This is a genomic window from gamma proteobacterium symbiont of Axiagastus rosmarus (assembly GCF_059730925.1).
The window spans coordinates 3,534,457-3,591,280 of sequence record NZ_AP035925.1 but is presented as its reverse complement, the minus strand read 5'-3'; the positions used below and the strand labels follow the sequence as shown (position 1 = coordinate 3,591,280).

The following is a 56,824-nucleotide window of genomic DNA, read 5'->3' as shown; positions in this document are numbered from 1 at the left end:
CCCGTTTGTCGCCCGCAGCGTGGCGCAAACGACAGTGTGACGGAGATAAAAAATGAAGTTTGTTGATGAAGCGACGATCCTGGTGGTCGCGGGTGATGGTGGCAACGGTTGCGTCAGCTTCCGCCGCGAGAAGTACATTCCCAAAGGGGGACCGGACGGCGGTGACGGCGGTGACGGCGGTGATGTTTACCTGCTGGCGGATGAAAACCTCAACACCCTGATCGATTATCGTTTCGAAAAATCTTTCCGCGCCGAACGCGGCCAGAATGGCCAGAGCCGTGACTGTACCGGTAAACGCGGTAAAGACATCATTGTTAAAGTGCCGGTGGGTACGCGCGTGATCGATCAGGGCACGGGCGAAACGCTGGGCGACATGACGCGCCATGAGCAGAAGCTGATGGTGGCGAAAGGTGGCTGGCACGGTCTGGGCAACACCCGCTTCAAATCGTCCGTGAACCGTACGCCGCGTCAGAAAACCATGGGCACGCCGGGCGAGAAGCGCGACCTGCAGCTGGAACTGATGCTGCTGGCAGACGTGGGGATGCTGGGGCTGCCTAACGCCGGTAAATCGACCTTTATCCGCGCGGTATCAGCGGCGAAGCCAAAAGTGGCGGATTATCCGTTCACCACCCTGGTGCCAAGCCTCGGCGTGGTGCGTATGGACAGCGAAAAGAGCTTCGTGGTCGCCGACATTCCCGGCCTGATTGAAGGCGCAGCGGAGGGTGCGGGCCTCGGAATTCGCTTCCTCAAGCATCTGGAGCGCTGCCGTGTGCTGCTGCACCTTATCGACATCGCGCCAATCGACGAATCCGATCCTGTAGAGAACGCCCGCATCATTCTCGGCGAACTGGAGAAATACAGCGACAAGCTGTACCAGAAGCCGCGCTGGCTGGTATTCAATAAAACTGACCTGCTGAGCCGCGAAGAGGCGGAAAGCCGCGCCAAAGCCATTGCCGAAGCGCTGGGCTGGGATGAGAAATACTATCTGATCTCCGCCGCCAGCCGTGACGGTGTCAATGAGCTGTGCTGGGATGTGATGAGCTTTATCATCGCGAATCCAAAAGAAGCGGAAGAAGAAGCGAAGCAGCCAGAGAAAGTGGCCTTCATGTGGGATGATTACCACCGTGAAGCGCTGGAAAATGCTCAGGAAGTGGAAGAAGACGAAGACTGGGATGACGACTGGGATGAAGACGACGACGAAGGCGTCGAGATCATTTATCAGCGTTGATGTCAGCGAAAAAAGCGGCCAGATGGCCGCTTTTTTAATTGCTGTTTAGCGCAGAGCACCAGCCCGTACAATCATTCCTTCTCCCCGTGGGAGAGAGCATCAGCCCGCACAAACATTCCCTCTCCCTGTGGGAGAGGGCAGGGTGAGGGCATCAGGCCGCACAAACATTCCCTCTCCCTGTGGGAGAGGGCAGGGTGAGGGCATCAGGCCGCAGCGGAGCCAAACCTACCCCAGCACCGCCACCGTCAGCCGCGAACTGCAACACAGCTGATCGCGACCATTGCGTATCTCAATCTGCCAGCTCTGATTGCGCGCCCCGAGATGCAGCGGACGACAAACACCGCGCACCTCGCCGCTGCTCACCGCCCGATGATGGCTGGCGCTCACCTCAATGCCCACCACGCTTTTACCTTCTTCCACGCTCAGGTAACCGGCAATGGAGCCCATCGACTCCGCCAGCACCACCGACGCGCCGCCGTGCAGCAGGCCAAACGGCTGCTGCGTGCGGTTGTCTACCGGCATGGTGGCCTCCAGATAATCGTCACCGATGGCGGTAAACACGATGCCCAGATGCGCCACCAGCGAGTTATCGCCCAGCTGATTCAGCGTGGCGAGATCCACCGTACGTTTCCAGATTGCCATGCCTCAGGCTCCCAGCGTTGCGCCACCGTCCACCACAATATCCTGCAGCACCACGTGGCTGGCAAGATCCGAGGCGAGGAACAGGATGTTGTTCACGATCTCCTGCGGCTGGGCGATCTTACGCAGCGGGATCCCCAGTTTGTACTGATCCGGGAAACCGTTGATCATCTCCTGCTCGGCTTCCGGCGTATGCCACAGGCTGCGCTGCATATCGGTATCGGTTGATCCCGGTGAGACAATATTGCAGCGCACGCCATACGGTGCCATCTCCAGGCCAACCGTCTGGCACAGGCTGCGCAGTGCTGCTTTGGACGCGCCATAGGCTGACATGCCGAGGCGCGGGGCGTGCGCGGCGTTAGAGGCGATGGTGACAATCGCGCCAGCGCGCTGCTGGCGGAAGACCGGCAGCGTCTGCTGGAACAGGTTAAACGCGCCGCCGGCGTTGACGGCGAGACACGCCTGCCAGTCAGCAAACGACAGCGCATCGGTGCTGCCGATGCGCAGAATGCCCGCGCCGTTCACCAGGATATCCAGCCGCGGCTGGCTGGCCAGCAGTGACTGACAGCAATCGCGCACCGCAGCACTATCGGCGACGTCCAGCTGGCAGGTGGTAAACGGATAGTCATCCTGGCCAAAGTGCAAATCAAAACCGGTCACCTGCGCACCGGCCTGATGGAACGCCAGCGCGGTGTGGTAGCCGATGCCTTTGCCGGCACCGGTTACCCAGACAATTTTTCCGCTGAAATCAAAACAGGCGCTCATTGGGCTGGCACCCGTGACAGCAGCGCCCACCAGCCATCAATGCTGGGGTTTTTCGCCAGGCTGATGAAGTCGATATCGCTGTGCACCTGACGCCAGCGCGCCGCCAGCGCCATCACGCGCACCGAATCCAGCCCATAATCGATCAGGTTTTCATCATCTTCCGGCACGTCATCATCTTCCAGCAGCGGCAGAATCAGCGCGCGCAGCACGTCCTTGCTCTGTGGCAGCGGCATCAGGTCGGCGGTCATCACCACTTTGCCACTGCGGCCTGCGGTGTAGGTCAGCGCCATCATATGCTCGTCGCGCGAGAAGTCGGCCAGCGCATCGGCCACCATGAACGGCTGGATGTTACGCATGAAGGCGTCGGTGGCGGTGGTCAGGCAGCCGATGTGAGCATACACGCCAGTAATGATCAGCTGATCGCGGCCCATCTCCTGCAGGATAGACTCCAGCGGCGAGCGCACGAACGCGCTGTAGCGCCATTTAGTCAGCACCTGATCATCCTGATCCGGCGCCAGCGCGTCGACGATCTTCTGTTGATCCGGATGTTTGTTCAGCCCCGGTCCCCACATATCATTCAGCAGCGCGCGATCCTCATCGCTTTGCTGGTTGGGCTGGGCGGTATAGAACACCGGAATGCCCTGCGCTTTGCAGTAAGCGCGCAGGCGGGCAATGTTCTCCACCACCTGATTCACCAGCGGGCTGTCTTCGCCCCAGAAGTTGAGGAAATAGGCCTGCATATCGTGAATCAGCAGCGCCGCGCGCTGCGGCTCCAGCGCCCATTGTACTTTGTTAGCTGGCAGCTCAGTGGCGGCGGGCAGCGCATAAGACGTCAGTTTTGGAATAGCCATTACAATCTCCGGAAAAAATCAGGCTTGCGTCTGCTCAGCAAGCTGTTGGCGTAAACGTTTTTTATCCACTTTGCCCACCGGGGTCAGCGGCAGGGCGTCGACGCAGGTAATGCGGTCGGGAAGTTTGAATTCGGCAATGCCCAGCTCGCGCAGATGGCGGCGCAGCGCGACCGGTTTCACCGGCTGGCGCGCCACAATGAAGGCACAGCTCTTTTCACCCATCAGCTCGTCATGCATGGACACCAGCGCGGCGTGGATCACATCCGGATGGCGCAGCAGCAGGTTTTCGATCTCTTCTGCGGCGATCTTCTCGCCGCCGCGGTTGATCTGATCCTTTTCGCGTCCCTGTACGGTGATGTAACCCTGAGCGTTGATCTCAATCAGATCGCCTGAGCAGTAAAAACCGTCAGCGTCGAAGCTGGCGGCATTGTGCTCCAGGCTGTTGTAGTAGCCCCGGAAGGTGTAAGGGCCGCGCGTCATCAGGCGACCCACCTGGCCTGGCGGCAGCGGATTGCCGTTCTCGTCGGCCACCCACACTTCGTCATCGTCCGAAATCGGGCGCCCCTGGGTAGTCAGAATGGTTTGCTCGTCATCGCCGAAGCGCGTGTAGTTAACCAGCCCTTCCGCCATGCCAAACACCTGCTGCAGCTGGCAGCCGATTTCACGCTGAATGCGTGCGGCCAGCGTTTCGCCCAGTTTGGCTCCGCCCACCTGAATGCGCTGCAGCGAGGCCAGCGCTGTATTGCTGCCCCACTCCTGAATTGCCTGCAACCACAGGCTGACCGCCGGCGGCACCAGCCCGGTATCGGTCACCTGGTGCTGCTCAATCAGCGGGAAGCAGAGCGTGGCGCTGGGATCCGCGGCGAGAATCACCTGGCCACCGGCATAGAACACCCCGAGCGAACCCGGGGAACTCATGGCGAAGTTATGCGGCGCGGGCAGGGCGATCAGATAGCGCGTGTCGGCATTGATGTGGCAAATCTCGTCGCTGGCGCGGATGCTGTAGTAGTAGTCGTTGTGGGTGCGCGGAATCAGCTTCGGCGTGCCGGTGCTGCCGCCGGAGAGCTGGAAAAACGCCACTTCATCAGCGGCCGTCGGTGTCGCGACAAAATCGCCAGCCGCTTCATCCTGCAGCGACGCCAGCGTATTTTCCGTCTGCGCGTCGTTACGCAGGATCACCTGCTGCAGCGTGGGCTGCGCCTCGCACAGCGTGGCGATGAAGTCGTCGCTGGCAAACAGCGCGTGCTGGCGATCGGCAATCAGCAGTTTCGGTGCAATCTGCTGCGCATAGGCCAGCAGTTCAGTGCGCTGATGGCTGAACAGCGCGTACACCGGGACCACGCCCAGCTTAAACAGGGCAAACAGCGTAACGTAAAAGTCCGCCACGTTGCCGAGCTGCACCAGCGCCGTGTCACCGCGCTGTAAACCGCGCCGCTGCAGCGCCGCCGCCAGATTATCACTGCGCTGCGCCAGCTGGCGGTAGCTGAGCTGCACAGGGCCGTCGATCACGGCGATAGCGTCGTTTTCGCGATGGCGGTCGATGATGTCGGTCAGCGGCACGTCGATCCAGTAGCCTTTCTCGCGGTAGCGCGCGGCCAGATGTGCCGGCCAGCGGCTGAAGGGAATGCTCATGCTTGTTCCTTTATTGCAGTCCAAAAGCGCGCAACATGGTGTCCAGCTTCACACCCGTTTCACGCCATTCTGATTCCGGTTGTGAGTCGGCGACGATGCCAGCGCCGGCAAACAGCCGCACGCGCGTGCCGTTTACCGTCCCGCAGCGAATGGTCACCACCCATTCGCCGTTGCCTTCGCTGTCGCACCAGCCGACGATGCCGCCAAACAGCTGGCGATCAAAGGGTTCGAGCTGCTGAATCAGCTGCTGTGCGCGGGCGTGCGGGAAGCCGCTCAGCGCAGGGGTTGGGTGCAGCAGCGCAGCCAGCGACAGCGCGTTTTCGCGCTCATCCTGCACTTCGCCATCGATTTGCGTCGCCAGATGCCACAGCGTGGCGGTGGTGATCAGCGACGGCACGGTAGGCACTGACAGTAGTCGGCTACGCGGCTGCAGCGTGCTGCGCATCGCGTCGGTCACCAGCTGATGTTCGTGGCGGTCTTTGGCTGACGCCATCAGGGTGTTACCTGCCACGCGATCGGCGCTGGCGTCGTCATGATGGCGGCGCGCCGAGCCGGCCAGCGGGCAGGAGGAGAAATCGCGCCCCTGTTTGCGCAGCATTAGTTCCGGGCTGGCACCCACCAGCGCGCCTCCTTCCGCCAGTGGCAGATGGAAATGGTAGCTATTGGGATTTTGCGCGATCACGCGCTGCATCAGCGCGGCGGTATCCACCGGCTGCTCGGTGACGATATCCATCAGGCGCGACAGCACCACTTTGTCCGGATCGCCGCGCTGAATGGTGGCAACGGCGTCGGCCACCATGCGGGTAAACACCGCGTGGTCTGGCACTGCCGTCCGCCGCCGCACTGCCGGCAGATCGCTCTGCTGCGCCGGCAGCGCCTGTTGCAGGTCGGCGCGATTAAAGCTCTGCCAGGATTCGGGTATGAACAGCGACGCTGGCTGGCTGACGTCAAACGGAATCGCGCCCACCAGCAGCGGATTGGCGATCCCCTGCTTTTTCGCCGCGGCAAAGTGCTGGCGCAGCTGCTGTTGAAAGTCGCCCTGCAGCAGCGCGGCATCGCCTACCGGCGTGTTGATCGTGGTATAGCAACCCTGGGTGGCCAGGCTGCGCCATGGCGAGGTGAAAAGGAAACCGCGGCACAGCGCGGAAAAATCCTTCAGCCAGGCATTTTCAAACGTGGAGCTTTCCACCATAATTTTCACCTATAAATGATAAGATTATTAAGAATGATTATCATTTTTATTATGGCTCTGTAACCTACGTCGAAAGGGGCAAAGAGTCAATCCATTCGCGGGATTTACCGTGCTGTCAGACGTAAGCGGCGGCTGACGCCGGGCCAGGCATTAAGCTAAAAGGTGGATCAAAACTTATGAATAAATGCGGTTTATGGGGCATGGCTGTCCTGTTGTTCATTTTCCAGTCGCTGTCAGGGACGGCGCGGGCCGACCAGGGCTGGCCGCGCAGCGTACAGGGCGCGACCGGAACGGTAACGCTTCACCAGGCACCACAGCGCATTGTCTCCACCAGCGTTACGCTGACCGGCTCGCTGCTGGCGATTGGCGCGCCGGTCATCGCCTCAGGCGCGACCGCACCGAAAAGCCGCCTGGCCGACGATCAGGGCTTCTTCCGTCAGTGGGGCGAGGTGGCAAAGCAGCGCCACGTTAAGCGGCTGTACATTGGTGAGCCGAGCGCCGAGGCGATTGCGGCGCAAGCCCCGGATCTGATCATCGTCAGCGCCACCGGTAATGACTCCGCCCTGAAGCTGGTCAGTCAGCTGTCCGCCATTGCCCCCACGCTGGTGGTCAACTACGACGATAAGAGCTGGCAGGATGTGGTTACGCTGCTGGGGCAGGCCACCGGCCATGAAGCACAGGCAGCGCAGCGCGTAAAAGAGTTCGACGATCGCGAAGCGGCGCTGAAGCAGGCCATTACGCTGCCGCCGCAGCCGGTCTCCGCGATGGTATGGAACGGTGATGGCCGGGCGGTGAATCTGTGGACCGCCGCATCGGCGCAGGGCAAACTGCTGCAGCAGCTCGGTTTTACCCTGGCGCAGCCGCCGGCCGGCACGCAACAGGGGCACAGCATGGGCCAGCGCAAAGACATTATTCAGCTCTCGGGCGAGAATCTCGCCGCCAGCCTGACCGGCCACAGCTTCCTGCTGTTTGCCGGCGATGACAAAACCACGCAGTCAGTGCTGAGCAACCCGTTCCTGGCGAAAAACGCGGCGGTGCGCGATAAGCAGGTCTATGCGCTGGGTATCGACACCTTCCGCCTGGATTACTACAGCGCCAGCAATCTGCTGACGCGTCTGCATCAGCTGTTCGTCAAATCATGATGTTTGCTGCGCCAGCACGGGCGCGGGCGCCTGATAGCGCCGCAATCCTTTCATCATCAGCCACATCATGACGCCAAGCAGTGTCGCGGCACAGCCAAACGCCGCGGCAGCCTGCGCCGGTAACAGCCACGAACCGAGGGCACCAATCAGCGCGGCGCCGAGGGCATCGCCGCACACGTTCTGCGCCGTCCACAGGCTGTTGATGCGGCCCAGCAGATGATCCGGCGTCAGCAGCTGAATCATCGCGTACTGCACCAGGCTGTTGATGGCACTGAAATAGCCGAAGCCCGCCAGACACAGCAGCGCCAGCCACAGCGTCGGCATCAGGCTGAACAGGCCCAGGGCGACGAAACCGGCCACGGCACTGCCCAGCACCAGCCGCCCCGGGCGCGCCGCCTGTTTCAGCCTGCCGCTGGTAAATGCGCCCACGGCGGCACCGAGCGGCACGGCGGCGTACAGCATGCCGAGCTGGTCGGCGCTGACTGACCAGTGCGGTGCCAGCGCCGGGTACAGCACGCGGATGGCGCTGGCCAGCGTCACCAGCGCACCGGTCAGCGCCACCATGCCGACCAGCGGGCTGGCGAACAGGAACTGCACGCCGGTTGCCAGCGCCCGCAGCGGATGCTCGCGCGGCTGCGGAGGCGGGGGCAGCGCAGGCAGCTTCAGCAGCGTCAGCACCGTCAGCAGCGTGCCGAAGGCGGTCAGTCCGTAATTCCACAGCACGCCGCCGTGCGCGATCACCACACCAGCAATTGCCGGCGATAAAATCGAGCCGAAGCGCACCGTCAGCATGGTGATCGCGCCGGCCTGCATAATGTTTTCGCGTCCCACCAGCGCTGGCGTAGCGGCCAGCAGCGCCGTGACGCCAATCGCACCGAAAAAGCCGTCCCACAAGCCCAGCAGATAGACCGCCAGCAGCGAAGGCGCGGGCAGCGCGGCATTTATCGCCAGCGCGACAAAGCCCAGCCCGCAGGTGGTGCGGGCAAACAGGATCAACGTCTTACGCTCATAGCGATCGGCGAGCACGCCGCCGGTCAGCAGGCCAGTAAACATGCCGGCAGCGGACAGTGTGACGGCGAGGCCCACCAGCAGCGGTGAATGGGTCATCTGCTGAATCTGCACCGGCACGGCAACGGCCAGCATGCCGAGCGCCACAATCGAGATAAAACGCGCAATAAACACCGCGCGAAACGCCGCGTGGGTTTTCAGCAGTGAGAGATCGATAAAGTGAGAGGGTTTGTTCATTGTTTCGCCTTTTTGCACCAATTTTCCTCATCATCCGCGAGGCGACTCATGGTAACATAGGCAAACGCGAGTAATAACGATAACAAATATCATTATCACATTACGTTGCACCGCAACGACGTCGAACAGTGAAGGTTTAGAACGCTATGCGCCAGATCCGTGCATCAGCAGGCTCAGGGATTCTGCTTTTGCTCCTCATGGCGCTCAGTCTGATGCTGGGTGCCAAATCAATACCGCTTTCCGATGTGTATCACGCTCTCACCGCCTCCTGCTCCAGCGCGGAGTGCATCATCGTGCGCGATGCGCGCCTGCCGCGCACGCTGGCCGGTCTGCTGGCGGGTGTGGCGCTGGGGCTGGCCGGTGCGCTGATGCAGAGCCTGACGCGTAATCCGCTGGCCGAGCCGGGCATTCTGGGCGTGAACGCCGGTGCCGGTTTTGCCATCGTGCTCGGCATCGCGCTGCTGGGAGCGGACTCCCCGCTGCAGTGGCTGACGCTGGCCTTCAGCGGTGCACTGCTGGCGGCGCTGCTGATGACGGTGATTGGCGCGATGGGCGGCGGGCGCGTCAATCCGGTGCGTCTGACGCTGGCAGGCGTGGCGCTGGCAGCGGTACTGGAGGGCTTAACCTCCGGCCTGTCGCTGCTCAATCCGGACATTTACGATCACCTGCGCTTCTGGCAGAGCGGCTCGCTGGATATCCGCGATTTCAGCGTGTTGCGCACCCTGAGCCCGGCGGTGCTGGCCGGTGCGGCGCTGGCGCTGGGGCTGGCGCAATCGCTGAACAGCCTGAGCATGGGCGGCGATATGGCGGCGGCGCTGGGCACGCGCGTGGTGCGCACCCAACTGCTGGGCCTGCTGGCGATTGCCTTACTGAGCGGCGCGGCGACCGCCGCCGTCGGACCGATCGCTTTTATCGGCCTGATGACGCCGCATTTTGCCCGCTGGCTGGTGGGCAACGATCACCGCTGGCTGCTGCCGGCAACGGCGCTGATCACCCCGGCGCTGCTGCTGGCGGCGGATATTCTGGGGCGGATGATGGTGGCAGGCGAACTGCGCGTCTCAATAGTGACCGCCATCCTTGGCGCGCCGATGCTGATTTTGCTGGTGCGGCGCCAGCGCGGGCGAGGTGGATTATGACGCGGCGCGCCTGGTTGCATGGCGGCTGGCTGCTAGTAGCGTGTGCGCTGCTGACGTGGCTGGCGCTGACGCGCGGTGCGCTGCCGATTACGGCGGAGCAGGTGTGGCAGGCGCTGCGCGGGCAGGGAGCGGCTAATGTGCAGCTGATTGTGGTGGAGTGGCGGCTGCCGCGCGTGCTGATGGCGCTGCTGATCGGTGCGGCGCTGGGTGTCAGCGGGGCAATTTTTCAGTCGCTGCTGCGTAACCCGCTCGGCAGCCCGGATATTCTCGGCTTCAATACCGGCGCTTACAGCGGCGTGCTGGTGGCGCTGGTACTGTTCAATCAAAGTATTACCGCGATGACCGGGGCCGCGCTGATCGGCGGTATCGCGACGGCTGCGCTGGTGTATCTGTTTGCCTGGCGCAACGGGGTGGAAACGTTTCGGTTAATCATCGTGGGCATTAGCGTGCGCGCGCTGCTGATGGCGCTCAATGCCTGGCTGATTATCAGCGCTTCGCTGGAGTCGGCGCTTAGCGCCGGGCTGTGGAGCGCCGGCTCGCTCAACGGCATCACCTGGGCGAAAACGCCGCCGGTGGTGACGGTGCTGCTGCTGTCGCTGCTGCTGGTGGCGCTGTTAACGCGCCGCATGCGTCTGCTGGAGATGGGCGACGACACCGCCTGCGCGCTCGGCGTGCCGGTGGAGCGCAGCCGCCTGTGGCTGATGCTGCTGGGCGTGCTATTGACCGCGGCGTCCACCGCGCTGGCGGGCCCGATCTCGTTCGTGGCGCTGCTGGCGCCGCAGATTGCGCGCCGGCTGTGCGGCGGGGAAAAAGGCGCATTGTGGCTGGCGGCGCTGTGCGGCGCGCTGCTATTGTGCGCCGCCGATTATGCCGCGCAGCATCTGTTCCTGCCTTATCAACTGCCGGTTGGCGTGATTACCGTCAGCCTGGGCGGACTCTATCTGATTGCGTTACTGATGCGGGAGGCGCGACGCCAATGATCGATATTCCTTCACGGCTGTACGGCGAAGGCCTGACGCTGGGTTATGACAAAAAAGTGGTGGCGGAAAATCTCTCGGTGGCGATTCCGCAAGGGGAGCTGACGGTAATTATCGGCCCCAACGCCTGCGGTAAATCGACCCTGCTGCGCACTCTCAGCCGCCTGCAGGCACCGCTGAAAGGCGACGTGCTGCTGGACGGCGAGGCGATTGCACGTTATCCCACCAAAGAGGTGGCACGCCGTCTTGGCCTGCTGCCGCAGAGTTCGAACGCACCGGCGGGCATCAGCGTGAGCGAACTGGTGGCACGCGGGCGTTATCCGCATCAGTCGCTGTTTGGCCGCTGGCGCGCAGAGGATGAAGCGGCGGTGCAGCAGGCGATGCTGGCCACCGGCGTGGCGGATCTGGCGCAACAGGCGGTCGATACCCTGTCCGGCGGGCAGCGTCAGCGCGTATGGATTGCCATGGTACTGGCGCAGCAGACGCCGCTGCTGCTGCTGGATGAGCCCACCACCTGGCTGGATATAACCCACCAGATTGAGTTGCTTGAGCTGATGCAGACGCTCAATCAGCAGCATGGCCGTACGCTGGTGGTGGTGCTGCACGACCTTAATCACGCCTGCCGCTACGCCACCCATCTGATCGCCATGCGTCACGGGAAGATCATTGCCGAGGGCAAGCCTGGCGAGATTGTGACGCCGGCGCTGATTGAGCAGGTATACGGGTTACGCTGTGTGATTGTTGAGGATCCGGTGGCGCATACGCCAATGATTGTGCCGCTGGGGCGCGGGCGCTAAGGCGGAAGAAAGGGCTGTTGTTTAAACGTTTTCTGCCATACGGTTCCCTCTCCCGCCGGGAGAGGGAAGGGCAAAACCGCTACGCCAGCAACTGCTGCAACAGCGGCCCGATCTGCTCAAACATGCGAGGCGAGATAATCTCGACGTGGGCGCAATCCATCGGCCACACCGTCAGCTCACCGACATAGGGCGCCCAGGCGCGGCGCGCATCCTGGCCTGGCTGCTGCGTCTGTTCGGCGAGGAACAGCGTAGCGCGGCCGCCGAAGCGTGCGCTGCGCGCCGTGGCCAGCAGACGCACCGAGCTGGCGTAGTTGGCTTCGATGGTATCGAACATGGCCTGCATCTCTTCACCGGCCTGATGGCGCTGCGCGGCGATAAACTGTTCGCGCTCGCGATTCACCTCCTCCAGCACCGCCGGATCCAGCACATTCTCGCCGCGCTTCTCATCCCAGTTCTGCGTTTCCGGCGGCCAGGTGTCGAGCAGGCCAAGGAAGGCGACCTCTTCACCCGCCGCTTCCAGCCGGGCAGCAATGCCCTGCGCCAGCGTACCGCCCAGCGAGTAGCCGAGGAAATAGTAGGGCCCGTGCGGTTGTACCTCGCGCAGCGTACGCAAATGCGCTTCACAGACCTCATCGAGGTGCGCGCTCTGATTCAGCGGTCCCTGCGTGTCAGGCGACTGAATGCCGACCAGTGACCAGCGTGGGTCAAGGTAACGCTGCAGCACGCTGAACTGCCAGGCGAAGCCGGACGCCGGGTGGAAGCAGAACAGCGTCGGTCCGCTGCCTTTACGCAGCGGCAGCACCGCTTCAAAGCCCGCCTGCTGATGGGATTGTCCATCGCTCAGCAGCGCCGCCAGTTTTTCCACCGTCGGGGCGATCATGATCTGCCCGACCGAGACCGGCAGCTGGAGCTCGCGGCGCAGCTGCGCGGCCAGGCGCATCGCCAGCAGCGAATGGCCACCGAGCGCAAAGAAATCATCCTGCGCACCGATCGTGTCGCAGGCCAGCAGGCGGCAGAACGCTGCGGCCAGCGTGCTCTCTAAACCGGGCAGTGGCGCGCGCCCCTGGCGCTGCGTGGTGCTCTGCGGCAGCGGCAGCGCTTTGCGATCCAGTTTGCCGTTGCTGCTGAGCGGCAGCGCCTCCAGCTGGACGATGGCCACCGGCACCATGTGTGCCGGTAGCTGCTGTGCCAGCGCGTGACGCAGCGCATCGCCATCCACCGGCTGAGGCGCCACCACGTAGCCCACCAGCTGACGCGCATCGCCCTGTGCCGTCGCACTGCCCAGCACCACCGCATGCGTCACCGCCTGCTCAATGCCGGGCTGGGCGCACAGCGCATGATCGATTTCGTTCAGCTCAATGCGCTGACCGCGGATCTTCAGCTGGTCATCGCTGCGTCCGAGATACTCCACCGCACCGTTGTCCAGCCAGCGCGCTACGTCGCCGGTCAGGTACATGCGCTCGCCAGCGGCGTACGGGTCGGCGATAAAGCGGCTGGCGGTCAGCTCCGGCCGGTTGAGATAGCCGTGCGCCAGCTGAATGCCGGTGAGATAAAGATCGCCGGCCACGCCCGGCGGCACCGGCTGCATTTGCGCATCAAGAATGCGCAGGCCGGTGTTCCACACCGGGAAGCCGATCGGTACGCTCGGGCCATCGACGGCGGCGAGCGCCGCGCCATACGCCGGATACCAGCTGACATCAACGGCCGCTTCGGTCGGCCCATACAGATTGTGCAGCGGCACGCGGGTCAATGTTTCCCAGCTGCGCGACAGATCGGTGGGCAATGCTTCACCGCTGCAGAACACGTTGCGCAGGCTGGCGCAGCACGCTATCGCGGCCGGGTGGTCGAGCGCCGCGACAAAGGCCGCCAGCATCGAGGGTACGAAATGCGTGGTGGTGACTTTGTAGCGGGCAAACAGTTGCTGTAAGGCTTCCGGATCGCGGTGTGCATCCGGCGGTGCCATCACCAGCTGCGCGCCGACCAGCAGCGGCCAGAAGAACTCCCACACCGAGACATCAAAGCTGCTCGGCGTTTTCTGCAGCACCACGTCATCCGCCTGCAGCGGATAACGATCCTGCATCCACAGCAGGCGATTAACGATCGCCTGATGGCCGACCAGTACGCCTTTCGGCCGGCCGGTAGAGCCGGAGGTATAGATGATGTACGCGCCATCCTGCGGCGTCGGCGCGCTGGCCGGGGCCGGTGCATGTTCAGCATTGTACAGGGTGTCAAAGTGCAGCTGACTGACCGGCGCGATGGCGCGGAAGCGGGCACTGAGCGCGGCAGCGGTAATCAGCGTTTTAGGCGCGGCGTCTTCCAGCATCAGCTGGAGCCGCTCGTCCGGATAGCCGGTATCCAGCGGCAGATAAGCGGCCCCGAGCGTCACAATAGCCTGCAGCGCCAGCGACAGCTGCACCGAACGCGGCAGCGCCACGGCGACGATATCGCCCCGCTGCACGCCGGCCGCACTGAGATTGGCCGCCAGCGCAAATACCTGCTGCTGCATCTGGCGATAGTTCAGCTGGTGCTGCGCATCGGCCAGCGCCGGTGCGTCCGGGGTGCGCTGCGCCTGCTGCGCCAGCAGCGACGCCAGGGTTTCCGCCGGCAGCGGATGGGCGGTCTGATTGATGGCCGCAATCTGCTGCTGCTCCGCTGGCGTCAGCAGATCGAGCTCGCCCAGCGCGCGCTGCGGCTGCGCGGCTAGCTGGCTGAGCAGCAGGGCAAAGCGGCTGGCATGGCGCTGCAGCGTCTCGGCAGCATAGCGCTGCGCGTTCGCCAGCAGCTCCAGCGTCAGATCGCCGTGCTCGCTGAGATAAATCGCGATTTCCAGATCGCGCACCGGGCCGGAGGCCAGCTGATGCGTGATGCCTTCAATGCCGGCGAAATCGAGCTGGTAGTCAAACATCTTCAGGTTGATCACCGGGCCATACAGCGGATCGCTATCGCCGAGGCGGCCGAGATCGCGCTGCACCTGTTCAGCATCGTAACGCTGATGGCGGCGCATTTTTTTCACTTCCGCGGCCAGCTGAGCGGCGAGATCGCCGAGCGTTTGTCCCGGCTGATAGTGCACCGCCATCGGCAGCACGTTAATCACCGGACCGGTGGCGCACAGCGCGGCAGAGCCGATGCGGCGCATGAAGATGAAGCCGGCAGCAAAATCATTTTGCCCGCTGAGGCGAGCCAGCCACAGCGCTACCAGCGCAAAGGCCAGATCGGCGGCGCTGTGCTGTGGATGCTGGCTGGTCAGCGTCTGGAAGCGGTGACGATCCAGCGTAACGCTGTGGCGCAGCAGATCGGTGCTGGCGCTCTGACCGGCCAGCGGCAGTGGCGACAGCGAGGCGGGCGCGGGCAGGGCGCGGCCTTTTTCGCGCCAGAATTCGCCGTCACGGGTGTAAGACGCCGATTGCTGATAGCGCTGATACTCGTCAACCACGGCGCTGAACGGAATAAACGGTGTCGGCTCAGGCGGCTGCTGCTGTACGGCGGCGCTGTACAGATTGGTGATGCGGCGCGTCAGCGCGGTAAAGCTGAAGCCATCCACCACCAGATGGTGATAGCGCTGATACCAGAACCAGTGCTGCTCGCCGATGCGGAACAGACGATGGTGCCACAGCGGTGCGCCACTCAGCACACGCAGGTCCCCCTGCATATCGGCACGCATCAGGGCGCGCGCGGCGGCAGCGGCATCCGCTTCGCCGCGCAGATCAACGATGTCTGGCAGGCTGAAGGTCTGCGGCTGCGGCCACTGCAGCGGCTCGCCGTCGATTTCGCCGAACGCCATATTTAGGGTATCGGCTTCCTGCATGCCGTCGACGATGGCCTGCGCCAGCAGCGCGCTGTTGATGTCGCCGCGCAGTTCGACAAAGTGCGCGACCGCGTAGGCGTTGTGATGGCGGCTGAGCTGGTCGGCGATCCAGATGCCAGGCTGCGCCGCCACCAGCGGCAGAGTTTGTTGGTCAATCATAGTGTCGTTCATCAGAGAATTTACTGTCGCTCCGGTTCACGTCTGGCGTGATGAATGAATTTGGATTGCGCCACAAAGCTTGCAGACCGTCGAGCAGGCCACCGCGCCAGCACAGCGCGTCATGGCCGCCCTCTACCGGCTGGTAATGCACCTGATAGCCGGCAGCGGTAAGTTGTTGTTGTAATTGTTGATTGGCTTGCAGAATCAGGCCTTCACGCTGGCCTGCTTCCAGCCAGAAACGCAGCGGCTGGCGAGGTGCCAGGCCATGGTCCAGCGCCTGCAGCAGCCAGCCATGCGGGTTACCACGCTCCGGCCACCAGAAGGAGCCGGACAGGCTGAGCGCATTACCAAAGGTGTGGGGAAAGTGCAGCGCGGCAAACACCGCGGCCAGACCGCCGAAGCTTTGTCCGGCAACCAGCGTGCGCGCCGGCTGCGCATCGTACGGCATCCAGCGTGCCACCTGCGGCAACAGCTCCTGCTGCACCGCCTGCCAGAATTGCGGATTGCATGGCAGCTCGCGGCTGCGGTGTTCGCGATCGATGATGTCGATAAACAGGTAGACCGCCGGCGGCAGCTTGCCCGCGGCGGTCAGCTGCTGCAGCGGGCCGGCGATCGGCATCTGCTGCGCCCAGAACTGACCATCGAGCAGTATCGCCAGCGGACGCGGGCCGTGCTGCGCCTCGCCTGTGGCGTACAGCCACACCCGGCGACGATTGCCGAGCAGCGCGCTGTCCCACTGCTGCTCCTGCAGCGTCAGCGCCGGGGCGCAGCCCTCATCCACCGCACGCCACACCTGCTGGTCGGGCGCGTCAGGCAGGTGCAGCGGTGACACGCCCATGCCGCGTCCGCCGGACCAGCTGCGCAGCGGATTGAGCGCATCGGCCTGCGCGGCAGGGAATTTTTCGCGCCACCAGTGGCGCAGCGCATGCATGTCAGGCTCGCCGCGGAAATCGCTGGCCTGCCGATCCGGCATCAGGCAGTAGCTGCCGCGCCAGTGTGACGGCAGCACGGTTTGCCAGTACCAGACATCGCTACTGGCGACGCGCATCAGCGATTGCGGCGGGCGCCGCTGGTGGTGATCGGTCACGCCGGTGATGTTGATCCACACGCGCTGGGTGTGGGAGGTGGTTTCACTGCCTTGCGGATCGCGCCAGAAGAAGGTCACCAGACAGGTGCCATCCTGCTGCGGCTCAATGCGCGGAATGCCCTGAGTCTGTTGCTCCTGCCACCAGGCTTCGCTACCAATTCCATCATTTCGCCAGGTCATAGGGGCTGCCAGTCGCCGTCTGTACGGGGAGGTTTACATAGGATTGATAAATAATACTATTGATAATTATTTGCATTTGCAATAGGGTGACTGCGCTCAAAATGAGCACGCACGTTCCGTCTGGCACCCGGTAAGTCATGGGATTCAGCAAAGGATGGCCCTGCCAGGTGTGAACGGCTGCGCGATAAAGACAGGGATCTTCTCACCGGCTCGCCAGTCACTCCGCTGTGGCGCAGAACTGGCCTTCCAGGAATGAAAAAAATGAAGCATTACTCGCTGTTAACCTTCGCTATTTTGATCGAACTGGGGCTCAGCGCCTCACTGCTCTCCGGCAGCGCCTGGGCAGCAGAGACTTCCAGCAAGACGACTTCCAGCAACGCCTCTTCTCCCGACGCCAGCGCAATGGACGGTGGCACCTTAATGGTGACGGCCCAGCAGCAGACGCTGCAGGCACCGGGGGTTTCCACCATCACCGCCGATGAGATCAAAAAGCATCCGCCGGCGCGCGATGTCTCAGAAATTATCCGTACCATGCCGGGGGTTAACCTGACCGGTAACTCGACCAGCGGCCAGCGCGGCAACAACCGTCAGATCGATATTCGCGGCATGGGACCGGAAAATACCCTGATCATGGTGGACGGCATGCCGATCACCAGCCGTAACTCGGTGCGTCTTGGCTGGCGCGGTGAGCGTGATACGCGCGGCGATACCAACTGGGTGCCGCCGGAGATGATTGATCACATCGACGTGATTCGCGGGCCGGCCGCGGTGCGCTACGGCAACGGCGCGGCGGGCGGTGTGGTGAACATCATCACCAAAAAGTACAGCGATCAGCAGTGGCACGGTTCGTGGAATACCTACTTCAACGCGCCGGAACACAAATCGGAAGGGGCGACCAAACGCACCAACTTCAGCCTTGAAGGGCCGCTGGGCGACGACTTCAACTTCCGGCTGTATGGCGGTTTAGCCAAAACCCAGGCCGACGCGTACGACATCAATGAAGGACATGCGGCAGCGCGCACCGGCAGCTATGCTGGCAGCTACCCGGCAGGCCGCGAAGGCTCGGTAAACAAAGACATCAATGCGTTGCTGAGCTGGGCGTTTGCGCCCATGCAGACGCTGGAGCTGCAGGCCGGTTACAGTCGTCAGGGCAACCTGTACGCGGGCGATACGCAGAACACCAACACTAACGCGCTGGTGAAGAGCCTGTACGGCGATGAAACCAACCGTCTGTATCGCCAGAATATTTCACTGAAATGGACCGGCGCGTGGGATAACGGCATCAGCACCAGCAGCTGGGCGCGCTACGAAAAAACCCGCAATACGCGCATTAATGAAGGTCTGGCGGGCGGCACGGAAGGGATTTTCTCCAACAGCGGGTTCAATACCATCCAGCTGGACGATGTGCTGCTGCACAGTGAAATCAGCCTGCCATTTGAGCTGGGCGTCAATCAGACCGCAACGCTGGGCACCGAGTGGAACCGGCAGCGCATGAAAGATCCTTCGTCGACCACCCAGGCCGCCAGCAACGGTGCCGTGCCAGGCATCGCCAGCACCGGCCGCAGTCCTTATGCCCAGGCGGAGATTTTCTCCCTGTTTGCCGAAGACAACATGGAGCTGACCGACAGCACCATGCTGACGCCGGCGCTGCGCTTCGATCATCACTCCATCGTTGGCAACAACTGGAGCCCGTCGCTTAACCTGTCACAGGGGCTGGGCGATGACTTCACGCTGAAGATGGGGATTGGCCGGGCCTACAAAGCGCCGAGTCTGTACCAGACGAACCCGAACTACCTGCTGTACAGCAACGGCCAGGGCTGCGCCGCCAGCACCGGCGCCTGCTATCTGCAGGGTAATCCGAATCTGAAAGCGGAAAACAGCATCAATAAAGAAGTTGGGCTGGAGTGGAAGCATGAAGGTTATCAGGCCGGTCTGACCTGGTTCCGTAACGACTACCGTAACAAGATTGAAGCTGGCTATGCGCCTTCAGGTAAAGCCTCTAACGGCACCACGGATATCTATCGCTGGGAGAACGTGCCGAAAGCGGTGGTGGAAGGGCTGGAAGGTACGGTCAATGTTCCTTTCTCTGACAGCGTGATGTGGAATAACAACTTCACCTACATGCTGCAGAGCAAGAACAAGGAGACCGGCGATCGTCTGTCGATCATTCCGGAGTATACGCTGAACTCGACGCTGAGCTGGCAGGCAACGCAGGATCTGTCGCTGCAAACCACCCTGACGTGGTACGGCACCCAGACGCCGAAGAAGTACGACTACAAAGGACAGCCGGTGACCGGCAGCGCCACCGACAAAGTGAGCCCGTACTCGATTGTCGGCCTGAGCGGTACTTACGATATTAATAAGTACGCCAGCGTGACGCTGGGCATCGATAACCTGTTCGATAAGCGCCACTTCCGTGAGGGCAATGCGCAAACCACCGGTAACGCCACCACCGGCGCTTATCTTTACGGTGCCGGTGCCAATACCTATAACGAATCAGGCCGTACTTACTATATGAGCCTCAACACCCACTTCTGATGGCGTTCAGCCAATCAGTTGCGTTGGCAAACAGCAGCGGGCAATCAGTCCGCTGCTGTCTTCGCGGTTGACCAGTTCCAGCCTGCCGCGATGCATCTGCACAATACGCAGCACAATGTTCAGGCCCAGGCCGCTGCCGCCATAGCGTTGATCGCGCCGCCGGAACGCCTGCGTCAGCTCTTCTGCCGCATCGGCATCAATACCCGGCCCCTGATCCCACACTTCAACCCAGACCTGCTGTTGCACCTGACGCAGCTTAACCTGCACGCTGCTGCCTTCCGGACTGTAGCGCGATGCGTTCTCCAGCAAATTGCGCAGCATCAGGCGCAGCAGCACCGCTTCACCCTGCTGCGGCACATCGTCGCCGTCTGGCCAGTGCAGCGTCTGCTGACGCTGGGCATACAGTTCAGCCATCTCCGGCATCAGCGGCTGCATGATGTCACGCTGCCACTGCAGCTGCTGATAGTGGCCGCCCGCCAGCGCCTGACCGGCGCGCGACAGCATCAGCAGCTGTTCGACGGTGTGCATCAACTGGTCGATACGCTCAATCAGCATGGCGCTTTGTGGCACCTGCTGCTGATGCAGAAGCTCAAGATGCAGGCGCAGCCCGGCCAGCGGCGTACGCAACTCGTGCGCGGCGTCGGCGGTGAATAATCGCTCCTGCTGCAGCGTGTGGTCGAGACGGGAAAACAGCTGGTTGATGGAGGAAGTGACCGCAACGATTTCATCCATCTCGGAGTAAATCGGCAGCGGCGTCAGGTTGTCGGCAGAGCGGTGGGCAAGGCTGTCCTGTAGCGATTTGAGCGGACGGATAATCCAGTTGATGGCCCAGAACGACAGCAGCAGCGTCAGGCTTACCATCACCAGCGAAGGCAGCAACAGCGAAGCGATGGCCTCACGGATCTCATTCTCCACACGATCGTTACGCGCCTGGGCCGACAGGGTTTCATTGACGAGGAAACTGATCTGTTCGCGGCTTTCGTGCCACAGCCAGATGGCGCTCATCACCTGGCAGGTGAGGAGAATCAGCGCCAGCATGATCAGTAACCGCTGACGCATGCTGTTCATTCGCGTAGTTCCAGCCGGTAGCCAACGCCGCGCACGGTTTTGATGCGATCTTTCCCCAGCTTGCGGCGCAGATTATGAATGTGAACTTCTAAAGTGTTGGAGCCGGGATCGTCGTTCCAGCTGTAGAGATCCTGCTGCAGCGTTTCGCGATGCACATTCTGACCCACGCGCATCAGCAGGCGGGTGAGCAGGGCGAATTCTTTGGGGGTGATCTCCAGCGGCAGATTCTCCAGCAGCACCTGCTGCGAGCTGAGATTGAGCGTCAGATCGCCCTGCTGCAGCAGGTTGTCGCTGTGCCCCTGATAGCGGCGAATCAGCGCGCGCGCCCGCGCCTGCAGTTCTGCCAGCGCAAACGGCTTGACCAGGTAATCATCGGCACCGGCGTCCAGCCCGTCGACGCGATCCTCCAGCGCATCGCGCGCGGTCAGGATCAGCACCGGCACCGCGATGCCGTCGCGCCGCCACTGGCGTAGCAGCGTGGCGCCATCGCGATCCGGCAGGCCGAGATCCAGCACGATCAGGCTGTACTGGCTGCTGCGCAGCAGGGCGTTGCTTTCCGCCGCGCTGCCAGCGCAATCCACGGCGTAGCCCTCGCTGCTCAGCGCCTGCGCCAGGCCCGATTGTAATAACGCATCATCTTCAACGATCAACAGTTTCATTAGTTGTTCTTGTTAATGTCGGTATAGAGCCGGCTCTCAAAGCGCACCAGCGGAATCCGCCGCGTTTTCTGGTCTTCCGGCGGTACCGCATAGCCAGAGAGGAACTGGACAAAGGCCACGCGCGCACCGCTCGACGTGGTGATGAACCCAGCCAGATTATAGACGCCCTGCAGCGAACCGGTTTTTGCCGACACTTTGCCATCCAGCCCCGCTTCGTGCAGACCGCCGCGATACTGCAGCGTGCCGTCATAACCCGCCAGCGGCAGCATCGAAATATAATTCAGCGTGGCGTCATTTTTGGCGATGAACTGCAGCACCTGCATCATGGTATCCGGCGCGATCAGGTCGTGACGCGACAGGCCGGAACCATCCACCTGAATACTGTTGCCGAGGTCGACGCCGGCTTTTTCGCGCAGCACACGCCTGACCGCATCCGAACCGGCGCGGAAGGTGCCCGGCACGTTAAAGTAGTGATGGCCGATGGTGCGGAACACGGTATCAGCGATCATGTTGTCTGACTTCTTCAGCATGGTGTGCAGCAGGTTGTGCAGCGGTGCGGACTGCGTCGAGGCCAGCACCGTGCCCGGTGACGTCACCTGCGTCTGGCGCACTAAATGGCCGCTGTAATCAATATCGGCGTCGCGCAGCTGCGCTTTAAGGATCTCGCCGGCCCACGCGGCGCCATCCTGCACGGCAAACGCCAGGGGCAGCGGTTCCGCACGCTGGCGCATACAGCCGGTCAGCGTATAGCGATTAAGCTCGCCGGGCACCACGTCGAGCTCGCAATACTGCCCGTCACCGCTGTTGCGTCCGATCGTGCGCACCTGGCTGAACATGTGCGCCGGATAGTAAGAGGCGATGCGCACAAAGGCGTTTTCGCCGGGCGTATTGGCACTGTAGAGCGAAACCGAGAAGCAGTTTTTATCAACAATCGCCGCACCTGGCGGGGCGCTAAAGCACTGTGTCAGATCGTTCCACGGCCAGCCTGGCGCCATATCGTGACTGGCGAACACCGAGGTGTCGATCACCAGATTGCCCTTGATATGGTTGATGCCCTGCTTTTTCAGCGCCGCCACCATATTGCGCAGATCCTGGCGGCTGAGCGTCGGATCGCCGGCAAAGCGCGCCACAAGGTCGCCATTTAAGGTGCCATCGCTGACCGCGCCTTTGGTCTCCAGCGTGGTCTGAAAACGGAAGTCCGGGCCCAGCTCCAGCAGTGCCGCCAGCGCGGTGATCACTTTCATGGTACTGGCCGGCAACGCCATCTGTTTGCCGTGATAGTCGATTATCGGGGTGGATGCGCCCACTTTTTGTACCATCAGCGCCAGGTTTGCGCCGTCTGGCAAATACTGCATGTATTCTTCAACGGGTGCTGCTTGTGCCTGCAGCATAAACGCACAGGTTAATCCGGTAACAAGTCGTGAAAATCGCATAATCTCGCGGTAACTGACGGGTGAAGGCGTCAATACTATGTCCCCGGACGGTGCAAAGTAAACAATGACCCACAGGGAACTCTGGGGTAAAATACGTATCAAAATGCAAAACCGATACCTGACCCGGAAAGCTTTCCGGGTCAGGATTCTTTTGCTTGTGAAAAGAGGTTACGCGCCGCAGAAGCCGATCTTCTGCTGTCACCGGTCAGGATGACGCCGTTAACCAGGATAGATGACGAGGAGCCAAAATGAATCAGATTCCGATGACGTTGAAAGGCGCTGAGAAGCTGCGTGAAGAGCTGAACGAACTGAAAACCGTTAAGCGTCCGCGCATCATCGCCTCTATCGCCGAAGCCCGTGAGCACGGCGATCTGAAAGAGAATGCCGAATACCACGCTGCGCGCGAAGAACAGGGGTTCTGCGAAGGGCGTATTCAGGAGATCGAAGCCAAGCTCTCCAATGCACAGGTGATTGACGTGACCGCCATGCCGAAAACCGGCCGCGTGATTTTTGGCGCCACCGTCACCGTGTTGAATGTCGATACCGATGAAGAGTTTACTTACCGGATTGTCGGTGACGACGAAGCGGACTTTAAACAGAACCTGATTTCCGTGAATTCGCCGATGGCGCGCGGTCTGGTGGGCAAAGAGGCCGATGACGTGGCTATTGTCAAAACCCCAGGCGGCGATGTGGAATATGAAGTGCTGAAAGTGGAATACATCTAAGATATTGCTACGCTTTGAAATGCGCAGCTGCATATTGTAAAGAAAGGAAAAAGGCCGCGCTGCGGCCTTTTATCCCATGCAGGAGCATGGCACTTTCTCTGCCCGTCGGACGAGCCGTAACGGTACGCTTAACGTGGCAGAGTAATTTTGCGCTCTTTGGCAGGGCGATACAGCACCAGCACGTTGCCGATGACCTGAACGTTGTTTGCCTTAGTTTCACGCACGATAGCGTCCACGATCAGCTGCTTGGTTTCACGATCTTCCGAGGCAATTTTTACCTTGATCAATTCGTGATGTTCGAGCGCCTGTTCGATCTCGGCGAGCACGCCTTCAGTCAGGCCATTGCCGCCCAGCATGACCACTGGCTTCAGTGGATGGGCAAGGCCTTTCAGGTGCTGTTTTTGTTTGGTACTCAGATTCATCGTATTTTTTGCTTACTCAGGGATTGAAAACGGTTCATTCTACCGCCATCTCGGGTATATCGCCAAATCAACGCGACCCATTGCGTGCTGATTTATCGCTACGATGACGATTTAACTGGAAATATTATGACGGGTAAAAAGCGTTCAGCCAGTTCCAGTCGCTGGCTTCAGGAACACTTTAGCGATAAATATGTGCAACAGGCACAGAAAAAAGGGTTGCGCTCGCGCGCCTGGTTTAAACTGGATGAAATTCAGCAGGGTGACAAGCTGTTCAAACCCGGTATGACCGTAGTTGACCTTGGCGCTGCGCCCGGCGGCTGGTCGCAATATGTGGTACAACAGATTGGTTCGGGTGGCCGTATTATTGCCTGCGATCTGCTGCCGATGGATCCCATCGTCGGCGTTGACTTCCTGCAGGGCGATTTTCGCGACGAAGCGGTGTTGAAAGCGTTACTGGAGCGCGTGGGCGACCAGAAAGTGCAGGTGGTGATGTCGGACATGGCGCCGAACATGAGCGGTACGCCTGCGGTCGATATCCCGCGTTCCATGTATTTAGTTGAACTGGCGTTAGAAATGTGTCGGGATGTACTGGCACCTGGCGGCAGTTTTGTAGTGAAAGTGTTTCAGGGAGATGGCTTCGATGAATACCTGCGGGAAATTCGCTCCCTGTTTACGAAAGTGAAAATTCGTAAGCCGGACGCTTCGCGATCACGTTCGCGCGAAGTGTACATTGTGGCGACAGGGCGCAAACTGTAGCCCTCCATACCGGAATCAAAGCAAGGCGAAACGGCGTTTATTCTGATGCGTAATTCTGAGTTTCAGGCTAAACAGGCAAAATCATCAGCGCCGCGATTCCAGGTATGAAGGATATATAGTACCCTACGCTGTCTGTTAACACCGTTGTAATATGAGGTTAATCCCTTGAGTGACATGGCGAAAAACCTGATTCTCTGGTTAGTCATCGCGGTCGTGCTGATGTCAGTATTCCAGAGCTTTGGGCCCAGCGAGTCGAATGGCCGTAGGGTTGATTATTCAACCTTCCTGTCGGAAGTGAACCAGGATCAGGTCCGCGAGGCACGTATTAACGGGCGTGAGATCAACGTAACCAAAAAAGACAGTAATAAATACACGACCTACATTCCTGTCAACGATCCCAAGTTACTCGATAACCTGTTGACCAAAAACGTCAAAGTTGTGGGTGAACCACCGGAAGAGCCGAGCCTGCTGGCTTCTATCTTCATCTCCTGGTTCCCGATGCTGCTACTGATTGGCGTGTGGATCTTCTTTATGCGGCAGATGCAGGGCGGCGGCGGCAAGGGCGCGATGTCCTTCGGCAAGAGCAAAGCCCGTATGCTGACCGAAGACCAGATCAAAACCACCTTTGCTGACGTTGCGGGTTGCGACGAAGCAAAAGAAGAGGTGGGTGAGCTGGTGGAATACCTGCGTGAGCCGAGCCGCTTCCAGAAGCTGGGCGGTAAAATCCCGAAAGGCGTGCTGATGGTGGGCCCTCCGGGTACCGGTAAAACGCTGCTGGCGAAAGCGATTGCCGGCGAAGCGAAAGTACCGTTCTTCACGATTTCCGGTTCTGACTTCGTAGAAATGTTTGTTGGTGTCGGTGCATCACGTGTGCGCGACATGTTCGAGCAGGCGAAGAAAGCGGCACCGTGCATCATCTTTATTGATGAGATCGATGCGGTGGGTCGTCAGCGTGGCGCCGGTTTAGGCGGTGGTCACGACGAACGTGAGCAGACGCTGAACCAGATGCTGGTTGAGATGGATGGCTTCGAAGGCAATGAAGGCATCATCGTTATCGCCGCGACTAACCGTCCGGACGTACTGGACCCGGCGCTGCTGCGTCCAGGCCGTTTTGACCGCCAGGTGGTGGTAGGTCTGCCAGACGTGCGCGGCCGTGAACAGATTCTGAAAGTGCATATGCGTCGCGTGCCGCTGGCAACCGACATTGATGCCGCGATTATCGCACGTGGTACGCCGGGCTTCTCCGGTGCGGACCTGGCGAACCTGGTCAACGAAGCGGCGCTGTTCGCTGCGCGTGGCAACAAGCGCGTGGTGTCGATGGTCGAGTTCGAGAAAGCGAAAGACAAAATCATGATGGGTGCGGAACGTCGCTCCATGGTGATGACGGAAGCGCAGAAAGAATCCACCGCGTATCACGAAGCGGGCCATGCGATTATTGGTCGCCTGGTGCCGGAACACGATCCGGTGCATAAAGTGACGATTATCCCGCGCGGCCGTGCGCTGGGTGTGACCTTCTTCCTGCCTGAAGGCGACGCGATCAGCGCCAGCCGTCAGAAGCTGGAGAGCCAGATTTCAACGCTGTACGGCGGTCGTCTGGCAGAAGAGATCATCTACGGGGCGGAACACGTTTCTACCGGTGCTTCAAACGACATCAAAGTGGCGACCAACCTGGCGCGCAACATGGTGACGCAGTGGGGCTTCTCGGAAAAACTCGGTCCGCTGCTGTATGCGGAAGAGGACGGTGAAGTGTTCCTCGGCCGTTCAGTGGCGAAAGCCAAACACATGTCGGACGAAACGGCACGCATCATCGACCAGGAAGTTAAGCACCTGATCGACAGCAACTACCAGCGTGCACGCCGTATTCTGGGTGAGAACATGGACATCCTTCACGCGATGAAAGACGCGCTGATGAAGTATGAAACCATCGACGCACCGCAGATCGACGACCTGATGGCACGCCGCGAAGTGCGTCCGCCAGCAGGCTGGGAAGATCCAGGCAGCAACAACTCTGACAGCAACGGTACGCCAAAGGCGCCACGTCCGGTTGATGAACCGCGTACGCCAAACCCAGGCAACACCATGTCAGAACAGTTCGACAAGTAACAGGCCTGTTCCTAAGCAAAAACCCCGGCTGGTCCGGGGTTTTTTACATTCCACAATCCAGTGATTCCTCAGGGAGATTTTCGCCATGAAGTTGTACGCCCGTGATACCCATCTCGATCTGTCGTTTCCCCATGTGATGGGAATTTTAAATGTCACGCCGGACTCCTTTTCTGATGGCGGAACGCACAACACGCTGGTCGACGCGCTCACGCACACCAACGAGATGGTGAATGCCGGTGCCACGATTATCGATGTGGGCGGCGAATCAACGCGTCCCGGTGCTGATGAAGTCTCGGTGGAAGAGGAACTGGCGCGGGTGATCCCGGTAGTGGAAGCCATTGCGCAGCGCTTCGAAGTGTGGATTTCAGTTGATACCTCAAAAGCAGAAGTGATCCGCGAAGCCGCGCGAGTGGGCGCTCACATCATTAACGATATCCGCTCGCTGTCCGAGCCGGGTGCGTTACAGGCCGCCGCAGAGACCGGTCTGCCGGTATGCCTGATGCACATGCAGGGCGAACCGCGCACCATGCAGCAGGCACCGGAATATCAGCACATCGTAAGCGAAGTGGACGCTTACTTCGCCGCGCAGATCGCCCGCTGTGAAGCGGCCGGCATTAAAAAAGAGCGTCTGCTGCTCGACCCGGGCTTCGGTTTCGGTAAGAATCTCAGCCACAATTATGAGCTGCTGGCGCATCTCAGTGATTTTCACCATCACGGCCTGCCGCTGCTGGTGGGTATGTCGCGTAAGTCGATGATTGGCCAGCTGTTAAACGTCGGCCCGGCACAGCGCCTGACCGGCAGCCTGAGCTGTGCGGTGATCGCCGCCATGCAGGGCGCGCAGATTATTCGCGTGCATGACGTTAAAGAAACTGTCGAAGCGATGCGCATCGTCGAGGCGACACGGAGAGCAAAAGGATAAAGGCATGAGCGATCGTAAATATTTCGGTACGGATGGGATTCGCGGCAAAGTGGGTGAAGCGCCCATTACCCCGGACTTTGTGTTGAAGCTGGGTTTTGCTGCCGGCAAAGTGCTGGCCCGTTCCGGCTCGCGCAAAGTATTGATTGGTAAAGATACACGGATTTCCGGCTACATGCTGGAATCGGCGCTGGAAGCCGGTCTGGCGGCTGCCGGGCTGTCTGCCGCGTTCACCGGCCCGATGCCCACGCCGGCCATTGCCTACCTGACGCGCACTTTCCGCGCCGAGGCGGGCATCGTGATCTCCGCGTCGCACAACCCGTTTGACGACAACGGCATCAAATTCTTCTCTGCCGAAGGCACCAAACTGCCGGACGACGTCGAAGCCGCCATTGAGCTGGAGCTGGAGAAGCCGCTGACCTGCGTCGAGTCCGCTGAGCTGGGCCGCGCCAGCCGTATCGTCGATGCCGCCGGGCGTTACATTGAGTTCTGCAAAGGCACTTTTCCCAGCGAGCTGAGCCTGAACGGGCTGAAGATCGTGGTGGACTGTGCCAACGGCGCGACCTATCACATCGCGCCGAATGTGCTGCGTGAACTGGGTGCGAAGGTGATTGCGATTGGCGTGCAGCCGGACGGCATGAACATCAACAAAGAGTGCGGCGCTACCGATTTGCGTCAGCTGCAGCAGCGCGTGCTGGATGAAAAAGCCGATCTCGGCCTGGCCTATGACGGCGACGGCGATCGCATCATGATGGTGGATCACCTTGGACAGAAGGTGGATGGCGACCAGATTCTCTACATCATCGCGCGTGAAGCGCTGCGTCAGGGCCAGCTGCGTGGCGGCGTGGTCGGCACGCTGATGAGCAACATGGGGCTGGAGCTGGCGCTGAAACAGCTGGGGATTCCGTTTACCCGCGCCAAAGTGGGCGACCGCTATGTGCTGGAAAAAATGCAGGAGAAGGGCTGGCGCATGGGCGCGGAGAACTCCGGCCACGTGATCCTGCTGGATAAAATCAGCACCGGTGACGGCATCGTAGCAAGTTTGCAAGTACTTACTGCGATTGTGCGCAACCACATGAGTCTGCACGATCTGTGCAGCGGCATGAAGATGCTGCCACAGGTGCTGGTGAATGTGCGTTTCAGCGGCAGCCACGATCCGCTGGAGAGCGACAGCGTCAAAGCGGCTGCCGCAGAGGTGGAAAAAACGCTGGCCGGGCGCGGGCGCGTGCTGTTGCGTAAATCCGGCACCGAGCCGCTGATTCGCGTGATGGTGGAAGGCGAGGATGAGGCGCAGGTGACCGAGCTGGCGCACAAAATTGCCGATGCGGTAAAAGCGGTTTAACCGTGTTACGGGCGGTCAGTTTGCTGCTTTCCGCCTGTAAAATCACCGGGATGGCGCTTTTTTCCGCAATCGCGAAACTTCGTGTAAATTGCGCTTGCAGAGGTATGCGCCTTTGGTTAGTATTCACACCCGCTTCTGATGGGTGATGACGAGACTCCCCGTCAATATTGGTTGAAGCTTTAACTGTGCGGATAACGCGCAAGGAAACAGGTTGATTATGTACGAAGCTCTGTTGGTTGTTTTCCTTATTGTAGCGATTGGCCTCGTTGGTCTGATCATGCTGCAGCAAGGCAAAGGCGCTGATATGGGAGCCTCATTCGGTGCAGGCGCTTCTGGTACGCTGTTCGGTTCAACCGGGTCTGGTAACTTCATGACTCGCATGACCGCGGTACTGGCTACGCTGTTCTTCATTATCAGTCTGATTCTGGGCAACCTGAACAGTAACAAGACTTCCAAAGGAAGCGAGTGGGAAAACCTCAGCGCGCCGGCTCAGTCTCAACAGCAGACTCAGCCAGCTAAACCGGCCACGCCGGGCAATGATATCCCGCAGTAAGATCGTCAGCGCTAAAGCGACATCGTATCGTTGCAGTCAGTGAAGTGCCGAGGTGGTGGAATTGGTAGACACGCTACCTTGAGGTGGTAGTGCCCGATTGGGCTTACGGGTTCAAGTCCCGTCCTCGGTACCAAATCTCAGTATAACTTGCATTTTTCGCAAGATCGGCGTAATATTCGCCACGTTTTCGGACGCGGGGTGGAGCAGCCTGGTAGCTCGTCGGGCTCATAACCCGAAGGTCGTCGGTTCAAATCCGGCCCCCGCAACCACTTTCCCTTAGAGTTCTTTTTCAAATATACTGTATGCATCGACGGACGCATCCGCAGTCAGTTTTGAAAAAAATTCTGCTGGATGGTGTGCCGAAGCCGCATCGCGGCATACAGGGTCCAGTCACAAAAAGCCCCGAATTTTCGGGGTTTTTTGTTATCAGGAAATCGTAACACTGGGCTTTAGGCCCTTTTTTTATGTCTTGGGGGTGGGCTTGTCCACATTAGAGCAAAAGTTGACAGAGTTGATCTCTGCTCCGGTAGAAGCGCTTGGCTACGAATTGGTCGGTATCGAGTTCATTCGTGGTCGCACATCAACCTTGCGCATCTATATTGATAGTGAAGAGGGTATCAATGTTGATGATTGCGCCGATGTTAGCCACCAGGTCAGCGCTGTAATGGATGTGGAAGATCCTATTACGGTGGCTTACAACCTTGAAGTTTCCTCACCGGGTCTCGATCGCCCTCTGTTCACCGCGGAGCACTATGCGCGTTTCGCTGGCGAAGAGGTGAGCCTGGTACTGCGTATGGCCGTGCAGAACCGCCGTAAATGGCAGGGCATCATCAAGTCTGTCGAAGGCGAGATGATCACGGTAACCGTTGAGGGTAACGATGAAGTGTTCGCGCTGAGCAACATTCAGAAAGCGAACCTGGTCCCCCACTTTTAAAAGTCCGGATTGAGGCTAACCAGGATGAACAAAGAGATCTTAGCTGTAGTAGAAGCCGTTTCTAACGAAAAAGCCCTGCCGCGTGAGAAAATCTTCGAAGCGCTGGAGAGCGCTTTGGCCACTGCGACCAAGAAGAAGTATGAGCAGGAAATCGACGTGCGCGTCAGCATTGACCGTCGCAGCGGCGATTTCGACACCTTCCGTCGCTGGGTGGTTGTAGAAGAAGTCACGCAGCCAACGCGCGAGATCACGCTGGAAGCAGCACGCTTTGAAGATGAAGCCTTCAATCTGGGCGATTATGTTGAAGATCAGATCGAATCTGTCACCTTCGACCGTATCACCACGCAGACCGCGAAACAGGTTATCGTCCAGAAAGTGCGTGAAGCCGAGCGCGCGATGGTGGTCGATCAGTTCCGCGAGCAGGAAGGCGAAATCATCACCGGCGTGGTGAAGAAAGTGAATCGCGACAACATTTCACTGGATCTCGGCAACAACGCCGAAGCGGTGATTGTGCGTGAAGACATGCTGCCGCGTGAAAACTTCCGCCCGGGTGACCGTATTCGCGGCGTGCTGTATGCCGTGCGTCCGGAAGCGCGTGGTGCGCAACTGTTTGTTACCCGCTCCAAACCGGAGATGCTGATCGAACTGTTCCGCATTGAAGTGCCGGAGATTGGCGAAGAAGTTATCGAGATCAAAGCGGCAGCGCGCGATCCGGGTTCACGCGCCAAAATTGCGGTAAAAACTAACGACAAACGTATCGATCCGGTCGGTGCCTGCGTCGGTATGCGCGGTGCGCGCGTGCAGGCGGTGTCCAGCGAGCTGGGCGGCGAGCGTATTGATATCGTGCTGTGGGACGACAACCCGGCACAGTTCGTGATTAACGCCATGGCACCTGCCGATGTGGCGTCAATTGTGGTGGATGAAGACAATCACACCATGGATATCGCTGTTGAAGCCGGCAATCTGGCTCAGGCGATTGGCCGTAATGGCCAAAACGTGCGTCTGGCATCCCAGCTGAGCGGCTGGGAGCTGAACGTGATGACCGTCGATGATCTGCAGGCGAAGCATCAGGCCGAAGCCCATGCAGCGATCGATATGTTCACTAAACATCTCGACATCGACGAAGAGTTCGCCACCGTTCTGGTGGAAGAGGGCTTCTCTTCGCTGGAAGAATTGGCTTACGTGCCAATCAACGAGCTGCTGGAAATCGACGGCCTCGACGAAGAGACCATTGAAGCCCTGCGTGAACGAGCAAAAAATGCGTTAACCACCCTGGCATTAGCGAAAGAAGAGAGCCTTGGTAATCAGGAACCTGCTGAGGACCTGCTGAATCTTGAAGGCCTGGATCGTGCGCTGGCGTATCGCCTGGCGTCAAAAGGCGTTTGCACGCTGGAAGATCTCGCTGAGCAAGGTGTTGACGATCTGACAGATATTGAAGGGCTGGATGACGAGAAAGCCGGTGCGCTGATTATGGCTGCACGTAATATCTGCTGGTTCGGCGATGACGCGTAATAACAGGAAGGAACAGCATGACAGATGTAACCGTAAAATCGCTGGCCGCCGAAATTCAGACTCCGGTCGATCGCCTGGTACAGCAATTTGCTGATGCAGGGATCCGTAAGTCTGAAAACGACGCCGTATCCCAGCAAGAGAAAGAGACCTTACTGTCCCACCTGAATCGTGAGCACGGTCAGACCGGTTCAGGCAAACTGACGTTGCAGCGCAAAACGCGCAGCACCTTGAATATTCCAGGCACCGGGGGTAAAAGTAAGTCGGTGCAAATCGAAGTCCGCAAAAAGCGCACATACGTGAAAGGTGATGCCGACGCTGAGCAAGCTCAGGCGGAAGCAGAAGCCGAGGCGCAGCGTGAAGCGGAAGAGCAGGCGCGTCGCGAGGCTGAAGAACAAGCCCGTCGCGAAGCTGAACAAAAAGCGCAACGTGAAGCCGAAGAGAAAGCCAAGCGCGAAGCCGCTGACAAGGCTAAGCGTGAAGCAGCGGAAAATGAGAAAGTGACTAATCAACCTACCGACGAAATGACCAAGGCTGCGCAATCTGACAAAGCCCGTCGTGAAGCTGAAGCCGCCGAACTGAAGCGTAAAGCGGAAGAAGAAGCGCGCCGTAAGCTGGAAGAGAATGCGCGCCGCGCGGCGGAAGAAGCCCGTCGTCTGGCCGAAGAGAAAGCCGCTGAATGGGAAAAACCAGAGGAAGAAGATAAGGGCGACTACCACGTCACCACTTCAACTCATGCCCGTCAGGCAGAAGACGAAAACGATCGCGAAGTCGAAGGCGGTCGTGGTCGCACCCGCACCACCAAGGCAGCGCGCCCGGCCAAAAAAGGCAACAAGCACTCTGAAGCCAAAACTGACCGTGAAGAAGCGCGTGCTCAGGTACGCGGCGGTAAAGGTGGCAAACATCGTAAACCAAGCACGCTGCAGCAGGGCTTCAACAAACCTGCTCAGGCGGTGAACCGTGACGTCATCATTGGCGAAACCATCACCGTTGCCGAACTGGCCAACAAAATGGCGGTGAAAGGCTCGCTGGTTATTAAAGCGATGATGAAGATGGGTGCCATGGCGACCATCAACCAGGTTATCGACCAGGAAACCGCCCAGCTGGTGGCCGAAGAGATGGGTCACAAAGTGATCCTGCGCCGCGAGAACGAGCTGGAAGAAGCGGTAATGGACGATCGTGATACCGATGCTGCGCAGGAAAGCCGTGCGCCGGTCGTGACCATCATGGGTCACGTTGACCACGGTAAAACCTCGCTGCTGGACTACATCCGCTCCACCAAAGTCGCCTCCGGCGAAGCGGGCGGGATTACCCAGCACATCGGTGCGTATCACGTTGAAACCGATAACGGCATGATCACCTTCCTCGACACCCCGGGCCACGCCGCGTTTACCGCAATGCGTGCTCGTGGTGCGCAGGCCACGGATATCGTTATCCTGGTGGTGGCGGCTGACGATGGCGTGATGCCGCAGACCGTCGAAGCTATCCAGCACGCGAAAGCGGCCGGTGTGCCGGTGGTCGTGGCCGTGAACAAGATCGATAAGCCAGAAGCCGATCCGGATCGCGTGAAGAACGAGCTGACTCAGTACGGTATCATTCCGGAAGAGTGGGGCGGCGAGAACATGTTCGTTAACGTCTCGGCGAAAGCCGGTACCGGCATCGACGACCTGCTGAACGCGATTCTGCTGCAGGCGGAAGTACTGGAACTGACTGCGATTCGTCAGGGTATGGCGAGCGGCGTGGTGATCGAATCGTTCCTCGACAAAGGTCGTGGTCCGGTAGCAACCGTGCTGGTGCGTGAAGGTACGCTGAACAAGGGCGATATCGTACTGTGCGGCTTCGAATACGGCCGTGTGCGTGCGATGCGTGACGAACTGGGTCGCGAAGTGCTGGAAGCGGGTCCATCGATTCCGGTGGAAATTCTCGGCCTGTCCGGTGTGCCGGCAGCGGGTGACGAAGCGACCGTGGTGCGTGACGAGAAGAAAGCGCGTGAAGTGGCACTGTATCGTCAGGGCAAATTCCGCGAAGTCAAACTGGCGCGTCAGCAGAAGTCCAAGCTGGAAAACATGTTTGCCAACATGACCGAAGGCGAAGTGTCCGAGCTGAATATCGTCCTGAAGTCCGACGTACAGGGTTCTGTGGAAGCGATCTCCGACTCGCTGCTGAAACTCTCCACCGACGAAGTGAAGGTGAAGATTATCGGTTCTGGCGTGGGCGGTATCACCGAAACCGACGCCACCCTGGCCGCTGCGTCCAACGCGATCATCCTCGGCTTCAACGTGCGTGCTGATGCCTCTGCGCGTCGCGTGATTGACGCTGAAAACGTTGACCTGCGCTACTACTCCGTCATCTATAACCTGATTGACGAAGTGAAAGCTGCCATGAGCGGCATGCTGGCACCGGAGTTCAAACAGCAGATTATCGGTCTGGCCGAAGTCCGTGACGTGTTCAAGTCACCGAAATTTGGCGCGATTGCCGGCTGTATGGTCACCGAAGGCAACATCAAACGTCACAACCCGATCCGCGTACTGCGCGACAACGTGGTTATCTATGAAGGCGAGCTGGAATCTCTGCGTCGCTTCAAGGATGACGTCAACGAAGTGCGTAACGGCATGGAGTGTGGTATCGGCGTGAAGAACTACAACGATGTTCGCGTTGGCGATATGATCGAAGTGTTCGAAGTGATTGAAGTTAAACGCACCATCGAGTAATTGCTGGTCGATGTGATGCAATTTGGGAGGCCTCTGGCCTCCCGAATTATTTGGGAGAAATAGTATGGCGAAAGAGTTTGGTCGCCCACAGCGCGTAGCGCAGGAGTTGCAGAAAGAGATTGCGATCATCCTGCAGCGCGAAATCAAAGACCCGCGTCTGGGTATGATGGTCACCGTGTCTGGCGTTGAGGTGTCACGCGATCTGGCGTATGCCAAAGTGTTCGTGACCTTCCTGAACGACCAGGATGAAGAAGCGGTGAAAAACGGCCTCAAAGCGCTGAAAGAAGCGTCTGGCTATATCCGTATTCTGCTCGGTAAAGCGATGCGTCTGCGCATCGTGCCGGAGCTGACCTTCTTCTACGATAACTCGCTGATTGAAGGGATGCGCATGTCGAATCTGGTGTCTAACGTGATCAGAAACGATGCTGAGCGACGGGGTGAAAGCCCGGCGGAAGACGACAAGGAGGACTGATGAGTCGTCCTCGTCGCCGTGGTCGTGATGTCCACGGTGTTTTCCTGCTGGATAAACACCAGGGCGCATCCTCCAACGATGTGCTGCAAAAAGTAAAACGCCTGTTTAATGCTAACAAGGCGGGCCATACCGGCGCGCTCGATCCGCTGGCCACCGGTATGCTGCCGATTTGTCTCGGCGAAGCCACCAAGTTTTCCCGCTATCTGCTGGATTCGGACAAGCGTTACCGCGTGATTGCCCGTCTGGGCCAGCGCACCGATACCTCCGATGCGGACGGCAATATCGTTGAAACGCGGCCGGTGACCTTCAGCCAGGCTGAGCTGGATGCCGCGCTGGAAAGCTTTCGCGGCGAGACGCTGCAGGTGCCCACCATGTTCTCGGCGCTCAAGTATCAGGGCCGCAAGCTGTACGAATATGCACGCGAAGGCATCACCGTGCCGCGTGAAGCGCGACCGATTACCGTGTTTGAACTGCAGTTTATTCGCTGGCAGGGCGACGAGCTGGAACTGGAAATCCATGTTTCCAAAGGCACCTACATTCGCACCATCATTGACGATTTAGGTGAGAAGCTCGGCTGCGGTGCACATGTAATCATGCTGCGCCGTCTGCAGGTGGCGCGTTACCCGATTGCGCGCATGATGACGCTGGAACAGCTGCAGGCGCTGGCGGCGCAGGTTAATGCGGAGGAAACGCCGGATTACGCACCGCTGGACGCGTTGCTGTTGCCGATGGACAGCCCGGCGGAAGATTTTCCAGCGGTCAATCTGCCCACGCCGGTCGCGGCCTGGTTCAAACAGGGCATGCCGGTCCAGGCGGAAAACGCGCCGGTCAGCGGGCTGGTGCGGGTGACCGAAGGCGATGAGCAGAAATTTATCGGCATGGCGGAAATCGCCGACGATGGCCGCGTGGCTCCGCGTCGTCTGGTAGTGGAGTTTGCCGACTGACCGCATATTACCGCTGGGCGTTACAGCGCATTTGCGTTGCTACCGGGCGAAGAGTAGAATAGCGCGGCTTTAAAAGCGGGCTGCTGAATTAGAGATCGGCACCCATACATTCATTTTTTACTGGAGTTTATTATGTCTCTAAGCGTAGAAGCTAAAGCAGAGATCGTTGCTAAATACGGTCGTGGTGCTGACGACAGCGGTTCAACTGAAGTTCAGGTTGCTCTGCTGACTGCTCAGATTAACCACCTGCAGGGTCACTTCTCTGAGCACAAGAAAGACCACCACAGCCGTCGCGGTCTGCTGCGCATGGTATCCCAGCGTCGTAAGCTGCTGGACTACCTGAAGCGTAAAGACGTTGCACGTTACACCAGCCTGATCGAAAGCCTGGGTCTGCGTCGCTAAGTCTGAAGAATCTGATCAACGATGTAGCGCATGCAGTATGCAAAAAACCGCATCTGGCGATCAGATTTGTGCGAGTTTCGCGAAAAGGGGGCCTTTATGGCCCCTTTTTTCGAGCAATCCGCAGCAATCCGGACCAAACTCATGTATTGTTGCTGAGAGTGATCTTTGCTTGCAGAGGTTCGCGCGGCTAATGAGAGGCTTTACCGCAGGGGCGGTTAAGGGTTGTCATTAGTCGCGAGGATGCAACTAAAGATCGGTAATCCCCGGCGGGCCGAGCAGGCTTTGCCACGAATTTAAGGACTTAAATTTTGCTGAACCCGATCGTACGCAAATTCCAATATGGTCAGCATACCGTCACGCTGGAAACCGGCATGATGGCGCGCCAGGCCACCGCAGCAGTAATGGTAAGCATGGACGACACCGCGGTATTCGTTACCGTCGTGGGCCAGAAAAAAGCCAAAGCCGGTCAGGACTTCTTCCCTCTGACAGTGAACTATCAGGAGCGTACTTACGCTGCTGGCCGTATTCCGGGCAGCTTCTTCCGTCGTGAAGGCCGTCCAAGCGAAGGCGAAACCCTGATTGCACGTCTGATTGACCGCCCGGTGCGTCCGCTGTTCCCGGAAGGTTTTGTTAACGAAGTACAGGTTATCGCGACTGTGGTATCCGTGAACCCGCAGGTTAACCCGGACATCGTTGCGATGATCGGTGCTTCTGCTGCGCTGTCACTGTCTGGCATTCCGTTCAACGGCCCAATCGGTGCGGCACGCGTTGGTTACATCAACGATCAGTACGTGCTGAACCCAACCGCGGATGAGATCAAACAGTCTCGTTTGGATCTGGTGGTTGCCGGTACGCAGAATGCAGTGCTGATGGTGGAATCTGAAGCGGACATCCTGACCGAAGACCAGATGCTGGGTGCTGTGGTGTTCGGCCACGACCAGCAGCAGGTTGTGATTGAAAACATCAATGCGCTGGTGGCCGAAGCCGGCAAACCACGCTGGGACTGGCAGCCAGAGCCGGCGAACGATGCGCTGATCGCACGCGTTGCCGCCCTGGCCGAAGCGCGCATCAGCGATGCGTACCGCATCACTGACAAGCAGGAGCGCTATGCGCAGGTTGGCGTCATCAAAGACGAAACCATCGCCGCACTGCTGGCTGAAGACGAAACGCTGGATGATGCCGAAATCGGTGACATCGTACACAGCCTGGAAAAGAACGTGGTGCGTACCCGTATCCTGAACGGCGAACCGCGTATCGATGGCCGTGAAAAAGATATGATCCGTGGTCTGGACGTGCGCACTGGCGTACTGCCGCGTACCCACGGTTCTGCGCTGTTTACCCGTGGTGAAACGCAGGCGCTGGTCGCTGCCACCCTCGGTACCGCACGTGACGCACAGAATCTCGATGAGCTGATGGGCGAGCGTACTGACAGCTTCCTGTTCCACTACAACTTCCCTCCGTACTCTGTGGGCGAAACCGGTATGGTTGGCTCACCGAAGCGTCGTGAAATTGGTCACGGCCGTCTGGCGAAGCGTGGCGTGCTGGCAGTGATGCCTAAACAGGATGCGTTCCCGTACACCGTGCGCGTCGTGTCTGAAATCACCGAATCGAACGGTTCTTCTTCTATGGCTTCCGTGTGCGGTGCATCGCTGGCACTGATGGACGCTGGCGTACCGATCAAAGCGGCCGTTGCCGGTATCGCGATGGGTCTGGTGAAAGAAGACGAGAAGTTCGTGGTGCTGTCTGACATCCTCGGCGACGAAGATCACCTCGGCGATATGGACTTCAAAGTAGCCGGTAGCCGTGAAGGTATCACCGCGCTGCAGATGGACATCAAAATTGAAGGTATCACCCGTGAAATCATGCAGGTGGCACTGAATCAGGCCAAGGGTGCGCGTCTGCACATTCTGAGCGTGATGGAACAGGCGATCAGCACGCCGCGTCAGGAGATCTCCGAGTTCGCGCCGCGCATCTACACCATCAAGATCAACTCAGACAAGATCAAAGACGTCATCGGTAAAGGCGGTTCGGTTATCCGTGCGCTGACCGAAGAGACCGGCACCACCATCGAAATCGAAGATGATGGCACCGTGAAGATCGCAGCGACCGACGGCCTGAAAGCCAAAGAAGCGATTCGTCGCATCGAAGAGATCACCGCTGAGATCGAAGTGGGCCGTATCTACGCCGGTAAAGTGACCCGTATCGTTGATTTCGGTGCCTTCGTGGCAATCGGCGGCGGTAAAGAAGGTCTGGTACACATTTCTCAGATCGCCGACAAGCGCGTAGAGAAAGTGACCGATTACCTGCAGATGGGTCAGGAAGTGCCAGTTAAAGTGATGGAAGTGGATCGTCAGGGCCGCGTTCGTCTCAGCATCAAAGAAGCGACAGAGCAGAAGCCAGCAGAAGAAGCCGCTGCGGTGACGACGCCTGACGCCGAGTAAGCGTTTTCCTGATCAGCCGCTCCCTGCCTGCTGGCGGGGAGCGGTGTTTGTATACCCGGAATGCGTGGCGCGCTGGTCAGCGTGTCAGTGCAGCTGAAGCAGGACGGGTATCATCGCGAGGGCGGGAACCCTTGTGCATAGCAGGCGGATGACAGGATGGTTATCCCAATGTTTGTATTCGGGAGTGGGAAATGAAGCCTTTTTTGCGCTGGTGTTTTGTTGCGACAGCTATCACGCTGGCAGGATGCAGCAACTCCAATTGGCGTAAGAACGAAGTTCTGGCAGTACCTTTGCAGCCCACACTGCAGCAAGAGGTTATTCTGGCGCGAATGGAACAAATTCTTGCCAGTCGGGCCCTGACCGATGATGAACGCGCACAGCTGTTATATGAGCGCGGAGTGTTGTATGATAGTTTGGGTCTGAGGGCATTAGCGCGGAACGATTTCTCGCAAGCGCTGTCTATCAGACCGGATATGCCGGAAGTGTTTAACTATCTCGGCATTTACTTAACGCAGGCAGGCAATTTTGATGCTGCCTATGAAGCGTTTGATTCTGTACTTGAGCTTGATCCAACTTACAACTATGCGCATTTAAACCGTGGTATCGCCCTCTATTACGGCGGTCGATACAAGTTAGCGCAAGATGATCTGCTGGCGTTTTATCAAGACGATCCTAACGATCCGTTCCGCAGCCTGTGGCTCTACCTCGTTGAACGCGAGATGGATGCCGACAAGGCAAAAGTGACGCTACAACAGCGTTACGATAAGGCGGCTAAGGACCAATGGGGATGGAATATTGTCGAGTTCTACCTGGGCGACATCAGTGAAAAAACATTGATGGAACGTCTCAAGGCGGACGCAACGGATAACACCTCGCTCGCTGAACATCTCAGTGAAACCAACTTCTATTTAGGTAAGTACTACCTAAGTCTGGGGGAGAAGGACGACGCGAAAGCGTTGTTCAAACTGGCGGTGGCCAACAACGTTAATAACTTTGTTGAACACCGATACGCATTGTTGGAACTGGCGCAACTCGGCCAGACACAAGACGATTTATCAGAATCTGACCAGCAATAGCTGACGAACTTTTATTGCCTGATTTACCCGTAAAGTCATCGCCTGAACAGGTGAGGGCTTTTCTGTTCGTCAAAACTTCTAATTTGAGCCGGTTCACACTTTTTGATGAAAATGACTGAAAGTTTTCACGACGAGTTATGTAGACTGGCCGCCGCAATCTAAGAGGCACGTGTACTACATGACTGATATTCAAACCACTTTTGCTGATCTGGGCCTGAACGCCGACATCCTCGAATCACTGAACGGTATGGGCTACGTTAAGCCATCGCCAATCCAGGCTGAGTGTATTCCTCACCTGCTGGCGGGCCGTGATGTGCTGGGTATGGCGCAGACCGGTAGTGGTAAAACAGCAGCGTTCTCGCTGCCGCTGCTGAACAACGTTGATCCTTCTGTCCGCGCACCGCAAATCCTGGTGCTGGCGCCGACCCGCGAACTGGCGGTTCAGGTGGCTGAAGCGATGACAGAATTCTCTAAACACATGCGCGGTATTAACGTCGTGGCCCTGTACGGTGGCCAGCGTTATGACGTGCAGCTGCGCGCACTACGCCAGGGTCCACAGATCGTGGTTGGTACCCCGGGCCGTCTGCTGGATCACCTGAAACGCGGTACCCTGGACCTGTCCAGCCTGCGTGGTCTGGTACTGGACGAAGCCGATGAAATGCTGCGTATGGGCTTCATCGAAGACGTTGAAACCATCATGGCGCAGATCCCGGAAGGTCATCAGACCGCACTGTTCTCTGCAACCATGCCGGAAGCGATTCGCCGTATCACTAAGCGTTTCATGAAGGATCCGCAGGAAGTGCGCATCCAGTCCAGCATCACTACACGCCCGGACATTTCTCAGTCTTACTGGACCGCTTACGGCCGTAAGTCTGACGCGCTGGTGCGCTTCCTCGAAGCGGAAGACTTCGATGCTGCCATCATCTTCGTGCGCACCAAAAATGCCACGCTGGAAGTCGCAGAAACGCTGGAGCGTAACGGCTACAACAGCGCCGCGCTGAACGGTGACATGAACCAGGCGCTGCGTGAGCAGACGCTGGAGCGTCTGAAAGACGGTCGTCTGGATATCCTGATCGCGACTGACGTTGCGGCCCGTGGTCTGGACGTTGAGCGTATTAGCCTGGTGGTTAACTACGACATCCCGATGGATGCCGAATCGTATGTACACCGTATCGGCCGTACCGGTCGTGCGGGTCGTGCTGGCCGTGCGCTGCTGTTCGTTGAGAACCGCGAGCGTCGTCTGCTGCGCAACATCGAACGCACCATGAAGCTGACTATTCCGGAAGTTGAGCTGCCTAACGCCGAGCTGCTGAGTCAGCGTCGTCTGGCGCAGTTCTCTGCGAAAGTTCAGCAGCAGCTGGAAAGCAGTGATCTGGATCAGTACCGTGCGCTGCTGGCTAAAATGCAGCCAGAAGAAGAGTTGGATATGGAAACGCTGGCCGCTGCACTGCTGAAAATGGCGCAGGGCGAACGTCCACTGATTCTGCCACCGGATGCACCACGTCCACAGCGTCGTGAATTCCGCGATCGCGATGAGCGTGGCGGTGACCGTCCACGTCGTGACAGCCGTGACAGCCGCGAAGGTGGCGATCGTCCACGTCGCGAACGTCGTGACGTTGGCGAAATGCAGCTGTACCGCATTGAAGTGGGCCGTGATGACGGTGTTGAAGTGCGTCATATCGTGGGCGCGATTGCTAACGAAGGCGACATCAGCAGCCGTTACATCGGTAACATCAAGCTGTTTGGTACCCACTCCACTATCGAGCTGCCAAAAGGCATGCCGGGTGAAGTCCTGCAGCACTTCACGCGTACGCGTATTCTCAACAAGCCGATGAATATGCAGCTGCTGGGCGATGCACAGCCACACGAGCGCACCGAGCGTCGTAGCGGCGGTCGTGACTTCGGTGGTGAGCGTCGTGGTAACCGCGAGGGTGGCAACCGTGAAGGTGGCGCACCGCGTCGTTTCTCTGAGCGTCGCGAAGGCGGACGTTTCAGTCGTGAAGGTGGCCGTGGCCCACGTCGCGACGAAGGTGCAGCTGCACCACGTCGCCGTGATGCATAAGCGTTAATCGCTTAAAAATAAAAAGGACGCGCAAGCGTCCTTTTTTTATGTCTGTAACGCGGGTTTTACACGCCGCCGGCAATCAGCACCCGCTCACCGGTAACATAAGCCGACTCTTCCGACGCCAGAAACAGCGCCACCTGTGCCACATCCTCCGGCAGGCCAAAGCGTCCCAGCGGCGTGGCCGCGATCAGCTGCGCTTTAAATTCCGCATTCATTTTTTTCGCTGCCAGCAGCCCTTCGGTCAGAATGATCCCCGGTGCCAGCGCGTTGACGCGAATGTTGCGCGGGCCCAGCTCACGTGCCAGCCCCTGCGTTAAGGTATCGATCGCGCCCTTGGTCGCTGACCACAGTACCGAGCCGGGCAGGCTGCGCTGGCTGTTCAGCGCGCTGAGGTTAATGATGCAGCCGCCGCGCGCCGGAAAATGCTGCGCCGCCTGCTGGCACACCAGCAGCGTACCGAGCAGATTGACGTTGAGCTGCTGCTGCATGTCGCTGACGCTGAGGCTGGCGAAGTCGCCATGGTGAAACATGCCGGCGTTGTTGACCACGATGTCTGGCGCGCCAAACTGCGCAATACTGCTGGCGAACAGGCGTTGCACGTCAGCTTCACGGGATATATCGGCCTGTACGGCGATGGCGTCGCTTCCCAGCGCGCAGATATCGGTCACCACATCCGCCGCGCCCGCTTCATCCTGACGATAATTCACCACCACCCGGGCGCCGGCCGCGGCGAAAGTCATGGCGATGGCGGCGCCAATGCCTTTCGACGCGCCCGTCACCAGCGCAATTTTGCCTTCAAGTGCTTGCATTGTGTCTCTCCACCTGAGATTTCGGGTGAGTAAAGCATGCGCTGTTGCCGCTTTGTGCGGTAGCGCAATCCTGCAAGCTTTTTGCACGATCCTGCAAATCTGTGGCGCAGGGACTAGGCGCAACCGCATCGGCAGGTAAGAATGGGGATTCAGTGATTTTTCATCGCGGAGTGCATAACGCATGATTCATCAGGAACAGTGGCAGCAGCTGGTGGCGATGATTGCCCGTCACGCGCAGCAGGATGGGCGTACCGCCAGCGCGATTGATTTTCTCTCTTTTGGCCGCAGCTCGCACCCCTCCAGCCTGGCGCATATTGCCAGCTGGGCGGGGTTTGCGCTGATGGCCCAGGGCCAGAAAGCACTGCGCATGGGCGATGATGTGATGCATTACGGGCCGGGCGATCTGCTGCTGGTCACCATGGACATGCCGGTGCAGTCCTGCGTGGTGCTGGCGACGCCAGAGAAACCCTGTCTTGGCGTCGGCATCACCATCAACGAAGCGCGTCTGCTGCGCTATCTGGAGCATTTCCCGCCGCAGCAGATTGGCAGCGCTGCCCCTGAACGCAGCATTACCGTCCATAAAGTCGCGCCACCGCTGGTGGATGCGGTGATGCGGCTGGTGGCGCTGCTGGATCAGCCCCAGGATATCGCCGCGCTGGCACCGCTGATTGAGCAGGAGATTTTCTATCGCCTGCTGACCGGGCCGGAAGGGCCGCGCATTCTGAACATGGCGCTGACCGAGCGCCCGGGCAACAAAGTGGCGCGCGCGGCGCGCTGGCTGCGCGAAAACTTTCATCAACCGCTGAAGGTGGATCAGCTGGCCAGCAGCGTTGGCATGAGCATTTCATCGCTGCACCATCACTTTAAAGCGGTTACGGCGATGACGCCGATGCAGTATCAGAAGCAGCTGCGGCTCAACGAAGCGCGCCGGTTGATGATGATTGAGAAGCTGGATGCCGGGACGGCGGGCTATCGGGTGGGCTATCAGAGTGCGTCGCAGTTCAGCCGGGAGTATAGCCGTTTTTATGGCCAGTCTCCGGCGCGCGATGTGCGCAAGATGGCGGTGGGGCCAGAAGGACTCCTCTCCCCACCGCAGTAAGGCTTACAGCGTGCGTGCGGCTTCCATCGCCAGCGCGAACGAACGCAGGCGCGCCTGTGGATCGTAAATCTGGCCGTTGACCATGATCTCATCCGCCTGGGTTTCGCGCAGCAGCGCGGCAAGGCCGTGGCGCACTTTATCTTTATCGCCCACCACCGACATGCTCAGCGCCTGCTGCACGCCATACTGTTCGGACGGCGACCACAGGTTATCCATGTTCTCCACCGGCGCCGGCAGCGGGCCGGGCTTGCCGCGACGCAGATTAATGAACTGCTGCTGCATCGAGGTGAACAGGAAGCGCGCATCACGATCGCTGTCTGCCGCCACCACGTTGACACACACCATAGCGTAAGGTTTTGCCAGACGCGCAGAGGGCTGGAATTTTTCGCGATACAGGTGTAGCGCCTGCAACAGCAGGTCTGGCGCGAAGTGCGAAGCAAAGGCAAACGGCAGACCAAGCTGCGCCGCCAGCTGCGCGCTATACAGGCTGGAACCCAGCAGCCACACCGGAATTTTCAGTCCGAGGCCAGGCACCGGCTGCACCGGCGGATGTTCGCCCTCTTCGGCATCGAACCAGCGGATCAGATCGGCCACATCTTCCGGGAAGCTGTCGGCCTGGGCGCTCGAAAGATGACGGCGCAGCGCCAGCATGGTGCGCTGATCGGAGCCGGGCGCGCGGCCCAGTCCGAGATCGATACGGCCAGGGTAGAGGGATTCCAGGGTGCCAAACTGTTCGGCAATCACCAGCGGTGCGTGGTTGGGCAGCATGATCCCGCCGGAGCCGAGGCGCAGCGTTTCGGTGTTAGCGGCGAGATAGCCAATCAGCACCGACGTTGCAGCGCTGGCGATGCCGGTCATGTTGTGGTGTTCGGCCAGCCAGTAGCGATGAAAGCCAAGGGCTTCAGCCTGACGCGCCAGCGCCAGCGAATTATGGAAGGCATCGCGCGCAGACGAGCCTTGCGGAATGGGGGCCAGATCCAGCACGGACAGGCGAACAGTTTTCTTCTCAGACATGGGTACTCCAGCAAAGGATGGCGCAGGTGATAAGTAAACCTGCACCAGTCAGTATTACGCATCATTACCCATATTAAAACTGCTAATAACGGCAGGAATATAGCCGGAATGTGCCTTTAACCGCCGCTATCCAGCGCCATTCCGGCCAGGCGGCGCCAGTAACCGTTGCTGTCGCTGCCGCGCGCCATCATCAGCGGCGCTTCACCCGCTTCGTTAGCGCGGAAGCGATCAACCTGTGCCAGCGTGCTCTCATCCTGCGGCGACAGGCGCACAATATCGATCCAGCCATGCATACCGGCAAGATCGTTGCCAAGGTTGTAACAGTAGCCGCTCATGGTCTGAATGCCGTTCAGGACAAATACCTGCTGGCCCTCCTGCGACAGCACGCGGCGCCCGGTGGGATAATCAATACAGCAGGTCTGGCAATCATCTTTGGCACGATTTTCGGAACGCGCGGTAAAACAGCGCGCCGATAGCGCCAGCGGCAGATGGCCGTAGCCGAGCACTTCAACCTCAAACCGGTCGCGCAGGCCAGCGTCATGGCACTGCTGCAACAGCTGAATCAGCCAGTCGCGTGACATCTCCACCGGCATGCACCAGCGCGTCATGCCCTCCTGCAGCAGCAGCTGGAGCGTCTGCGCGTTATACACATTCAGGGTAGGACCGGCGACAAACGGCAGTTTGCGCTCTGCCGCCATGTTCACGGTGCCGATATCGTTGGCTTCCAGTAAGAACTCACCGTTTTCAACATAGCGGCGCAGCTCTTTGACTTCCGAAGGGGACTGCAGCAGCGCCAGCGTGCTCAGCACCACCTGTTTGCCGCTGGCCGCCAGCGTGCGGCCCATCTCCATCCACTGACTGAACGCAGTGGCGCGGCGTTTGCTGCACACCGCTTCGCCGAGGTAGACAATCTCTGCGCTGCTCTCTGCGGCGCGCTGATAAAACTGCTCCAGCGTGGCGGCAGGCCAGTACCACAGCACCGGGCCGATGGCGTATTTCATACGGTCTCCTTATTGCCAGTCGCGGTGATAGGCGCCGAGCGTGGTCTGGCTGCCTTCAGAAAGTTCACCGAGTGCGCGCATCCACGGATCCTGCACCGTGAACTGTTGCGGATCGGCCATGCAGCGATCGATCGCCTGACGCCACACTTTCGCCACCTGTGCCACATAGGCCGGGCTGCGCTGGCGTCCCTCAATTTTCACCGAGGCGATATTGGCGCGCAGCAGCTCTGGCAGCAGCGCCAGGGTATTGAGGCTGGTGGGCTCCTCCAGCACGTGATAGCGCTGGTTATCCACCTCGTAGCGTCCTTTACACAGCGTCGGATAGCCCGCGCTCTCATCGGCGGCGTAACGGTCAATCAGTACTTCGTTCAGGCGCGACTCCATGCCCTGTGCCGTCTGCTGCCAGCGCACAAATTTGGCCGGTGAACAGGCGCCCGCGCTGTTCGGCGACTCGCCGGTCAGCCACGACGAAAGATAGCAGCGGCCTTCGGCCATGATGCACAGGCTGCCAAAGGCGAACACCTCAAGCGGCACCGGCGTTTCGCGCGCCAGCTGCTTCACCTGGTGCATCGACAGCACGCGCGGCAGCACCACGCGGCTCAGTGCAAAGTGGCGGTGATAAAACTGAATGGCCTGCAGATTGGTAGCGGACGCCTGCACTGACAGGTGACGTTCAACCTGCGGATAGCGGCTGGCGGCATACTCCAGCGTGGCGATATCGGCGAGAATCAGCGCATCGGCACCGTTCTGTGCGGCGACGTCAATGGCGCTTTGCCAGCGGTTAAGGCCGTCGGGATGGGCGAAGGTGTTGATCGCCACGTGCAGTTTACGCCGGTGCTGATGCAGGAAGCGCGCGGCTTCTGCCAGTTTCTTATCGGTAAAATTGAGGCCAGCAAAGTGGCGGGCGTTGGTGTCATCTTTCAGGCCGACGTACACCGCGTCAGCGCCGTGCTCCACCGCCGATTTCAGCGCAGGTAAATTCCCCGCCGGACACAGCAGTTCCATACAATTTCCTCCCCCGGATTCTGAACGCCGTTGAGTGTAAGGAAGCGCAGGTGCTGCAATGTTGATTTAAGGCAGTGAAAGCGGGATTGCCAGGGCGGAATGGAGAATTTTCGCACAGACGCGGGGCGATTTCCTTGATCCCGGTTGAGGCGAAAGCCGTCGGATGTGGCAATATAGATAAAATTTTCTCAAGGGAGTGCAGCGCATGTTCGCACGCTTACGCGGCCTGTTAATTGAAAAAGGGCCGGAATTCCTCGCTTTACCGGTGTCGCTAACACCATTCGCCGTGAAAAAAACGGTTTTGCAACAACTCCTAAACTGGCAATTTCGTCATGCTTTGGCTGAAGGTGAGTTAGACTTTCTGCAAGGGCGCTATCTCGGCATTGAGATCGCGGACGTCAATCTGCGCTGGATCACCACGCTGCAGGACGGGCGCCTGACCGTTTCGCGCGACGCCGAAGCAGATGTCTGGTTTCGTGGCGAAGCCAACGATCTGCTGCTGGTAGCAGCACGCAAAGCCGACCCCGATATGTTGTTCTTTCAGCGCCGTCTGGTGATTGAGGGCGACACGGAGCTGGGACTGGAGGTGAAGAATCTGATGGATGCCATAGAACTGGACGCCATGCCCACGCCATTGCGCACGGGGTTGCTGCAGCTGGCTGCTTTTGTTGAGGCAGGAATGACACAGGACGCGAAGGCCGCTGAGGCGCGCGCGGGGATCTCATGTTGATTCGTACTGAAATTGGTGTGGACGCGGCAGGCATCGACAGCCTGTTAAAGCGCAGTTTTGCCACCGCAGCCGAAGCGGAACTGGTACAGCAGCTGCGTGAAGACGGTTTACTCACGCTGGGCGTGGTGGCCACCGATGACGAAGGCCAGGTGCTGGGTTATGCCGCCTTCAGTCCGGTGACGTTGCAGGGCGAGGATCGTAACTGGGTGGCGCTGGCGCCGCTGGCGGTTGATGCCTCGGTGCGCAGTCAGGGCATTGCTAAACAGCTGGTGTATGAAGGGCTCGATTCGCTCAATGAGTTCAGCTACAGCGCCGTGGTGGTGCTGGGCGATCCGCAGTTCTACAATCCGCTCGGCTTTGAACCGGCGGCGCGTCACGGCCTGCACTGCCGCTGGCCCGGCAGCGAAGCGGCGTTTCAGGTGTATAAACTGGCGGACGATGCGTTCGATGGGGCAGAAGGGCTGATCGCCTTCTCGGCACCTTTCAATCGTATCGACTAAACCACGCCGTTAAGCAGGCCGGCTGCTGGGCAACCAGCAGCAGTTTCTGCGCCCGGCTCAGCTGTTTTACCTGATACTCCAGCCGGGAAGCCGCCGCGCGATCGCCGGCCGCGCAGTGAAACACCAGCGTCAGCGGACCTTTGCCGCGCAGCGCACGGGCACCGCGCCCCTGCTGGTGCTGCTGCAGGCGACGGTTGACGTCAGTGGTGATGCCGGTATAAAGCATTCCGGCGGCGGTTTGCAGCATATACAGCTGCCAGCCCTGTTCCATTTACAAACCTCGTTCATGTGCTGGCGGGCAGTGTAACGCGCCTGCGGCCGCATCGCTATCAACGCACGGAGTTGCTCTTGTCTGACCATTCTCATCTGATTCGCTATCTGAAAAAGCAGCACGTGCTGTCGCTATGTGCCAGCGACGGTGATGCGCTATGGTGCGCCAACTGTTTCTACGTGTTCGATGAAGCGCGTATGGCGTTCTGGCTGATGACCGAAACCGATACGCGTCACGGCGCGCTGATGGCGCGTCATCCACGCGTCGCCGGCACGGTGAACGGCCAGCCGAAAACGGTGCTGCTGATTAAAGGCGTGCAGTATCGCGGGCGTATACAACTGACCGATGAGGCGCAGGCGCTGAAGGCCTATCAGTCGCGCTTTCCGGTGGCAAAAAAAGTCACCGCGCCGCTGTGGGAAATTACGCTGGATGAGCTGAAAATGACCGATAACGCGCTGGGGTTTGGCAAAAAGATTGTCTGGCAGCGTTAGCCCGGCACGCGCAGAGGCGCACCGGGCGACCGTCTTACGCTGCGTTCAGAATGCGCAGGGATTCGCGGTTAAACGCGGGCAGGTCTTCAGGCGTGCGGCTGGTAACCAGCTTGTCATCATCAACCACCACCTCTTTATCGTAAAAGTCCGCGCCGGCATTACGCAAATCGATGGCGATAGCTTTCACGCAGGTCATTTTGCGACCGCGCACGCCGTTCGCGCTGATCAGCAGCTGCGGACCGTGACAGATGGCGAAAATCGGTTTGCCGCTGGCGACAAACTCTTTGGTAAAGGTGACAAAGCGATCGTCACCGCGCAGCGCGTCAGGCGAATGACCACCGGGCAGCAGCAGCGCGTCGAACTCGGCCGGGCTGACATGGTCAATATCCTTGTCGATTTTGACTTCGGCTTTGCCCTGTTTTCCCTTCACGGTTTTGCCCGCCTGCATCTCAATGGTGACCACTTCATGGCCCGCTTTGGTGAAGGCCTCGGCCGGTGAGGTAAACTCTGAGTCTTCAAATTCATCGGTAATCAGAACCGCTATTTTCTTGCTCATCTTTCTCCTCCTTGCTGGTCACGCACCTGCTGTGCGTGACACGTTTCAACCAACAAGTCTGGACCCTGAGCGCGGAAACGCAAGCCAGCCGGCACAGGCGGGATTGGTTAAATTCCGGAGACAGATCAAGTTTAAGCGTGACGACGCTGGCACACAGGCATAACCTGAATAACACTGTGGGATCTGCGTCGCGCCCTCCGCGCGGCATACGTTATTCAGTTGAATACGGAACCGGTTATGACCCAATTCGCCTCACCTGCACCAGCGGCCCGCTTCGCCTGGTGGAAACCGCTGCTGTTCCTCGCTGTGGTGCTTATCGGCCTGTGGTACGTAAAATGGCAGCCTTACTATGGCAAAGCCTTCACGGCCGCAGAAACCCATTCCATCGGCCGCTCTATTCTTGCCAATGCCGCAGATTCGCCGTGGCGCGCCGCGCTGGATTACGCCATGGTCTATTTTCTCGCGGTGTGGAAAGCCGCGGTGCTCGGCGTGGTGCTGGGCTCGCTGGTGCAGGTGCTGATTCCGCGCCGCTGGCTGCTGCGCCTGATGGGCAGCAACCGGCTGGTGGCCACGCTGGTCGGCACCGGTTTTGGCCTGCCGGGCATGATGTGCAGCTGCTGTGCCGCGCCGGTGACCGTCGGCCTGCGCCAGGCGCAGGTTTCAAGCGGCGCGGCGATGGCGTTCTGGCTGGCGAATCCGCTGCTCAATCCGGCAACGCTGGTGTTTATGGGCTTTGTGCTCGGCTGGCAGTTTGCCGCCATTCGGCTGGTGGCGGGTGGGGTGATGGTGCTGGGCATTGCCATGCTGGTGCAGCGCAGCGTGCCGGAAACCGCCGTTGCCGCGCCGCTGTTGCCGCAAGAAAGCCATGAACGGTTTGTGACGCGCTGGCTGCGCGTGATGTGGCGGCTGTTCTGTAACACCATTCCGCTCTACATCGTGGCGGTGCTGCTGCTCGGCGCCGCGCGCGTCTGGCTGTTTCCGCACGCGGACGGCGCGGTGGGCAATACGCTGTTCTGGGTGATGCTGATGGCCATCGCCGGCTGCCTGTTTGTGATTCCGACCGCCGCCGAAATCCCTATTGTGCAAACCATGATGCTGGCGGGCATGGGCATCGCACCGGCGCTGGCGCTGCTGGTGACGCTGCCCGCGGTCAGCGTGCCGTCGCTACTGATGCTGCATCGCGCGTTCCCGCCGCGCGCGCTGTGGATCGCCTTCTGCGGCGTGGCCGTCAGCGGCATGCTGCTCGGCATCCTCGCACTGTGGCTGGCGTAGATACCAGATAGTCTGATTGCGGCTGCCGCGCCACAGCAGCCGCGCATCTTTTTCCGCTTCGATGAAACGTCCATCAATCAGCACGTCGATTTCCGCAATCACTTCGCGCTGCGCCGCCGTCAGCTCCGCCAGGGTGTAGCCGGTCCACAGCCAGATATCTTTATCCGGACAGTCGCGCCGCACGCGCTTCACCAGCCGGCGAATATGCGGCACATTGTGCGGATGCAGCGGATCGCCGCCGCTCAGCGACAGCCCCTGACGTGGAATGCGTTGATCCTGCAGATCGGCGATCAGCTGCTCCTCCATGGCCAGCGTAAACGGCACGCCGGAGTCAGGCCGCCAGGTGCTCTGGTTGTAGCAGCCGCGGCACTGATGTTCGCAGCCCGCGACAAATAGCGTGCAGCGCGTGCCGGGACCATTCACGATATCCACATCATAGTAGCGATGAATGTGCATCATCCCAGCTGTCCGGTATCAAGGTGTTTAACACGGCGCTGCACCTCTTCCTGCTTGCCGGCGTTGAACGGCCGCGCATCCGGGCTGCCAAGATAGCCGCAGACGCGGCGCGTGACCGAAACGCGCGCCGGATCGTGATTGCCGCAGCTCGGACAGGTAAATCCTTTGCTGGTACAGCTGAACTCGCCGCTGAAGCCGCACTCGTAGCACTCATCGATCGGCGTATTAGTGCCGTAATAGGGCACGCGGTCATAGCTGTAATCCCACACATCCTCCAGCGCCCGCAGGTTGTGCTGAATGTTGGGGTATTCGCCGTAACAGATGAAGCCGCCGTTAGCGATGGCCGGGTAGGGCGCTTCAAAATCGATTTTGTCGTAGGGATTGACCTTTTTCTCTACGTCGAGATGGAAGCTGTTAGTGTAATAGCCCTTGTCGGTCACGCCCGGCACCACGCCAAATTCGGCGGCATCAAGGCGACAGAAGCGATCGCACAGGTTTTCACTGGGCGTACTGTACAGGCTAAAGCCGTAGCCGGTTTCCGCTTTCCACGCATCCACCGCTTTGCGCAGATGCGTCACAATCGCCACGCCGGTTGCGCGCAGGTGCGCGGCATCATACGGATGCACGGCGTTGCCGCTTAGCGCGTTGAGTGTTTCATGCAGACCGATATAGCCCAGCGAGATCGAGGCGCGGCCGTTGCGAAAGATCTTGCCCACCTCGTCGTCCGCGTTGAGCCGCACGCCGCAGGCACCTTCCATGTAAAGAATCGGTGCGACGCGCGCTTTGGTTTTTTCCAGCCGGGCAATGCGGGTCATCAGCGCCCGCTTCGCCAGCGCCAGGCGTGCATCCAGCAGCGTCCAGAAGCGGGCTTCGTCTCCCTGAGCTTCTAACGCAATGCGCGGCAGGTTGAGGCTGATCACGCCGATGTTGTTGCGGCCCTCATGAATCTGCTCGCCGTTTTCCTCGTAAACGCCGAGGAAGCTGCGGCAGCCCATCGGCGTTTTGAACGAGCCGGTGACTTCCAACACTTTGTCGTAGTTGAGAATATCCGGATACATGCGCTTGCTGGCACACTCCAGCGCCAGCTGTTTGATGTCGTAATTGATGTCGCCGGCGCGGCGGTTGACGCCTTCGCGAATGGCGAACACCAGCTTAGGAAACACCGCGGTTTTATGGTTTTTGCCCAGCCCGGCAATGCGGTTGCGCAGAATCGATTGCTGAATCAGGCGCGCCGCCCAGTCGGTGCCGAGGCCAAAGCCAAAAGTGACGAACGGCGTCTGGCCGTTGGCGGTGTGCAGCGTATTAACCTCGTACTCCAGCGACTGAAACGCGTCGTAGCACTCTTTTTCCGTGCGTGCGTGCGCGTAAGCTTCCACGTCAGCAATTTGCCATTCGCGGGCAATCTGGCGATGTTTTTCGAGGCTGAGGGTGACAAATGGCGCCAGCACTTCGTCAATGCGGTTAATGGTGGTGCCGCCGTAAATATGGCTGGCGACCTGCGCGATGATCTGCGCCGTCACCGCGGTGGCGGTGGCGATGGATTTTGGCGGTTCAATCTCGGCGTTACCCATTTTGAAGCCGTGCGTCAGCATGCCGTGCAGATCGATCAGCATGCAGTTAAACATCGGGAAGAAGGGAGAGTAGTCGAGGTCGTGATAGTGGATTTCCCCACGCTCGTGCGCCAGCACCACATCGCGCGGCAGCAACTGCTGCTGGGCATAATGTTTGGCCACGATGCCGGCCAGCAGGTCGCGCTGCGTCGGGATCACTTTGCTGTCTTTATTGGCGTTTTCGTTGAGCAGCGCCGCGTTGGTCTGTTCCACCAGGCCGCGAATGGCATGATGCAGCTTGCCGCGCTGCTCGCGCGCCAGATCGCGGTCGTGACGGTATTCAATATAGGCGCGCGCCAGCTGTGGCCAGCGTCCGCTCATCAGCGCCTCTTCCACGGCACACTGGATGTCACGAATATCGACTTCAGCCTGGGTTGCCAGCTGCGCGCTGACCTGCTGAGCGACCGTCGTGCACCAGGCCAGGTCGTCAACCTGGGCGGCCTGCGCGGCGGCCCGCACTGCAGCTTCAATGCGCCGGGCATCAAACGGCACCCTGCAGCCGTCACGCTTAATCACTACCGTTGCCATCTTCCCTTCTCCGCTGAAAACTACATGTAGATAATTTTAAGGAGTGTAATCGCAACATGTGGTGTTTCAGAGGGAATTAATCGCACTGTTTTTGACCTGTCGCAAAGAAGCGCGGCCAGCGCCTGAAAGCCGTGCAGTGGTCAACAGCCGCTACACTGAAAAGTTTTAAGCCGCACAAACTTCAGCCGGCTGCAACTTGCTTTGCGTTGCGAAACAGGTTTAATGAGCGTTTTGCGCCATTTCCGGCCCATCTTTTTGCCTTACAAGGATGCCCACCATGCTTCTGCCCCGTACGCTGCTGGCCGTTTTGTGTTCCCTGACGTTTTCCACGCAGGCCGCACCGGCAGGCGATCTGCCGCTGATGCCGTGGCCACAGCAGGTGACGCAGCCCGCAGGCGGTGGTGCGTTTACCCTGACGCCGCAATTTTCGCTGCACATCACCGGCGATCACCTGGAAGGGGCCGAAGCGCGCTGGCGCGCCCGCATTGCGCGGCAAACCGGCTGGGCGCTGCTGCCCGCCAGCCCGGCCAGCGATCGTCCCGCCATTCAGGTCCGGATTGCCGACGCGGTCGATCCGCTACCGCAACCGGACAGCGACGAAAGCTACCATCTGGAGGTCAGCAGCAGTGGCGTACTGCTGCAGGCACCTACCCGTTTTGGCGCGATGCGCGGCATGGAAACCCTGCTGCAGCTGATCGCCAACACCGCCAGCGGCACGCAAATTCCCTTTGTCACCATTGACGATCGGCCGCGCTTCCCGTGGCGCGGCGTGCTGATCGACCCGGTGCGCCACTTCCTGCCGCTGGAAACCCTCAAGCGGCAGATTGATGGTATCGCCGCGGCGCGCATGAACGTGTTCCACTGGCACCTGACCGACGATCAGGGCTGGCGCTTTGCTTCCAGTCACTATCCGCAGCTGCAGCAGCAGGCCAGTGATGGCCTGTTCTACAGCCAGCAGCAAATGCGCGAGCTGGTGCACTATGCCACCCAGCGCGGCGTGCGCGTGGTGCCGGAAATCGATCTGCCCGGCCATGCTTCCGCGCTGGCCGTAGCGATGCCGGAGCTGATGAGCGCGCCGGGGCCGTATGCCATGGAGCGCGGCTGGGGGGTGTTTAAACCCTTGCTCGATCCCAGCAATGAAGCGGTGTTTCGCTTTATTGATACGCTGATTGGCGAAGTCGCGGCGATCTTTCCCGATCCCTACATTCACATCGGCGGGGATGAAGTCGATCCCAGTCAGTGGAACGCCTCACCGAAGATTCAGCAGTTTATGCGCGACCACGGCCTGCAGGATGCCCATGCGCTGCAGGCGTGGTTCAACCAGCGGGTTGAGAAGATTCTCGCCGCGCATCAGCGGCGCATGCTTGGCTGGGATGAGGTGTACCATCCCGACCTGCCGAAAAGTATTGTGATTCAGTCGTGGCAGGGGCAGGACGCGCTGAGCGAAGTGATAAAGCAGGGATATCGCGGCATTCTTTCCACCGGTTTTTATCTCGACCAGCCGCAGAGCGCCGCGTATCACTATCGCAACGAGCTCTGGCCGCAGGGGCTGAACGGCGTCGATCAACTGCGCGCCGACGATCAGGCGCAAAGCTGGCAGTTCACTATGCCGCGTCTGAAAGGCAGCGCGGTGCAGGGCAGTTTCACCCTGATTGAGAGCAAAAACGGCTGGCGCGGTTTTATCGATTTCAGCGGCAAGGCGCGACGCCAGGTCAGCGACATTCGCTGGCTATCACCGACGCAGCTGACCTTCAGCGTCGACAGCTGGATGGGGCCGTTTCAGCCGGTGGTGACGCTGACGCGTGACAGCCTGACCGGCTACGTGCTGGTGGGCAACGTGCGCTATCCGACCACAGGCAGCAGGCTGGCGCAGATACCGGCCGGTATTGCTCCGGTACTGCCCACGCCCGCTCAGCTGCAGCGTGATTTGCTGGGCGGTGAAGCGGCGCTGTGGGCGGAGAACGTGAATAGCCGGGTGATTGATACGCGGCTGTGGCCGCGCGCCTTTGTGGTGGCGGAGCGGCTGTGGTCGGCGCAGGATGTGACCGATAGCGAGAATATGTACCAGCGGCTCAGCGCGATTGATCGCTGGGGGACGGTGTCGGTCGGCCTGCAGCAGCATCAGCAGGCCGAGGTGCAGATGATGCGGCTGGCCAACAGCAGCGATATCACTCCGCTGCGCGTGCTGGCGGAAGTGCTGGAACCGGCGCAATATTACACCCGCCAGCACCTGAAGTTTCAGGCCGGGCATTATGACTATTTTGAGCCGCTGAACCGGCTGGCGGACGTGCTGCCGGCTGAGAGCGAGCCGGTGCGCCTGCTGGATAAGCAGGTGGATGCGCTGATCGCCAATCGCGGCGATCATGCTGCCGCCAGCGCCCTGCGCCATCAGCTGCAGCGCTGGCAGCGCAACAGCGATGCAGTGATGCCGCTGGTGCTGGGCAACTATCAGCTGAAAGCGCTGCAGCCGCAGGTGCGCCAGGTCGCTGAGCTGAGCCGGATGGGGCTGGATCTGGTGAATGCGCTGGAGCGCAATCAGGCCTATGGCGCAGGCGAGGTGGCGCAGATGCACGCCCAGCTGGATGCGGCGGCGCAGGTGCAGGATGAAACGGTGCTGGCGCTGGTGCGACCGCTGGAGAAACTGCTGCGATCGTCGAGATAGGGAAGTTCGGAAGTCACGAACTATGCAGGGTCGTCATTGATGACGACCTGGCGATCTCGCCAGGTGCGCACGGATACGCCCCCTGCATGCTGTGTGATTGATGACAGCTAAATCAGCGACGTACCGCGATGGCTTCGATCTCAATCTTCACGTCTTTCGGCAGACGCGCCACTTCCACGCAGGAGCGCGCCGGGAAGCTGGCCTGATGCTCGGTGAAAAACGCTTCATAGGTGGCGTTGACCGTGGCGAAATCGTTCAGGTCTTTGACGAACACGGTGGTCTTCACAATGTCGCCCACCTGCAGGCCAGCGGCCAGCACAATCGCCTTCACATTCTCCAGCGACTGACGCGCCTGCGCGGCGATATCGTCCGGAACCGCACCGGTGGCCGGATCGACCGGGATCTGGCCGGAGGTGATGATCATGCTGCCGAGATCCACGCCCTGGACGTACGGGCCAATCGCTGCCGGGGCTTTTTCAGTACTGATTTCGCGAGACATTGTTTCTCCTTAGGCATGCGCGGCGAACCCTTGCCCGCCGCGAAAATGTTCGCCCCATTATAGGGAGGAAACGGGCGATTACCAGTGACCGAGCACCACGTGGCGCGCGAACTCTTTCTCGCAGTATTTACACTTCAGGTGCACATCGTCGTCGCGCTGTTTCACCGCAAAGCTGGAGAACACCGGCTCGCTGCGGCTGATGCAGTTGCCGTTGGGGCAGGTCAGCACGCGCTCGATGCGTTCCGGCAGCGTCGGTGCGATCTTCGCCACCACTTCATACTCATCAATGCGATTCACCGTGGCGTGCGGCGCGTACACCGCCAGCTGATTGATCTGATCATCGGTCAGAAAAGTATTTTCGATTTTGATCAGGTCCTTACGCCCCATCTCGCCCGACGGCAGATTAAGGCCGATGGT

General features: G+C 59.6%; 49 protein-coding genes, 2 tRNA genes and 1 pseudogene (1 of these 52 cut by a window edge). 30 read left to right on the top strand and 22 right to left on the bottom strand.

The window, feature by feature from the left end; translation table 11 throughout:
• Nucleotides 1–52: 52 nt before the first annotated feature.
• Nucleotides 53–1,228, top strand: coding sequence for an Obg family GTPase CgtA (gene cgtA, locus AC6I8F_RS17010; protein WP_058759590.1), 1,176 nt, complete (start codon nt 53–55; stop codon nt 1,226–1,228).
• Nucleotides 1,229–1,453: 225 nt separating this feature from the next.
• On the opposite strand, the gene AC6I8F_RS17005 is transcribed toward cgtA, so the two are convergent.
• The 5 genes from AC6I8F_RS17005 to AC6I8F_RS16985 are packed head-to-tail and all read right to left on the bottom strand — an operon-like array spanning nt 1,454 to nt 6,307.
• Complete coding sequence (locus AC6I8F_RS17005) at nt 1,454–1,870, bottom strand: hotdog fold thioesterase (RefSeq protein ID WP_059012252.1); 417 nt, start codon at nt 1,868–1,870, stop codon at nt 1,454–1,456.
• 3 nt (nt 1,871–1,873) lie between these two features.
• A complete protein-coding gene (dhbA, locus tag AC6I8F_RS17000) occupies nt 1,874–2,632 on the bottom strand; it encodes a 2,3-dihydro-2,3-dihydroxybenzoate dehydrogenase (protein WP_150059179.1) in 759 nt (252 codons plus the stop codon).
• On the bottom strand, nt 2,629–3,483 hold the full coding sequence (locus tag AC6I8F_RS16995) for an isochorismatase family protein (RefSeq protein ID WP_498028268.1): 855 nt from the start codon (nt 3,481–3,483) through the stop codon (nt 2,629–2,631). The genes dhbA and AC6I8F_RS16995 overlap by 4 nt, the downstream gene beginning before the upstream one ends.
• An 18-nt stretch (nt 3,484–3,501) precedes the next feature.
• Nucleotides 3,502–5,115 carry a (2,3-dihydroxybenzoyl)adenylate synthase gene (locus AC6I8F_RS16990; protein ID WP_498028267.1) on the bottom strand — a complete coding sequence of 538 codons (1,614 nt, stop codon included), beginning with the start codon at nt 5,113–5,115 and terminating at the stop codon, nt 3,502–3,504.
• Nucleotides 5,116–5,125: 10 nt separating this feature from the next.
• Nucleotides 5,126–6,307, bottom strand: coding sequence for an isochorismate synthase (locus tag AC6I8F_RS16985; protein ID WP_222951341.1), 1,182 nt, complete (start codon nt 6,305–6,307; stop codon nt 5,126–5,128).
• 176 nt (nt 6,308–6,483) lie between these two features.
• On the opposite strand from AC6I8F_RS16985, the gene fepB reads away from it, so the two are divergent.
• The gene (gene fepB, locus AC6I8F_RS16980; RefSeq protein ID WP_498028266.1) at nt 6,484–7,449 is read left to right on the top strand and encodes a Fe2+-enterobactin ABC transporter substrate-binding protein; all 966 of its coding nucleotides are present in this window, start codon (nt 6,484–6,486) and stop codon (nt 7,447–7,449) included.
• Here the strand turns inward: fepB and entS are convergent.
• Entirely contained in the window at nt 7,444–8,694 is a 1,251-nt protein-coding gene (entS, locus tag AC6I8F_RS16975; RefSeq protein ID WP_104188008.1) for an enterobactin transporter EntS, read from the bottom strand. The genes fepB and entS overlap by 6 nt on opposite strands.
• A 146-nt stretch (nt 8,695–8,840) precedes the next feature.
• Here entS and fepD point away from each other — a divergent pair, with 146 nt between their 5' ends.
• Genes fepD through AC6I8F_RS16960 form a run of 3 tightly spaced genes read left to right on the top strand, consistent with a single transcriptional unit; the run spans nt 8,841 to nt 11,604 of the window.
• The gene (fepD, locus tag AC6I8F_RS16970; protein WP_498028265.1) at nt 8,841–9,830 is read left to right on the top strand and encodes a Fe(3+)-siderophore ABC transporter permease; all 990 of its coding nucleotides are present in this window, start codon (nt 8,841–8,843) and stop codon (nt 9,828–9,830) included.
• Nucleotides 9,827–10,810, top strand: coding sequence for an iron-enterobactin ABC transporter permease (gene fepG / locus AC6I8F_RS16965; protein ID WP_498028264.1), 984 nt, complete (start codon nt 9,827–9,829; stop codon nt 10,808–10,810). The genes fepD and fepG overlap by 4 nt, the downstream gene beginning before the upstream one ends.
• Complete coding sequence (locus AC6I8F_RS16960; protein ID WP_058780378.1) at nt 10,807–11,604, top strand: ATP-binding cassette domain-containing protein; 798 nt, start codon at nt 10,807–10,809, stop codon at nt 11,602–11,604. The genes fepG and AC6I8F_RS16960 overlap by 4 nt, the downstream gene beginning before the upstream one ends.
• 79 nt (nt 11,605–11,683) lie before the next feature.
• On the opposite strand, the gene AC6I8F_RS16955 is transcribed toward AC6I8F_RS16960, so the two are convergent.
• Together AC6I8F_RS16955 and fes are read right to left on the bottom strand one after the other, a co-directional pair.
• Nucleotides 11,684–15,568 (bottom strand): enterobactin synthase subunit F, encoded by a 3,885-nt coding sequence (locus AC6I8F_RS16955; RefSeq protein WP_498028263.1) that lies wholly within the window; start codon nt 15,566–15,568, stop codon nt 11,684–11,686.
• A complete protein-coding gene (fes, locus tag AC6I8F_RS16950; protein ID WP_498028262.1) occupies nt 15,561–16,835 on the bottom strand; it encodes an enterochelin esterase in 1,275 nt (424 codons plus the stop codon). The genes AC6I8F_RS16955 and fes overlap by 8 nt, the downstream gene beginning before the upstream one ends.
• 261 nt (nt 16,836–17,096) lie before the next feature.
• Between fes and AC6I8F_RS16945 the strand changes: the two genes are divergently transcribed.
• Nucleotides 17,097–19,373 (top strand): TonB-dependent siderophore receptor, encoded by a 2,277-nt coding sequence (locus AC6I8F_RS16945; RefSeq protein ID WP_498028261.1) that lies wholly within the window; start codon nt 17,097–17,099, stop codon nt 19,371–19,373.
• Nucleotides 19,374–19,379: 6 nt separating this feature from the next.
• Here AC6I8F_RS16945 and pmrB read toward each other — a convergent pair whose 3' ends face one another.
• The 3 genes from pmrB to dacB are packed head-to-tail and all read right to left on the bottom strand — an operon-like array spanning nt 19,380 to nt 22,533.
• Nucleotides 19,380–20,441, bottom strand: a complete 1,062-nt coding sequence (pmrB, locus tag AC6I8F_RS16940; protein WP_058780380.1) for a two-component system sensor histidine kinase PmrB — start codon at nt 20,439–20,441, stop codon at nt 19,380–19,382.
• A complete protein-coding gene (pmrA, locus tag AC6I8F_RS16935) occupies nt 20,438–21,100 on the bottom strand; it encodes a two-component system response regulator PmrA (RefSeq protein WP_058759578.1) in 663 nt (220 codons plus the stop codon). Before pmrA ends, pmrB begins: the two co-directional genes overlap by 4 nt.
• A complete protein-coding gene (gene dacB, locus AC6I8F_RS16930; protein WP_031279733.1) occupies nt 21,100–22,533 on the bottom strand; it encodes a serine-type D-Ala-D-Ala carboxypeptidase in 1,434 nt (477 codons plus the stop codon). Before dacB ends, pmrA begins: the two co-directional genes overlap by 1 nt.
• 248 nt (nt 22,534–22,781) lie before the next feature.
• Here dacB and greA point away from each other — a divergent pair, with 248 nt between their 5' ends.
• Nucleotides 22,782–23,258: a transcription elongation factor GreA gene (gene greA / locus AC6I8F_RS16925; RefSeq protein WP_021507709.1), complete on the top strand. Its 477-nt coding sequence runs from the start codon at nt 22,782–22,784 to the stop codon at nt 23,256–23,258.
• Nucleotides 23,259–23,386: 128 nt separating this feature from the next.
• Here greA and yhbY read toward each other — a convergent pair whose 3' ends face one another.
• A complete protein-coding gene (gene yhbY, locus AC6I8F_RS16920; RefSeq protein ID WP_010617345.1) occupies nt 23,387–23,680 on the bottom strand; it encodes a ribosome assembly RNA-binding protein YhbY in 294 nt (97 codons plus the stop codon).
• Nucleotides 23,681–23,806: 126 nt separating this feature from the next.
• On the opposite strand from yhbY, the gene rlmE reads away from it, so the two are divergent.
• The 17 genes from rlmE (at nt 23,807) to AC6I8F_RS16835 (ending at nt 41,901) form a co-directional block, all read left to right on the top strand.
• Complete coding sequence (gene rlmE, locus AC6I8F_RS16915; RefSeq protein WP_021507708.1) at nt 23,807–24,436, top strand: 23S rRNA (uridine(2552)-2'-O)-methyltransferase RlmE; 630 nt, start codon at nt 23,807–23,809, stop codon at nt 24,434–24,436.
• Nucleotides 24,437–24,610: 174 nt separating this feature from the next.
• The gene (gene ftsH / locus AC6I8F_RS16910; RefSeq protein WP_021507707.1) at nt 24,611–26,539 is read left to right on the top strand and encodes an ATP-dependent zinc metalloprotease FtsH; all 1,929 of its coding nucleotides are present in this window, start codon (nt 24,611–24,613) and stop codon (nt 26,537–26,539) included.
• Between the two features lie 85 nt (nt 26,540–26,624).
• Entirely contained in the window at nt 26,625–27,458 is an 834-nt protein-coding gene (gene folP / locus AC6I8F_RS16905; protein WP_058780381.1) for a dihydropteroate synthase, read from the top strand.
• Between the two features lie 4 nt (nt 27,459–27,462).
• Nucleotides 27,463–28,797, top strand: a complete 1,335-nt coding sequence (glmM, locus tag AC6I8F_RS16900; protein WP_021507705.1) for a phosphoglucosamine mutase — start codon at nt 27,463–27,465, stop codon at nt 28,795–28,797.
• A gap of 217 nt (nt 28,798–29,014) precedes the next feature.
• A complete protein-coding gene (gene secG / locus AC6I8F_RS16895) occupies nt 29,015–29,350 on the top strand; it encodes a preprotein translocase subunit SecG (protein ID WP_010617340.1) in 336 nt (111 codons plus the stop codon).
• A gap of 46 nt (nt 29,351–29,396) precedes the next feature.
• Nucleotides 29,397–29,483 (top strand) — tRNA-Leu (locus AC6I8F_RS16890).
• A gap of 59 nt (nt 29,484–29,542) precedes the next feature.
• Nucleotides 29,543–29,619: transfer RNA gene (locus tag AC6I8F_RS16885), tRNA-Met, on the top strand.
• A 212-nt stretch (nt 29,620–29,831) separates the two neighbouring features.
• The gene (gene rimP / locus AC6I8F_RS16880; protein WP_031279732.1) at nt 29,832–30,284 is read left to right on the top strand and encodes a ribosome maturation factor RimP; all 453 of its coding nucleotides are present in this window, start codon (nt 29,832–29,834) and stop codon (nt 30,282–30,284) included.
• A gap of 24 nt (nt 30,285–30,308) precedes the next feature.
• Nucleotides 30,309–31,796, top strand: coding sequence for a transcription termination factor NusA (gene nusA, locus AC6I8F_RS16875; protein WP_021507703.1), 1,488 nt, complete (start codon nt 30,309–30,311; stop codon nt 31,794–31,796).
• A 17-nt stretch (nt 31,797–31,813) separates the two neighbouring features.
• The gene (infB, locus tag AC6I8F_RS16870; protein ID WP_021507702.1) at nt 31,814–34,504 is read left to right on the top strand and encodes a translation initiation factor IF-2; all 2,691 of its coding nucleotides are present in this window, start codon (nt 31,814–31,816) and stop codon (nt 34,502–34,504) included.
• Between the two features lie 64 nt (nt 34,505–34,568).
• Nucleotides 34,569–34,976: a 30S ribosome-binding factor RbfA gene (gene rbfA / locus AC6I8F_RS16865; protein ID WP_021507701.1), complete on the top strand. Its 408-nt coding sequence runs from the start codon at nt 34,569–34,571 to the stop codon at nt 34,974–34,976.
• Nucleotides 34,976–35,920, top strand: coding sequence for a tRNA pseudouridine(55) synthase TruB (truB, locus tag AC6I8F_RS16860; protein WP_498028260.1), 945 nt, complete (start codon nt 34,976–34,978; stop codon nt 35,918–35,920). Before rbfA ends, truB begins: the two co-directional genes overlap by 1 nt.
• Before the next feature lie 132 nt (nt 35,921–36,052).
• On the top strand, nt 36,053–36,322 hold the full coding sequence (rpsO, locus tag AC6I8F_RS16855) for a 30S ribosomal protein S15 (RefSeq protein ID WP_498028259.1): 270 nt from the start codon (nt 36,053–36,055) through the stop codon (nt 36,320–36,322).
• A 308-nt stretch (nt 36,323–36,630) separates the two neighbouring features.
• Complete coding sequence (gene pnp / locus AC6I8F_RS16850) at nt 36,631–38,763, top strand: polyribonucleotide nucleotidyltransferase (RefSeq protein WP_104093962.1); 2,133 nt, start codon at nt 36,631–36,633, stop codon at nt 38,761–38,763.
• A 191-nt stretch (nt 38,764–38,954) separates the two neighbouring features.
• Nucleotides 38,955–39,839 carry a lipoprotein NlpI gene (gene nlpI / locus AC6I8F_RS16845; RefSeq protein WP_021507697.1) on the top strand — a complete coding sequence of 295 codons (885 nt, stop codon included), beginning with the start codon at nt 38,955–38,957 and terminating at the stop codon, nt 39,837–39,839.
• 105 nt (nt 39,840–39,944) lie between these two features.
• On the top strand, nt 39,945–40,001 hold the full coding sequence (gene yrbN / locus AC6I8F_RS16840; RefSeq protein WP_098053093.1) for a protein YrbN: 57 nt from the start codon (nt 39,945–39,947) through the stop codon (nt 39,999–40,001).
• A 16-nt stretch (nt 40,002–40,017) separates the two neighbouring features.
• The gene (locus AC6I8F_RS16835; RefSeq protein ID WP_498028258.1) at nt 40,018–41,901 is read left to right on the top strand and encodes a DEAD/DEAH family ATP-dependent RNA helicase; all 1,884 of its coding nucleotides are present in this window, start codon (nt 40,018–40,020) and stop codon (nt 41,899–41,901) included.
• A 65-nt stretch (nt 41,902–41,966) separates the two neighbouring features.
• Here AC6I8F_RS16835 and AC6I8F_RS16830 read toward each other — a convergent pair whose 3' ends face one another.
• Nucleotides 41,967–42,713, bottom strand: coding sequence for an SDR family NAD(P)-dependent oxidoreductase (locus tag AC6I8F_RS16830; protein WP_021507695.1), 747 nt, complete (start codon nt 42,711–42,713; stop codon nt 41,967–41,969).
• A gap of 181 nt (nt 42,714–42,894) precedes the next feature.
• Here AC6I8F_RS16830 and AC6I8F_RS16825 point away from each other — a divergent pair, with 181 nt between their 5' ends.
• Nucleotides 42,895–43,812 carry an AraC family transcriptional regulator gene (locus tag AC6I8F_RS16825; RefSeq protein ID WP_021507694.1) on the top strand — a complete coding sequence of 306 codons (918 nt, stop codon included), beginning with the start codon at nt 42,895–42,897 and terminating at the stop codon, nt 43,810–43,812.
• A 3-nt stretch (nt 43,813–43,815) separates the two neighbouring features.
• On the opposite strand, the gene AC6I8F_RS16820 is transcribed toward AC6I8F_RS16825, so the two are convergent.
• The 3 genes from AC6I8F_RS16820 to ubiU form a co-directional block, all read right to left on the bottom strand.
• Complete coding sequence (locus AC6I8F_RS16820) at nt 43,816–44,826, bottom strand: luciferase-like monooxygenase (protein ID WP_021507693.1); 1,011 nt, start codon at nt 44,824–44,826, stop codon at nt 43,816–43,818.
• Nucleotides 44,827–44,942: 116 nt separating this feature from the next.
• Entirely contained in the window at nt 44,943–45,827 is an 885-nt protein-coding gene (locus AC6I8F_RS16815) for a U32 family peptidase (RefSeq protein WP_058759572.1), read from the bottom strand.
• 9 nt (nt 45,828–45,836) lie between these two features.
• On the bottom strand, nt 45,837–46,832 hold the full coding sequence (gene ubiU / locus AC6I8F_RS16810; protein ID WP_021507691.1) for a ubiquinone anaerobic biosynthesis protein UbiU: 996 nt from the start codon (nt 46,830–46,832) through the stop codon (nt 45,837–45,839).
• A 205-nt stretch (nt 46,833–47,037) separates the two neighbouring features.
• On the opposite strand from ubiU, the gene ubiT reads away from it, so the two are divergent.
• Both ubiT and AC6I8F_RS16800 read left to right on the top strand, forming a co-directional pair.
• A complete protein-coding gene (gene ubiT / locus AC6I8F_RS16805) occupies nt 47,038–47,562 on the top strand; it encodes a ubiquinone anaerobic biosynthesis accessory factor UbiT (RefSeq protein WP_058759570.1) in 525 nt (174 codons plus the stop codon).
• Nucleotides 47,556–48,062, top strand: coding sequence for a GNAT family N-acetyltransferase (locus AC6I8F_RS16800; RefSeq protein WP_021507689.1), 507 nt, complete (start codon nt 47,556–47,558; stop codon nt 48,060–48,062). Before ubiT ends, AC6I8F_RS16800 begins: the two co-directional genes overlap by 7 nt.
• On the opposite strand, the gene AC6I8F_RS16795 is transcribed toward AC6I8F_RS16800, so the two are convergent.
• A complete protein-coding gene (locus AC6I8F_RS16795) occupies nt 48,046–48,333 on the bottom strand; it encodes a GIY-YIG nuclease family protein (protein WP_021507688.1) in 288 nt (95 codons plus the stop codon). The genes AC6I8F_RS16800 and AC6I8F_RS16795 overlap by 17 nt on opposite strands.
• Nucleotides 48,334–48,410: 77 nt before the next feature.
• Here AC6I8F_RS16795 and AC6I8F_RS16790 point away from each other — a divergent pair, with 77 nt between their 5' ends.
• Nucleotides 48,411–48,824, top strand: a complete 414-nt coding sequence (locus tag AC6I8F_RS16790; RefSeq protein WP_498028257.1) for a YhbP family protein — start codon at nt 48,411–48,413, stop codon at nt 48,822–48,824.
• A gap of 34 nt (nt 48,825–48,858) precedes the next feature.
• Here the strand turns inward: AC6I8F_RS16790 and AC6I8F_RS16785 are convergent, their stop codons facing one another.
• Nucleotides 48,859–49,380 (bottom strand): type 1 glutamine amidotransferase domain-containing protein, encoded by a 522-nt coding sequence (locus AC6I8F_RS16785; protein ID WP_021507686.1) that lies wholly within the window; start codon nt 49,378–49,380, stop codon nt 48,859–48,861.
• Between the two features lie 237 nt (nt 49,381–49,617).
• Here AC6I8F_RS16785 and AC6I8F_RS16780 point away from each other — a divergent pair, with 237 nt between their 5' ends.
• A complete protein-coding gene (locus tag AC6I8F_RS16780; RefSeq protein WP_336699615.1) occupies nt 49,618–50,652 on the top strand; it encodes a permease in 1,035 nt (344 codons plus the stop codon).
• On the opposite strand, the pseudogene nrdG reads toward AC6I8F_RS16780, so the two are convergent.
• Both nrdG and nrdD read right to left on the bottom strand, forming a co-directional pair.
• Nucleotides 50,647–51,111: pseudogene (nrdG, locus tag AC6I8F_RS16775) on the bottom strand (anaerobic ribonucleoside-triphosphate reductase-activating protein); the annotation flags it as partial. The gene AC6I8F_RS16780 and the pseudogene nrdG sit on opposite strands and share 6 nt — an antisense overlap.
• Nucleotides 51,108–53,246, bottom strand: a complete 2,139-nt coding sequence (gene nrdD / locus AC6I8F_RS16770) for an anaerobic ribonucleoside-triphosphate reductase (protein ID WP_498028256.1) — start codon at nt 53,244–53,246, stop codon at nt 51,108–51,110. The pseudogene nrdG and the gene nrdD, both read right to left, overlap by 4 nt.
• Nucleotides 53,247–53,523: 277 nt before the next feature.
• Between nrdD and AC6I8F_RS16765 the strand changes: the two genes are divergently transcribed.
• Nucleotides 53,524–55,908 (top strand): beta-N-acetylhexosaminidase, encoded by a 2,385-nt coding sequence (locus AC6I8F_RS16765; protein ID WP_498028255.1) that lies wholly within the window; start codon nt 53,524–53,526, stop codon nt 55,906–55,908.
• Nucleotides 55,909–56,020: 112 nt separating this feature from the next.
• Here the strand turns inward: AC6I8F_RS16765 and ridA are convergent, their stop codons facing one another.
• Nucleotides 56,021–56,407: a 2-iminobutanoate/2-iminopropanoate deaminase gene (gene ridA / locus AC6I8F_RS16760; protein WP_010615965.1), complete on the bottom strand. Its 387-nt coding sequence runs from the start codon at nt 56,405–56,407 to the stop codon at nt 56,021–56,023.
• Between the two features lie 78 nt (nt 56,408–56,485).
• Nucleotides 56,486–56,824, bottom strand: the 3' portion of a protein-coding gene (pyrI, locus tag AC6I8F_RS16755; RefSeq protein ID WP_010615964.1) for an aspartate carbamoyltransferase regulatory subunit. The gene runs 126 nt beyond the window's last position; only the last 339 of its 465 coding nucleotides appear in the window; its start codon lies beyond the right edge, outside the window; the stop codon is at nt 56,486–56,488.

What these genes read in the sequence shown, in the direction of transcription:
- cgtA (WP_058759590.1), top strand. Translation starts at nt 53, where the DNA reads ATGAAGTTTGTTGATGAAGCGACGATCCTGGTGGTCGCGGGTGATGGT.
- AC6I8F_RS17005 (WP_059012252.1), bottom strand. Translation starts at nt 1,870, where the DNA reads ATGGCAATCTGGAAACGTACGGTGGATCTCGCCACGCTGAATCAGCTG.
- dhbA (WP_150059179.1), bottom strand. Translation starts at nt 2,632, where the DNA reads ATGAGCGCCTGTTTTGATTTCAGCGGAAAAATTGTCTGGGTAACCGGT.
- AC6I8F_RS16995 (WP_498028268.1), bottom strand. Translation starts at nt 3,483, where the DNA reads ATGGCTATTCCAAAACTGACGTCTTATGCGCTGCCCGCCGCCACTGAG.
- AC6I8F_RS16990 (WP_498028267.1), bottom strand. Translation starts at nt 5,115, where the DNA reads ATGAGCATTCCCTTCAGCCGCTGGCCGGCACATCTGGCCGCGCGCTAC.
- AC6I8F_RS16985 (WP_222951341.1), bottom strand. Translation starts at nt 6,307, where the DNA reads ATGGTGGAAAGCTCCACGTTTGAAAATGCCTGGCTGAAGGATTTTTCC.
- fepB (WP_498028266.1), top strand. Translation starts at nt 6,484, where the DNA reads ATGAATAAATGCGGTTTATGGGGCATGGCTGTCCTGTTGTTCATTTTC.
- entS (WP_104188008.1), bottom strand. Translation starts at nt 8,694, where the DNA reads ATGAACAAACCCTCTCACTTTATCGATCTCTCACTGCTGAAAACCCAC.
- fepD (WP_498028265.1), top strand. Translation starts at nt 8,841, where the DNA reads ATGCGCCAGATCCGTGCATCAGCAGGCTCAGGGATTCTGCTTTTGCTC.
- fepG (WP_498028264.1), top strand. Translation starts at nt 9,827, where the DNA reads ATGACGCGGCGCGCCTGGTTGCATGGCGGCTGGCTGCTAGTAGCGTGT.
- AC6I8F_RS16960 (WP_058780378.1), top strand. Translation starts at nt 10,807, where the DNA reads ATGATCGATATTCCTTCACGGCTGTACGGCGAAGGCCTGACGCTGGGT.
- AC6I8F_RS16955 (WP_498028263.1), bottom strand. Translation starts at nt 15,568, where the DNA reads ATGATTGACCAACAAACTCTGCCGCTGGTGGCGGCGCAGCCTGGCATC.
- fes (WP_498028262.1), bottom strand. Translation starts at nt 16,835, where the DNA reads ATGACCTGGCGAAATGATGGAATTGGTAGCGAAGCCTGGTGGCAGGAG.
- AC6I8F_RS16945 (WP_498028261.1), top strand. Translation starts at nt 17,097, where the DNA reads ATGAAGCATTACTCGCTGTTAACCTTCGCTATTTTGATCGAACTGGGG.
- pmrB (WP_058780380.1), bottom strand. Translation starts at nt 20,441, where the DNA reads ATGAACAGCATGCGTCAGCGGTTACTGATCATGCTGGCGCTGATTCTC.
- pmrA (WP_058759578.1), bottom strand. Translation starts at nt 21,100, where the DNA reads ATGAAACTGTTGATCGTTGAAGATGATGCGTTATTACAATCGGGCCTG.
- dacB (WP_031279733.1), bottom strand. Translation starts at nt 22,533, where the DNA reads ATGCGATTTTCACGACTTGTTACCGGATTAACCTGTGCGTTTATGCTG.
- greA (WP_021507709.1), top strand. Translation starts at nt 22,782, where the DNA reads ATGAATCAGATTCCGATGACGTTGAAAGGCGCTGAGAAGCTGCGTGAA.
- yhbY (WP_010617345.1), bottom strand. Translation starts at nt 23,680, where the DNA reads ATGAATCTGAGTACCAAACAAAAACAGCACCTGAAAGGCCTTGCCCAT.
- rlmE (WP_021507708.1), top strand. Translation starts at nt 23,807, where the DNA reads ATGACGGGTAAAAAGCGTTCAGCCAGTTCCAGTCGCTGGCTTCAGGAA.
- ftsH (WP_021507707.1), top strand. Translation starts at nt 24,611, where the DNA reads ATGGCGAAAAACCTGATTCTCTGGTTAGTCATCGCGGTCGTGCTGATG.
- folP (WP_058780381.1), top strand. Translation starts at nt 26,625, where the DNA reads ATGAAGTTGTACGCCCGTGATACCCATCTCGATCTGTCGTTTCCCCAT.
- glmM (WP_021507705.1), top strand. Translation starts at nt 27,463, where the DNA reads ATGAGCGATCGTAAATATTTCGGTACGGATGGGATTCGCGGCAAAGTG.
- secG (WP_010617340.1), top strand. Translation starts at nt 29,015, where the DNA reads ATGTACGAAGCTCTGTTGGTTGTTTTCCTTATTGTAGCGATTGGCCTC.
- nusA (WP_021507703.1), top strand. Translation starts at nt 30,309, where the DNA reads ATGAACAAAGAGATCTTAGCTGTAGTAGAAGCCGTTTCTAACGAAAAA.
- infB (WP_021507702.1), top strand. Translation starts at nt 31,814, where the DNA reads ATGACAGATGTAACCGTAAAATCGCTGGCCGCCGAAATTCAGACTCCG.
- rbfA (WP_021507701.1), top strand. Translation starts at nt 34,569, where the DNA reads ATGGCGAAAGAGTTTGGTCGCCCACAGCGCGTAGCGCAGGAGTTGCAG.
- truB (WP_498028260.1), top strand. Translation starts at nt 34,976, where the DNA reads ATGAGTCGTCCTCGTCGCCGTGGTCGTGATGTCCACGGTGTTTTCCTG.
- rpsO (WP_498028259.1), top strand. Translation starts at nt 36,053, where the DNA reads ATGTCTCTAAGCGTAGAAGCTAAAGCAGAGATCGTTGCTAAATACGGT.
- nlpI (WP_021507697.1), top strand. Translation starts at nt 38,955, where the DNA reads ATGAAGCCTTTTTTGCGCTGGTGTTTTGTTGCGACAGCTATCACGCTG.
- AC6I8F_RS16835 (WP_498028258.1), top strand. Translation starts at nt 40,018, where the DNA reads ATGACTGATATTCAAACCACTTTTGCTGATCTGGGCCTGAACGCCGAC.
- AC6I8F_RS16830 (WP_021507695.1), bottom strand. Translation starts at nt 42,713, where the DNA reads ATGCAAGCACTTGAAGGCAAAATTGCGCTGGTGACGGGCGCGTCGAAA.
- AC6I8F_RS16825 (WP_021507694.1), top strand. Translation starts at nt 42,895, where the DNA reads ATGATTCATCAGGAACAGTGGCAGCAGCTGGTGGCGATGATTGCCCGT.
- AC6I8F_RS16820 (WP_021507693.1), bottom strand. Translation starts at nt 44,826, where the DNA reads ATGTCTGAGAAGAAAACTGTTCGCCTGTCCGTGCTGGATCTGGCCCCC.
- AC6I8F_RS16815 (WP_058759572.1), bottom strand. Translation starts at nt 45,827, where the DNA reads ATGAAATACGCCATCGGCCCGGTGCTGTGGTACTGGCCTGCCGCCACG.
- ubiU (WP_021507691.1), bottom strand. Translation starts at nt 46,832, where the DNA reads ATGGAACTGCTGTGTCCGGCGGGGAATTTACCTGCGCTGAAATCGGCG.
- ubiT (WP_058759570.1), top strand. Translation starts at nt 47,038, where the DNA reads ATGTTCGCACGCTTACGCGGCCTGTTAATTGAAAAAGGGCCGGAATTC.
- AC6I8F_RS16800 (WP_021507689.1), top strand. Translation starts at nt 47,556, where the DNA reads ATGTTGATTCGTACTGAAATTGGTGTGGACGCGGCAGGCATCGACAGC.
- AC6I8F_RS16795 (WP_021507688.1), bottom strand. Translation starts at nt 48,333, where the DNA reads ATGGAACAGGGCTGGCAGCTGTATATGCTGCAAACCGCCGCCGGAATG.
- AC6I8F_RS16785 (WP_021507686.1), bottom strand. Translation starts at nt 49,380, where the DNA reads ATGAGCAAGAAAATAGCGGTTCTGATTACCGATGAATTTGAAGACTCA.
- AC6I8F_RS16780 (WP_336699615.1), top strand. Translation starts at nt 49,618, where the DNA reads ATGACCCAATTCGCCTCACCTGCACCAGCGGCCCGCTTCGCCTGGTGG.
- nrdD (WP_498028256.1), bottom strand. Translation starts at nt 53,246, where the DNA reads ATGGCAACGGTAGTGATTAAGCGTGACGGCTGCAGGGTGCCGTTTGAT.
- AC6I8F_RS16765 (WP_498028255.1), top strand. Translation starts at nt 53,524, where the DNA reads ATGCTTCTGCCCCGTACGCTGCTGGCCGTTTTGTGTTCCCTGACGTTT.
- ridA (WP_010615965.1), bottom strand. Translation starts at nt 56,407, where the DNA reads ATGTCTCGCGAAATCAGTACTGAAAAAGCCCCGGCAGCGATTGGCCCG.